Annotated in this window: 43 protein-coding genes, 2 tRNA genes and 1 pseudogene; 28 read left to right on the top strand and 18 right to left on the bottom strand. The window is 44.0% G+C overall.

Going from position 1 to position 55,627, the window contains the following annotated elements:
* The first annotated feature begins 136 nt into the window (after window positions 1–136).
* The 6 genes from B3Q63_RS03110 to B3Q63_RS03085 all read left to right on the top strand — a co-directional run bounded on the left by B3Q63_RS03110 (window position 137) and on the right by B3Q63_RS03085 (window position 6,930).
* On the top strand, window positions 137–1,525 hold the full coding sequence (locus tag B3Q63_RS03110; RefSeq protein ID WP_296173649.1) for an ATP-binding protein: 1,389 nt from the start codon (window positions 137–139) through the stop codon (window positions 1,523–1,525).
* A gap of 99 nt (window positions 1,526–1,624) precedes the next feature.
* Complete coding sequence (locus tag B3Q63_RS03105) at window positions 1,625–2,035, top strand: OsmC family protein (protein ID WP_296173646.1); 411 nt, start codon at window positions 1,625–1,627, stop codon at window positions 2,033–2,035.
* A gap of 68 nt (window positions 2,036–2,103) precedes the next feature.
* Complete coding sequence (locus tag B3Q63_RS03100; RefSeq protein WP_296173644.1) at window positions 2,104–2,568, top strand: flavodoxin family protein; 465 nt, start codon at window positions 2,104–2,106, stop codon at window positions 2,566–2,568.
* A gap of 81 nt (window positions 2,569–2,649) precedes the next feature.
* Window positions 2,650–3,303 (top strand): DUF938 domain-containing protein, encoded by a 654-nt coding sequence (locus B3Q63_RS03095; protein ID WP_296173642.1) that lies wholly within the window; start codon window positions 2,650–2,652, stop codon window positions 3,301–3,303.
* Window positions 3,304–3,770: 467 nt separating this feature from the next.
* Complete coding sequence (locus B3Q63_RS03090) at window positions 3,771–5,858, top strand: catalase (RefSeq protein WP_296173640.1); 2,088 nt, start codon at window positions 3,771–3,773, stop codon at window positions 5,856–5,858.
* A gap of 289 nt (window positions 5,859–6,147) precedes the next feature.
* A complete protein-coding gene (locus tag B3Q63_RS03085; protein WP_296173638.1) occupies window positions 6,148–6,930 on the top strand; it encodes an MBL fold metallo-hydrolase in 783 nt (260 codons plus the stop codon).
* 92 nt (window positions 6,931–7,022) lie between these two features.
* Here the strand turns inward: B3Q63_RS03085 and B3Q63_RS03080 are convergent.
* From B3Q63_RS03080 to leuS, 7 genes are all read right to left on the bottom strand, one after another.
* A tRNA-Lys gene (locus tag B3Q63_RS03080) sits at window positions 7,023–7,098 on the bottom strand.
* Between the two features lie 156 nt (window positions 7,099–7,254).
* Window positions 7,255–7,330: transfer RNA gene (locus B3Q63_RS03075), tRNA-Lys, on the bottom strand.
* A 381-nt stretch (window positions 7,331–7,711) separates the two neighbouring features.
* Window positions 7,712–9,706: a MacB family efflux pump subunit gene (locus B3Q63_RS03070; protein WP_296173636.1), complete on the bottom strand. Its 1,995-nt coding sequence runs from the start codon at window positions 9,704–9,706 to the stop codon at window positions 7,712–7,714.
* Between the two features lie 104 nt (window positions 9,707–9,810).
* Window positions 9,811–11,196, bottom strand: coding sequence for an efflux RND transporter periplasmic adaptor subunit (locus tag B3Q63_RS03065; protein ID WP_296173634.1), 1,386 nt, complete (start codon window positions 11,194–11,196; stop codon window positions 9,811–9,813).
* Between the two features lie 358 nt (window positions 11,197–11,554).
* Window positions 11,555–12,667, bottom strand: coding sequence for a DNA polymerase III subunit delta (locus B3Q63_RS03060; protein ID WP_296173632.1), 1,113 nt, complete (start codon window positions 12,665–12,667; stop codon window positions 11,555–11,557).
* 164 nt (window positions 12,668–12,831) lie between these two features.
* Window positions 12,832–13,551 carry an LPS assembly lipoprotein LptE gene (lptE, locus tag B3Q63_RS03055; RefSeq protein WP_271134280.1) on the bottom strand — a complete coding sequence of 240 codons (720 nt, stop codon included), beginning with the start codon at window positions 13,549–13,551 and terminating at the stop codon, window positions 12,832–12,834.
* Between the two features lie 141 nt (window positions 13,552–13,692).
* The gene (leuS, locus tag B3Q63_RS03050) at window positions 13,693–16,410 is read right to left on the bottom strand and encodes a leucine--tRNA ligase (RefSeq protein ID WP_414706297.1); all 2,718 of its coding nucleotides are present in this window, start codon (window positions 16,408–16,410) and stop codon (window positions 13,693–13,695) included.
* A gap of 227 nt (window positions 16,411–16,637) precedes the next feature.
* Here leuS and B3Q63_RS03045 point away from each other — a divergent pair, with 227 nt between their 5' ends.
* A complete protein-coding gene (locus tag B3Q63_RS03045) occupies window positions 16,638–17,015 on the top strand; it encodes a Spx/MgsR family RNA polymerase-binding regulatory protein (protein WP_296173621.1) in 378 nt (125 codons plus the stop codon).
* A gap of 97 nt (window positions 17,016–17,112) precedes the next feature.
* Window positions 17,113–17,478, top strand: coding sequence for a hypothetical protein (locus B3Q63_RS03040; protein WP_296173618.1), 366 nt, complete (start codon window positions 17,113–17,115; stop codon window positions 17,476–17,478).
* 83 nt (window positions 17,479–17,561) lie between these two features.
* Here B3Q63_RS03040 and argB read toward each other — a convergent pair whose 3' ends face one another.
* The 5 genes from argB to B3Q63_RS03015 form a co-directional block, all read right to left on the bottom strand.
* Entirely contained in the window at window positions 17,562–18,473 is a 912-nt protein-coding gene (argB, locus tag B3Q63_RS03035; RefSeq protein WP_201625626.1) for an acetylglutamate kinase, read from the bottom strand.
* A 120-nt stretch (window positions 18,474–18,593) separates the two neighbouring features.
* Window positions 18,594–20,366, bottom strand: a complete 1,773-nt coding sequence (locus tag B3Q63_RS03030; RefSeq protein ID WP_296173614.1) for a phosphomannomutase — start codon at window positions 20,364–20,366, stop codon at window positions 18,594–18,596.
* Between the two features lie 122 nt (window positions 20,367–20,488).
* The gene (gene dut / locus B3Q63_RS03025; RefSeq protein ID WP_149489623.1) at window positions 20,489–20,953 is read right to left on the bottom strand and encodes a dUTP diphosphatase; all 465 of its coding nucleotides are present in this window, start codon (window positions 20,951–20,953) and stop codon (window positions 20,489–20,491) included.
* Window positions 20,954–21,099: 146 nt separating this feature from the next.
* On the bottom strand, window positions 21,100–22,503 hold the full coding sequence (gene mgtE, locus B3Q63_RS03020) for a magnesium transporter (RefSeq protein WP_296173609.1): 1,404 nt from the start codon (window positions 22,501–22,503) through the stop codon (window positions 21,100–21,102).
* A 99-nt stretch (window positions 22,504–22,602) separates the two neighbouring features.
* Window positions 22,603–24,636 carry a UvrD-helicase domain-containing protein gene (locus B3Q63_RS03015; protein ID WP_296173605.1) on the bottom strand — a complete coding sequence of 678 codons (2,034 nt, stop codon included), beginning with the start codon at window positions 24,634–24,636 and terminating at the stop codon, window positions 22,603–22,605.
* 943 nt (window positions 24,637–25,579) lie between these two features.
* Between B3Q63_RS03015 and ndhC the strand changes: the two genes are divergently transcribed.
* From ndhC to B3Q63_RS02945, 14 genes are all read left to right on the top strand, one after another.
* Window positions 25,580–26,203: an NADH-quinone oxidoreductase subunit A gene (ndhC, locus tag B3Q63_RS03010; protein ID WP_201562545.1), complete on the top strand. Its 624-nt coding sequence runs from the start codon at window positions 25,580–25,582 to the stop codon at window positions 26,201–26,203.
* A gap of 149 nt (window positions 26,204–26,352) precedes the next feature.
* On the top strand, window positions 26,353–27,021 hold the full coding sequence (locus tag B3Q63_RS03005; RefSeq protein ID WP_201562543.1) for a NuoB/complex I 20 kDa subunit family protein: 669 nt from the start codon (window positions 26,353–26,355) through the stop codon (window positions 27,019–27,021).
* 178 nt (window positions 27,022–27,199) lie between these two features.
* Window positions 27,200–28,975, top strand: a complete 1,776-nt coding sequence (gene nuoC, locus B3Q63_RS03000; protein ID WP_201619995.1) for an NADH-quinone oxidoreductase subunit C/D — start codon at window positions 27,200–27,202, stop codon at window positions 28,973–28,975.
* Between the two features lie 182 nt (window positions 28,976–29,157).
* Entirely contained in the window at window positions 29,158–29,667 is a 510-nt protein-coding gene (gene nuoE / locus B3Q63_RS02995) for an NADH-quinone oxidoreductase subunit NuoE (RefSeq protein WP_296173597.1), read from the top strand.
* Window positions 29,664–31,088 (top strand): NADH-quinone oxidoreductase subunit NuoF, encoded by a 1,425-nt coding sequence (gene nuoF / locus B3Q63_RS02990; RefSeq protein WP_201628728.1) that lies wholly within the window; start codon window positions 29,664–29,666, stop codon window positions 31,086–31,088. The genes nuoE and nuoF overlap by 4 nt, the downstream gene beginning before the upstream one ends.
* 10 nt (window positions 31,089–31,098) lie before the next feature.
* A complete protein-coding gene (gene nuoG / locus B3Q63_RS02985; protein ID WP_296173594.1) occupies window positions 31,099–34,215 on the top strand; it encodes an NADH-quinone oxidoreductase subunit NuoG in 3,117 nt (1,038 codons plus the stop codon).
* Between the two features lie 49 nt (window positions 34,216–34,264).
* Window positions 34,265–35,260, top strand: a complete 996-nt coding sequence (nuoH, locus tag B3Q63_RS02980) for an NADH-quinone oxidoreductase subunit NuoH (RefSeq protein WP_201562763.1) — start codon at window positions 34,265–34,267, stop codon at window positions 35,258–35,260.
* A 68-nt stretch (window positions 35,261–35,328) separates the two neighbouring features.
* On the top strand, window positions 35,329–35,877 hold the full coding sequence (gene nuoI, locus B3Q63_RS02975; protein ID WP_079691073.1) for an NADH-quinone oxidoreductase subunit NuoI: 549 nt from the start codon (window positions 35,329–35,331) through the stop codon (window positions 35,875–35,877).
* Window positions 35,874–36,644 (top strand): NADH-quinone oxidoreductase subunit J, encoded by a 771-nt coding sequence (gene nuoJ / locus B3Q63_RS02970; protein ID WP_296173588.1) that lies wholly within the window; start codon window positions 35,874–35,876, stop codon window positions 36,642–36,644. The genes nuoI and nuoJ overlap by 4 nt, the downstream gene beginning before the upstream one ends.
* A 98-nt stretch (window positions 36,645–36,742) precedes the next feature.
* On the top strand, window positions 36,743–37,051 hold the full coding sequence (gene nuoK / locus B3Q63_RS02965) for an NADH-quinone oxidoreductase subunit NuoK (RefSeq protein WP_045445153.1): 309 nt from the start codon (window positions 36,743–36,745) through the stop codon (window positions 37,049–37,051).
* Between the two features lie 4 nt (window positions 37,052–37,055).
* Window positions 37,056–38,930: an NADH-quinone oxidoreductase subunit L gene (gene nuoL / locus B3Q63_RS02960; RefSeq protein ID WP_296173587.1), complete on the top strand. Its 1,875-nt coding sequence runs from the start codon at window positions 37,056–37,058 to the stop codon at window positions 38,928–38,930.
* Window position 38,931: 1 nt separating this feature from the next.
* Complete coding sequence (gene nuoM, locus B3Q63_RS02955; RefSeq protein ID WP_201628732.1) at window positions 38,932–40,557, top strand: NADH-quinone oxidoreductase subunit M; 1,626 nt, start codon at window positions 38,932–38,934, stop codon at window positions 40,555–40,557.
* Window positions 40,558–40,560: 3 nt separating this feature from the next.
* A complete protein-coding gene (locus B3Q63_RS02950) occupies window positions 40,561–42,039 on the top strand; it encodes an NADH-quinone oxidoreductase subunit N (RefSeq protein ID WP_198329007.1) in 1,479 nt (492 codons plus the stop codon).
* 222 nt (window positions 42,040–42,261) lie between these two features.
* Entirely contained in the window at window positions 42,262–43,107 is an 846-nt protein-coding gene (locus tag B3Q63_RS02945; protein ID WP_296173578.1) for a ferredoxin--NADP reductase, read from the top strand.
* 134 nt (window positions 43,108–43,241) lie between these two features.
* On the opposite strand, the gene B3Q63_RS02940 is transcribed toward B3Q63_RS02945, so the two are convergent.
* Window positions 43,242–44,021 carry a hypothetical protein gene (locus B3Q63_RS02940; RefSeq protein ID WP_296173661.1) on the bottom strand — a complete coding sequence of 260 codons (780 nt, stop codon included), beginning with the start codon at window positions 44,019–44,021 and terminating at the stop codon, window positions 43,242–43,244.
* 446 nt (window positions 44,022–44,467) lie between these two features.
* On the opposite strand from B3Q63_RS02940, the gene B3Q63_RS02935 reads away from it, so the two are divergent.
* Together B3Q63_RS02935 and B3Q63_RS02930 are read left to right on the top strand one after the other, a co-directional pair.
* Window positions 44,468–45,355, top strand: a complete 888-nt coding sequence (locus B3Q63_RS02935) for an energy transducer TonB (protein WP_296173575.1) — start codon at window positions 44,468–44,470, stop codon at window positions 45,353–45,355.
* A 145-nt stretch (window positions 45,356–45,500) separates the two neighbouring features.
* A complete protein-coding gene (locus B3Q63_RS02930) occupies window positions 45,501–46,376 on the top strand; it encodes a mechanosensitive ion channel family protein (RefSeq protein WP_201628734.1) in 876 nt (291 codons plus the stop codon).
* Between the two features lie 15 nt (window positions 46,377–46,391).
* Here B3Q63_RS02930 and ybeY read toward each other — a convergent pair whose 3' ends face one another.
* The 5 genes from ybeY to B3Q63_RS02905 form a co-directional block, all read right to left on the bottom strand.
* Window positions 46,392–47,060: an rRNA maturation RNase YbeY gene (gene ybeY, locus B3Q63_RS02925; RefSeq protein WP_296173570.1), complete on the bottom strand. Its 669-nt coding sequence runs from the start codon at window positions 47,058–47,060 to the stop codon at window positions 46,392–46,394.
* Window positions 47,061–47,203: 143 nt separating this feature from the next.
* On the bottom strand, window positions 47,204–48,355 hold the full coding sequence (tnpB, locus tag B3Q63_RS02920; protein ID WP_296173567.1) for an IS200/IS605 family element RNA-guided endonuclease TnpB: 1,152 nt from the start codon (window positions 48,353–48,355) through the stop codon (window positions 47,204–47,206).
* A gap of 165 nt (window positions 48,356–48,520) precedes the next feature.
* Entirely contained in the window at window positions 48,521–49,366 is an 846-nt protein-coding gene (locus tag B3Q63_RS02915; RefSeq protein ID WP_296173658.1) for an IS3 family transposase, read from the bottom strand.
* Window positions 49,354–49,869: a helix-turn-helix domain-containing protein gene (locus tag B3Q63_RS02910; protein WP_296173563.1), complete on the bottom strand. Its 516-nt coding sequence runs from the start codon at window positions 49,867–49,869 to the stop codon at window positions 49,354–49,356. The genes B3Q63_RS02915 and B3Q63_RS02910 overlap by 13 nt, the downstream gene beginning before the upstream one ends.
* 105 nt (window positions 49,870–49,974) lie before the next feature.
* On the bottom strand, window positions 49,975–51,063 hold the full coding sequence (locus tag B3Q63_RS02905; RefSeq protein ID WP_296173655.1) for a PhoH family protein: 1,089 nt from the start codon (window positions 51,061–51,063) through the stop codon (window positions 49,975–49,977).
* A gap of 733 nt (window positions 51,064–51,796) precedes the next feature.
* On the opposite strand from B3Q63_RS02905, the gene B3Q63_RS02900 reads away from it, so the two are divergent.
* The 4 genes and pseudogenes from B3Q63_RS02900 to B3Q63_RS02885 all read left to right on the top strand — a co-directional run.
* On the top strand, window positions 51,797–53,044 hold the full coding sequence (locus B3Q63_RS02900; protein ID WP_296173652.1) for a UbiH/UbiF/VisC/COQ6 family ubiquinone biosynthesis hydroxylase: 1,248 nt from the start codon (window positions 51,797–51,799) through the stop codon (window positions 53,042–53,044).
* A gap of 107 nt (window positions 53,045–53,151) precedes the next feature.
* Entirely contained in the window at window positions 53,152–54,447 is a 1,296-nt protein-coding gene (locus B3Q63_RS02895; protein WP_296173559.1) for an FAD-dependent monooxygenase, read from the top strand.
* Window positions 54,448–54,487: 40 nt separating this feature from the next.
* The gene (locus B3Q63_RS02890; RefSeq protein WP_296173557.1) at window positions 54,488–55,123 is read left to right on the top strand and encodes an OmpA family protein; all 636 of its coding nucleotides are present in this window, start codon (window positions 54,488–54,490) and stop codon (window positions 55,121–55,123) included.
* Window positions 55,124–55,208: 85 nt separating this feature from the next.
* Window positions 55,209–55,627 (top strand): annotated as a pseudogene (locus tag B3Q63_RS02885) (hypothetical protein); the annotation flags it as partial.

The following is a 55,627-nucleotide window of genomic DNA, read 5'->3' as shown; positions in this document are numbered from 1 at the left end:
TAATTGTTGAGGGGCTTTTCTTTGCGTGGGAATTATTAAACTATAATAATCTTCTGGTTATATGTTTGACTTCTCGTTATTATATTTTGAGCAAAAGATAATATTATAAATCCTTATATTAGTAGAGATTATTTTTATGGATACAAGAATCATTACATATGATGAGATTCAATCGTTACTAAACTTAGATGAAGATCATTTTAACGATTTAAAAAGTAAAAAAATTAGTCCTGCAAAACTCCAACAAACATTTGTTGCTCTTGCAAACTCAGACGGAGGAGATTTGTATATAGGCATAGAAGATAAAAAAGTAATGGGAGAAAGAATATTTGGCTTCGAAGAACCTGAAGAAGCTAATGCATTGATTTCAACACTTTTAGAGGACACATCTCCTTCTGTAGAAAATGTAGCTATTGAATTTTTAAGTGTTTCCGATAAAGGATTAATTTTACATATAAGCATTCCAAAAAGTCCTAAAGTTCATTATACCTCTGCTGGAGACTGCTATATTAGAATCAATGCTTTGAAAAAAAAGATTAAAGGTGAAAGGATAACTCAACTTAGTTATTCGAAAGGTGCTGAACCTTATGAAAGAAGGGGTTTAGACAGTGTGGATATTGAGGATATTATAGATGGTCATCTACTGTCTGATTATATGAGGCGTGTTGGTACTCATTTACAACCAGGCGCCTTTTTAAGGAAACAACGTTTATTAACTAAAAAAGACGGTCATCGCATACCTAATGTTGGTGCCGTACTCTTATTCGATGAAGAGCCTCAAGCTACTTTAGAAACACGTTGTGCTGTAAAAGTATATAGACTTCGAACAACTGAGACACAATACAAGCGAGAGCAGCTAGAAGAAATGCCTGTTACAATAAATGGTAACGTAGAGAATGTAATTGATAAAACTATTCAACAAGTGTCAAAATATATTGACGGTGCCTCATTTAATGATGGAGGTAGAGTAGTAAAATTAAATTATCCTGCTGAAGCACTTAAAGAGATACTTGTGAATGCAGTTATTCATCGAGACTATAGCTTAAATGATGATATACATGTTCGAGTCTTCGATAATCGTGTCGAAATCCAGAGTCCAGGTAGGCTCCCTGGATATATGACATTAGAAAACCTATATGATGAAAGATTTTCAAGAAATCCTAACATAGTTCGAATGTTGCATAACCTTCCTAATCCAGTTAATCATGATATCGGAGAAGGTTTAGATACAGCTAAAAATGAACTTAAGAAAGCAGGACTTATTGATCCTGAGTTTAGTGAAAAAGAAAACGCTTTTATTGTTACCATTAAACATCAAAAATTAGCGTCCATAGAAGATGTAGTTTTGCAATATTTTTCAGATAACCCTGATTCATCAATTAGTAATAAACTTGTAAGACAGGTTAGTGGCGAAGACGATATGCAGAAAGTCAAGAAAGCGTTACAGAAGCTTAGAGCTAATGGTCAAATAAAAGTTGAGGATGAGAGTGTGTCAGCATTTTATTATAGATATATTAAAGCTTAAGTTTTAATCTTCTATTAAGTACAATGTGGTAGGTTAAAACTAATCTATTTTCTTTATTAATTTATAAATCAAGATAACCTATCTGAAAAAGAGAAATCTATGAAAACCTCAAAAGTAACCTATCAAGGCGACCTACGCACTACTGCTATTCATCTACAATCTAATAATGAAATTATTACTGATGCGCCGACTGACAATCAAGGTAAGGGCGAAGCATTTTCACCGACTGATTTATTGGCGACCAGCTTAGCCAGTTGCATGTTGACGATTATTGGTATTAAAGCGCGTGATATGGAGATTGATATCGCAGGTACTACGAGCGAGGTGACCAAAATAATGGCTGCTGATCCAAGACGTGTCAGCGAAGTGCATATTGCCATTACTTTTAATCAAGAGTTAGATGACAAGACGCAAAAAATATTTTATAACACTGCGCTGACTTGTCCGGTTGCGAAAAGTATCCATCCTGATATCATTCAAAGAGTGACTATTAATTCTAAAAGCTATTAATGCCAATAGCTATTGATTCTAAGAACTACTAATTTCAAAAACTAGTAACCTCTATAAGGGTGATTGATATGGCTAGCAAAACCTTACTTATTGTTGCACATGCGCCATCGCCTAATACCAAAAAATTGGCACAAGCGGCTTACGATGGTGCCAATCATCCCGATATAGACATCAATGTCATTCTTAAAGCGCCGCAAGATACCCAGCCTGAAGATGTGCTAGCAGCCGATGCGCTGTTATTAGGGACGACTGAGAACTTGGCTTATATGGCAGGACTGACCAAAGATTTTTTTGATCGCTGTTATTATCCGGTGTTAGAGAAGAAGCAGGGCATGCCGTTTGCGTTATATATTCGCGCAGGTCATGATGGCACGGGCACTAAGCTTGCTATGAAAACGATTACGACCGGACTGCGTTGGGAATGGATTCAAGAAGCGCTGATTTTACAAGGTGATTGGCAAGAGGGATTTACTGAGCAAGTCGAAGAGCTGGCGATGACACTGGCAGCTGGGCTAGAAGCGGGTATTTATTAGTGCTTAATCTTTAATTTATTGATACTTGGTTGGTAATTTATATCCCGTTGCTATTTAGTTATTATCAAGATAAGAGGTTTTATGCTTAATCGTAGCTCAGATAATAAACAGTCTACTCTTACGGCTGGACTGCCATTCTCTCAAGCGTGTGAAAATAATCAGCAGCCGATTCTAGAAATCTTACAGCAAGAGTTGCAAGACTGTACTCATGTCTTAGAAGTGGGTTCTGGAACCGGTCAGCATAGTGTCTATTTTGCACCACGATTGACGCATGTAAACTGGCAGACCAGTGATGTGTTCGCGCATCATGCGACTATCAACGCTTGGCATGCTGCTTATCCTGCGCCTAATTTATATGCGCCGCTTACTTTTGATGTATCGTGTGATTCAGTGCCGATAAATAAGGCTGTTGCTGCGCCTTATGATGCAGTGTTTACCGCCAATACTTTGCATATTATGTCGTGGTCTTTGGTTAGCAAGTTATTTGAATTGGTCGGCGATATGCTACCTTTAAATGGTAAGTTTATCATTTATGGACCCTTTAACGAAAATGGCCGTTATAGCAGTGAAAGTAATCGTCAGTTTGACCATAGCTTGCGGCAACGCGATAGCAACAGTGGTATTCGTCATCTAGAAGACGTTATAGATTTGGCAAATACACATCATCTAGTGCTATCTAATACCTATATGATGCCGGCTAATAACCAGATATTGGTCTTTCAAAAGAAATCTTAATGCATATATATTTTAGAAAACATGCTTTAACAATGCCAACTTACCCTTATTGATAACGTCCATTCTATTTATCCGCTAAAAAATTCAAAGTGGCGCTGTTAAGAGTGCCTAATTCCTCAGCATAAACGCCTATTAATATACCTTTGCCTGTAATCTCAATAACAACCTCATTAACGCCTCTTTATTAAGGCATATCTTCACGCAGTGACAATGCGTTTCATGCTTAACCAAACATCAACACGCTTAACGATATATATGACATACCTGCTGTAGTTTTTGAGTAATATAATTGATGAGCTTAAGTGTCTTAATATCTAAAAGCTTTTTCATCTTTTAAAATCAGCCGTGCAACACAGAAAATTAAACGACATATGAAGTCAAAACCATCTCTAAGGATATAAAACTGTGTTAGCGCTTATTAAATGGGCTATCTATCGCTCATTTTTACTCATTAGCTAGGATATTTTATGAATAATAATATTGATCATACCGACCCCGCTAAAGATATGAATACCGAACGCGGCAATGGCGGTGAAACGCATCAGCGTGCCGATGGCGATACTAAAGCGATGACGACCCAACAAGGCGTGGTCATCTCTGACAATCAAAACTCCCTGAAGGCGGGCGCACGTGGTCCGGCGCTATTAGAAGATTTTGTTTTACGCGAAAAGATTAATCACTTCGACCATGAACGTATTCCAGAGCGTATTGTCCATGCACGCGGTAGTGCGGCCCATGGTTATTTTGAGTTGACCGAATCGTTAGAAGAATTTACCACTGCTAAGATTTTGACTGAAACAGGTAAGCAAACGCCATTATTTACCCGTTTTTCTACGGTTGCTGGTAATAAAGGCTCAAAAGATACGCCGCGTGATGTGCGTGGTTTTGCGGTGAAAATTTATACTGAAGAGGGCAACTGGGACATCGTCGGTAACAATATGCCGATTTTCTTTATTCAAGATGCGATGAAATTCCCTGATTTTGTTCATGCGGTAAAACCAGAGCCGGATCGTGGTTTCCCGCAAGCGGCCTCTGCCCATGATACTTTTTGGGATTTTGTCTCGCTTAGCCCTGAGACCATGCATAATGTCATTTGGCTGATGAGCGATCGCGCGCTGCCGCGTAGCTTGGGGATGATGGAAGGCTTTGGTATTCATAGCTATCGCTTTATTAATAAGGACGGCAAGAGTACCTTTGTGCGTTTCCATTGGAAGCCGGTACTTGGCGTGCAGTCGCTGATTTGGGATGAAGCGGTTAAAATCTCTGGCGCAGATCCCGATTATAATCGCCGTGATTTATTTGAATCGATTAATAATGGCGATTATCCAGAGTGGGAATTTGGCGTCCAGCTATTTACTGAAGAGGAAGCCAATGAGTTTCCGTTTGACCACTTAGATGCCACCAAGCTGATTCCAGAAGAAATGGTGCCAGTACGCATCGTAGGTAAAATGGTGTTAAATCGCTATCCGGATAATTTCTTTGCCGAAACGGAGCAAGTGGCGTTCTGTCCATCGCATCTGCCACCGGGCATCGACTTTAGTAACGACCCTTTACTACAAGGTCGCCTGTTTAGTTATTTAGATACGCAGCTGTCACGTTTGGGCTCGCCAAACTTTGCGCAAATTCCGATTAATGCGCCAAAATGTCCGTTTGCTAATAATCAGCAAGACGGTCATATGCAGATGCACGTGCCAAAAACGCGCGTCCTTTATGAGCCACAAAGCCTTGATCCGACAAGGCCGCGTGAAAGTATTAAAAAAGGCTTTGAGTCGTTCCATGAGCAGCTAGACGATGGCGTCAAAGGTCGCGTGCGCGCTGAAAGCTTTGCCGACCATTATAGCCAGCCGCGTATGTTTTATCTTAGCCAAACGCCAACTGAGCAAGCGCATATTGCCTCAGCCTATGCCTTTGAGCTGGGTAAAGTAGATACCGCCCATGTTCGTACGCGTATGCTTGGCCATCTGCTGAATATTGATGAAGATTTGGCACAGCGTGTTGCAAAAGCATTGGGTATGGAATTGCCAGAAGCAGCAGAGCCTGCTGCGCCGATACAAGATATGGTGACTTCTGAGAAATTACAGACGATTGGCTTGACGCCTAAAACCCTAAAAAGTCGCTTAATTGGCATTTTAGTCGCAGAAGGCTCAAAACACAGTGAGATTAAGAAGTTTGAAGAGGCGGCAAAAGCGGAAGGCGCTCGCGTGAAAATCGTCGCGCCAAGTAAAGAGGTGGTTTTAGACGATGATACTCGCATACAAGCCGACGAGCGCGTAGCTGGTGGCCCGTCAGTGATGTTTGATGCGGTGGTCAGTATCATTATGCCTGAGCAAGCAAAGAAGCTGGCTAAAGACAGTGCCACGCTTGATTGGTTTAATGATGCTTATGCGCATTGTAAAGCCATTGCTTATTGCGGGGCGACCGATGAGTTTATCTTAAGTAAATTACCGATTGAAAAAGATGCGTTTGTCACGCCACTGGCTGAACTTGATAGCTTTATCGAAAATGCCAAATCGCGCTTGTGGGAACGGGAGCCAAAAGTGCGTGACTTGGCTTAATTGATGATTTAGCTTAATAGTTAGCTCTTTTAATAATAAAAACTCAGCCGCTAGTAATAATTAGGTGCTGGGTTTTTTTATTATCTCCGCGCTTTAAATGCCTAATAAAAGCCATATAAACTACTTATCTATAGTCAGAAGCGTTCACTCAAAGTCATTTATTTTACAGGGATGGGCGTTATACTAAAGGACGAATTTTCATTTTATTAGCAATAAAGTGAATAAAAAATATCATTAATATCTCACTGGTTTGTTAATAAGATGACAGGAAAGCGGTCAAGGAAGATAAATGAGTTTATGTCATATCGTACGCTTGGATGGGTATATTCAAAGTAGCTATCTCGCGGTTTATCCAGATAAATTGATGCTATTAGACGGCTGCTGTCGTCCTGATGTGGCGTTGGTGCTGGGTTATATTAAAAATACTCTTAAGCGCCCAATCAGTGACTTAAAAGTGGTGGTCGTCACCCATATGCATCCAGATCATGCGGGCGGCGCGCACAAACTGCGTACGGCAACTGGCTGCTTGATCGTCTCTGCTGCGAAAGAGAGCCAGTGGTACAGCGGTGTTGGCGGGCGAGTTATGCATCTGGTGGATATCGGTTTAGCGCATTATGTGGCCAAGCGGCAAGGGCGTGCTATTACAAGGCTGTGGTATAGCGCGCATCTGCAACCTGATTTAACGGTTGGCGATGGTGATACGATACCCCAGTTTGATGATTGGCAGGTACTTGAGACGCCAGGGCATACGGATCGTGATTTATCTTTGTTTCATCTGCCAAGCCGTCAGGTGTATACCGCTGATTTAATCATCAAGCTGCGCCATAAATTTGTCGCGCCATTTCCTATTTATGATCCTAAAGTTTATATTCAGTCGCTACAAAAGGTAAAAGATTTAAAACCGTCAAATGTCATGATGGCGCATGGTTGTGAGTTGGATATTGATGCAGCTACTTTTGACAAGCTGATTGCCCAAGCGCCTAAGCATCGGCGGACCATTAAAGATACCATTAAACATAAATTGCTTTGGCGACAAAATGACGGTTTTAGCCTTCGTAAGCGTAAACGTTAAAAGCTAAAACGTTTACGCTATAAACTACCGCTTTAATAAAAGATTTAGCCAAAAAAAAGCCCAATCATTAAATGACTGGGCTTTCCTAAATATGGTGGGCCGACCGCGACTCGAACGCGGGACCAATTGATTAAAAGTCAACTGCTCTACCAACTGAGCTATCGGCCCTGAGAAGCGTTAAAAAATTGCATGACAATTTTAGCTTCGCAAGATAAATTTCCTTAAAGGGAAATTTATTAAAACTAGACATCAAAAACAATGTCTTTAAACTTATTACGCTACTACCGGATAGGGTAGCATACATGATAAGGGCAATACTAAAGATGGTGGGCCGACCGCGACTCGAACGCGGGACCAATTGATTAAAAGTCAACTGCTCTACCAACTGAGCTATCGGCCCTGAGAAGCGTTAAAAAAATTGCATGACAATTTTAGCTTCGCAAGATAAATTTCCTTAAAGGGAAATTCATTAAAACCAGACATCAAAAACAATGTCTTAAAGCTTCATTTCTTTATCTATTCATGAATCAATATCAAAAAAGACAATAAGCTTGTTTACCCGTTTAGATTATTTGTATCTCTAAACGTGAGAGCACATTATATATATAATTATGACAATTACAACCCCGAATACTAAAAAAAGTGCAAATCCGTGCAAATTAAACCTATTTTTTTTAAATTTAAGGATTAATTGGCTTTTAGAGACTTTAAAAACCTATTAATAGGGCGTTTTCAACTTTGTTTTTTGACGTTTACCTTTAGCGTTAGTCGTAAAATTATTCTAATCTCTAGAAAGTGCTTCTACTGGATCCAGTTTGGCGGCATTACGAGCAGGTAAGAAGCCGAATACAACTCCGATAAGCGTTGAGCACACAAAGGCGGCAATAATGGACGTCGATGAGTAAATAACTTTAAAGCTATCGCCGCCGACACGGTTAATCAGCTCACCGATAGCAAATGCCATGCCTATACCCAATAGTCCGCCTAAAATACAGACCAAAACTGCTTCAATCAGAAACTGCTGCATGATATCGCTTTGACGCGCACCGACGGCCATACGTACGCCAATCTCATTAGTGCGCTCGGTCACGGAGACTAACATAATATTCATTACGCCAATCCCGCCGACAATTAACGAGATAATAGCGATAGAAGATATTAATAACGTCATAGCAGCTGTGGTAGATTCAATGGTTTGACGGATAGAGTCGGAGTTACGGATGCGAAAATCATCGGTGCCATGACGGCTAGTCATTAGCTCAGCGATGGCAGACTCAGCGGCAGCAGAGGAGATATTATTGTCAATCAGCGCGACAAAGCTCTCAATATAGGCACTGCCTATCAGCCGCGACATCATGGTGGTATAGGGCATATATAACGTGGGCGAATCGACGCTGCGACGAAAGCCACCATCGTTTGGCTCTAAAACCCCAATCACACGCCCAGGGACGCTACCTATCAGTAAGACTTCGCCAATCGGATTGGCATTGTCAGGAAAAAAGGTCTTATTGGCATTATCATCGATAATGATATCTTGGGTGCGGCGTAGGATACTTTGTTCATCGAAACCCTGACCTAGTGCCAGCTTTTCACCGCTGACATCAAGATAATCTTTACCGACGCCGCTGATACTGGCGGCTTCTTGGATATTACGATAGCGCACGTTCATATTGCTATTGAGCTGCGGGCTGACACTGACCACATAAGGCTGGTCAGCGACCGCTTGGGCGTCTTGTGGGGTTAGATTGTCATCGTTGTACTGCCGCCTAGGGTCGCCGTAGGGATAGCCGTCGGTAACAGTAATGGTATTAGTACCTAAGGAGCTGATATTGGATAATATCTGCGCTTGAGAGCCTTTGCCAAGGCCAACTACTGATACCACCGAAGCAATACCAATGATAATCCCTAACATCGTCAATAAGGTGCGCATTTTATGGGCGCGCATGGCAAGTAAAGACATTTTAAAGGCTTCAAATAAGCGGTCGATAAAGCTGCTAAAGGCGCTTTTACGGTGCTTATCTATCATCGCCGCTGGCTGGGCTTCTGCTTGCTGATAATCTTCGTTTTTATAGTCGGCGATGATATAACCGTCTTTGATTTCAATGACGCGCTCAGCTTGGGCAGCAAGGCTAGGGTCGTGGGTGACCATAATAATGGTATGACCTTGCGCGTTTAAATCTTTGAGGATTTGTACGACATCTTCGCCGGATTTGCTATCTAGCGCGCCTGTTGGCTCATCGGCTAAGATGATATCGCCGCCATTCATCAGCGCCCTTGCGATAGAGACACGCTGCTGCTGACCGCCTGATAACTGGCTTGGGCGATTATTGACCTTGTCCGCCAAGCCTAAATCTGACAATAGTTTTTCGGCACGCTCGCTGCGCGCTTGCCCATCCATCCCTGCATAGACTGCCGGTACAGATACGTTGTCGCGGGCATTGATATCGCCTAATAGATGATAGCGCTGAAAAATAAAACCAAAGTGCTCACGGCGCAGTTTTGCCAGCTCATCTGCATCTAGGCGGCTGACCGATTGACCAAATATTTTATAATCGCCTGCAGTTGCTTGATCTAAGCAGCCCAAGATATTCATCAAGGTTGATTTGCCTGAGCCTGATTGCCCGATGATAGCGACCATCTCGCCTTGATTGATGGTCAAATTGATATCGTGCAACACGCGAATGGTCTGCTCGCCAGCTTTGAACTCTCTAATCAGTCCTTTGACTTCCATCAACGGCGTATCAGTTACATTAGAAGTTAGGTCTTGGTTGCTCATTTGCTATCCTGCTTATCTCAAATCTCAAGTCATTATCAAAGCCAAAGCTGATGTTTTGCTAGCGACGATTTTATTTACAGCGGTTTTCTAGCACCTTTTAAATATTAAAACGGTCGACCGCCTCTGCCACCTTTACTGCCTTTGCCGCTATCCGGTCCTTCTTCGCTTAATATAACCTCATCGCCTTTATTAAGACCGCTTAAGATTTCAGCATTGACGCGGTTATTGATACCGACTTTAACGGTTTGCTCGACGACTTCGCCATCGGCTTTAAGTACACGCACCATGGCCATGGTTGCAGCCGAGTCATCGTTAGTATTATCGTTGACAGTGTTATTAGCAGTGAGTGACTCTTTTTTAGCCTTGCTGGATTTTTTAGATTTACCGGCAGGTTGCAGGGCAGCAGAGGGGATAAGTAGCGCGTCTTTTGCTTGATTAATAACGATATAAACTTGCGCGGTCATATCGATACGAAAGCGGCGCTCGGTATTGGGCACTTCGATATAACCGACGTAATAGATGGCGGCATCGGTCGAGCTGGTATCGCTGATTTTCTCAGGAGCCGGTTCAATGGCTTTAAGGGTCGCATCATACTTTTGGTCGGGATTACCGATGATATTAAAATAGACTGGTAAGCCTGCTTTGACGTTAATGACGTCGGCTTCAGAGATTTGCGCATTGATACGCACGGTCGATAAATCGGCTAAGGTAACAATGGTCGGTGCGGTTTGGTTGGCGTTAACCGTCGTCCCTTGCTCAGTGGTCACCGAGACTACCGTCCCTGACATCGGCGCGCGAATGGTGGTATAGCTTAAATCTTCCTGCGCGGTACTAACGTTGGTTTGAGATTTACGTAATGCCGCCTGTTGGCTATTGATATTCGCCTCGGTAGTCGCTATTGCGGCTTTTGCTGTCTCGATGGCAGCGCGCGCATTGGCGACCGATGCCTGTGCGGTGGCAACCTTTGTCGCTTGCGTATCATAATCCTGCTGCGATATCGCATCGATAGCCAGTAAGCCTTGTAGGCGCGAGAAGTCTGCTTGTGCTTGTCTCAGCTCAGCTTGACGGCTGGCAAGATCTGCTTGCGCACTTTTTAGGCTTGCCTGACGACTCAACGACTCAGCACGGGCACTTTGTAATGCCGCTTCACTTTGCTCAAGGCTCGCTTGCTCATTGCTTAGATTATTCTTTTGGGTAACCTGATCAATCTGCGCAATTAAATCGCCTTTTTGCACTTCATCACCGACTTCAACAAACAGCCGTGTCACCTCACCCGATACCTGCGCACCCACATCGACGGTATTTAACGCCTTAACTTTACCGGATGCCATGACGTTATTTTCGATATCGCCAATCTCAGCGGTCGCTGTTAGATAGTTGGGTGTGGTTTCTTTTGGTTTAAAGGTTTTATAGGCCAAAGCCCCTAAAGCTATGATGACTAGGGCAATAATGCCCCATTTAATAGCAGACTTTTTGCTCATTTTGCGCATGACAACAATCCAATCACAGTTAAATCAAGTGTAGCTATAGTAGAGGCTTGCTGGACAAAAGGGAATGGCAATTAGTTTGCGAAACGTTAAGAGGAGAAATAGTGGTAGTAATAATGCGACAAATTGCAGACAAAAAATAACCCTATAAAAAGGGCTAGATAAGAAAAAGTGATGTTTTATCTTTAATAAGCTACGCCGTAGAGTTAATAATAAATAAAAGAAATATATTATATTATGACGCGGGACAGGAATACGTTTTTTTTGCTTGCTGTGCCTACGCCGACAGAGGCTGCAAAAAACTCATTCCTATCCCGCTATCTGCTTTTTTATTGAAATCAGTATATGCTTGCCTGATCATTTAATGTGCTTGAAATAACCTTCGCCCTGATAGCTCAAGCGCTGCTTGCAGTAATAACTCCCACGCTGGCTGGCGAACCAAGCCTTTAATCGCTTGGTCACATTTATAAAGCAGAGCAGGCCATGCAGCAGTTTGAGCTTTTGAATGGCGGCGGCATGCTTGCTGGTATAAGCCTTGCTTACTACGCCAAATGCCAAGCGCTTGCGGGTCTTGTCCGTCCATCAATTGCATAATCTGCCGCATGTCTTTACTAATCGCCCATAAAACCAAGGTGGTTGGCTCATCAGTCGCTTTCAGCTGAAAAATAATTTTAGCAACTTGGGCACTATTGCCAGCAAGCATCGCATCGGATAAATCAAATACACTGAACTGGGCATCGCTGACCAATGCCGCTTGCAAATCATTAATATCTAATGCCACGTTTGTCATAGGCGGGCTAGAATTATTATCAAGATTTGCACTATGGCTATGATGACTGTCACTGCTACTAGGACTGTTACTGCTACTATTTGCCATCAATTGCGGCGCAAATAAATACGATAGCCGCCATAAAGTTTGATAAGCACTGAGCAAATGATGCTCGGTATGTGACATCAGTAGCTGCCAAGCTTCTTGCGACAGTGTTAAGCCAAACTGCTGGGCTTGTATCTGCAATAATTGCTGACGTTGTTGCTCGTTATACAAATTGCAGTCGATAACGTGACCATATTGCGCAAATGGCGCAAACCATTTGCTGGTTTGGGCGCGTTTATCCTGCTTTGGCGTGAGCCATAACAAGCTATGACTATGAGCTCCTGTCTGTGCATCGACGGCAAAACGTTCTAGCTCGGCAATAACGGCTTTATCAGGTTTATGGTTACCCGTGACAATCAACGCACTGGCATCATCGAATAAAGACTGACTACCAAGCTCTGATAACACTTCCTGCCAGCTCTTTACTGACACCAGCTCGATACGTTTAATGGCGTAATTCTGCGCGCGCCAATGCGGACGCAGCGCATCGATAAGCCATTGACTGAGTAAGGGCTCATCACCGTGTGCCAGCCACAAGCCTGCTACTGCAACGGAAGGTTGTAGCAGTTTTGGATAAGCTTGTATAAAAGTATCTTGCATAGACGAAGAAGGACACAAGGTTATGAATAGGGGAGTAAAGCTGCCATTATTTAAAAAAGTACTTTAAAAAAAGAGCCATTTAAATAAAGGCAGCGTTAGTAAGGTTATGTTTTAACAATGATATTGTTAAAACATGAACGTTTAAAAATGAAAAAATAGCAACATTAAGATTGCGGTACGATAACAGCAGTAGATGCTGAACCTTTACCATTTTGCATAGCTGGTTTGCCACTGTTAGGGGCAATTTTAGGCAGCGCAATCGCCACATATTGATCGGTAATTCGGCGCGCTAAGCTGTCGTAAAGCCAGTCACGAATTTGCTCGCCCTGCTGATCATCGGTACTCACCGATGCCTCATTATATTGATAGCTGCGCTCAACTTGGATAGGGTTGGTCAGTGTCACAGGCTTGCCATTCTCTACGCTTTGATAGCTGACATCAGCTGACATCACCAAGCGAATTTCTGTCAAGACACCAACCAGCTCATAACGCTTAAAACGGACATTATTAACCGTAATTGCTGCAATGGTTTCTGCGCCCGCTTTTTGGTTATTGCTGGCCACATCAGCCAAGGTCATATTATCAATAACCTCAACACCCAATGATTGTAGACGCCGTGTTAGGGGACGTTTCAATGGAAATGAGGTGCGATTGTCTTCGATAATTACCGCTGTCTTAGCAACATCAAATAGCATGGGTGCATCATAGCCGCGTAGCTGAAAACCGCAACCACTGAGACTGGCACCTGCACCCAATACCGCAAACATTGGCAAAGCTGTCAGTAGCGCTGTTACCAGTTTTTGGGTGCCTGATTTACGAATCATGCTGCTTTTTCCGTCTGATTTTGCTTGATGTGCCTGCAAAGCTCGGTGCTTATACGACATAATCGCTATCCTTATTTTGATAAGAAGACCTAAAACGCAATGTCTAAAAATGCTGGGTTTAAAACACTAGGTTTGAGAACGCTGCATTTAAAAGTGCAACGTCTAAAAACCCAGTTTTTAAAAACATAACGTTGTAAAGGTCTAGCCTGCAACCACAATATTAACCAGTTTGTTCGGTACGACGATTTCTTTTTTAATCTCGCCCGTAAGGAATTTTGCCACGCCTTCAAGCGCTTTTGCTTGCGCTTTCAGCTGCTCAGGATCGCTATTAGGCGCGACATCCATTTTACCGCGCATTTTACCGTTAACCTGCACCACCATCGTAATCATGTCTTGCACTAGAGCGCTTGCATCGACTTCTGGATAGTTTAGGGTAACGGTATCCATTCCTAATTGCTCAAGCAAATGCTCACCGATGTGCGGCGCGTATACCGAGAGGATAATCAATAAATCAATCAGGGCTTCATGCTGTACTTGCAGGTCTTGCTCACTGTTTGCTTTAAAGTTACTTAACTCGTTAGCAAGCTCCATTAGGCTAGAAACTGGCGTATTGAGTGCTAAACGTTTACCCAAATCACTATCAATCTTACCAATCGTTTCATGGGTCTTACGGCGTAATGCTTTCGCTTCTTTGCTTAAGTTATCCGTATTGAGTGCTTCATTATTTAGCGTATCAAGATTTAAATTTGCGTCGGCAAGTGCTTGCATATGCTCGGTCGCAATGCGCCAAACTTTTTTCACAAAGTTATAAGGGCCTTTTAATGCATCATCTGACCATTCGAGGGTTTGATCGGCAGGGGCGGTAAATAAGGTATATAAACGCACGGTATCCGCGCCATATTTATCAATGGTAATTTGTGGATCGACACCGTTGTTTTTTGACTTCGACATTTTTTCGATTTTACCAATCGTCACTGGCTGACCGTCTGATTTTAAAATGGCTTTAATCGGCTGACCACGCTCGTTAAAGTCAATATCGATGTCTTTGGTAAAGTAATAAGTGGTACTGCCATCGCTATTCACGCGGTAGAACGTGCCGGCAAGTACCATACCTTGGGTCATCAAATTGGCAAATGGCTCATCGCCTGATACCAAGTTTTCATCGCGCATCAGTTTATGGAAGAAGCGGGCATAAAGTAGGTGCATGACTGCATGCTCGACACCGCCGATATATTGGTCAACCGGCAACCATTTATTGGCGGCAGACTTATTAACCATATTGGTCGTATCGTGTGGGCTGGCAAAGCGCGCATAGTACCAGCTCGACTCTACAAAGGTATCAAAGGTATCGGTTTCACGCTCAGCAGGATTGCCACATTTAGGACAAGTGGTATTGACAAATTCTGGGATGTTTTTTAGTGGATTACCGCGACCATCAGGGACGACGTCAGTTGGCAAGACCACTGGCAAATCTTGCTCTTCAACCGGCACCGTACCGCAATGCTCACAGTTGACCATTGGGATAGGGCAGCCCCAATAGCGCTGGCGAGAGACACCCCAATCGCGCAGACGGTATTGGATTTTTTTCTTTGCAAGAGATTGTGGCTCAAGTTTAGCTAGCATGGCTTCAAACGCTTGCTCGAAGTCCATGCCGTCAAATTCGCCTGAATTGACTAAGGTATTGCGCTCGGTATAAGCACGGTTGCTCTCAGTATCATTCGCTTTGGCGTCTTCTTCTACTTGATCAAGAAAGCCTGTAGGAATGTCAATCACTTGCTTAATCGGTAAGTTATACTTAGTCGCAAACTCGTAATCGCGCTCATCATGAGCAGGAACCGCCATCACCGCACCTGAGCCATAGCTCATCAGTACATAGTTGGCAACCCATACAGGCACTTCTTCGCCAGTCAATGGATGAGTGACGGTAAGACCCGTATCCATACCGATTTTTTCGGCTTTAGCCAAATCAGCCTCAGCAACTGAACCTTTTTTACAAAGGGCACAGAATTGGGCAATCGCTTCATCTTGTTCAGATGCGTATTGTGCCAACGGATGCTCGGCCGCGACTGCGACATAAGTCACACCCATCAAAGTATCAGGACGAGTCGTGAACACATCTAAGGTATTGGTTTCGCCAGCCAGCTCATAAGGGAAATGGACTTCCATACCGGCACTACGGCCAATCCAGTTACGCTGCATGGTTAGCACTTCAGACGGCCAGTGACCTTCTAACTGGTCTAAATCATCAAGCAGCTCATCAGCATAATCGGTGATGTTAAAATAATACATTGGGATATCGCGCTTTTCGACTGCCGCGCCACTACGCCAACCTTTACCATCAATGACTTGCTCATTGGCTAATACGGTGTTGTCGACCGGATCCCAGTTAACAGTGGCAAGCTTTTTATAAACCAAGCCTTTTTTGTATAACTGTAAAAACAACCACTGTTCCCACTGATAATACTCAGGGCTACAAGTGGCAAATTCACGTGACCAATCAATAGACAAACCAAGCAATTTAAGCTGCGCGCGCATGCTGTCAATATTGGCAAACGTCCATTCGGCAGGCGGTGTTTGATTGGCAATCGCGGCGTTTTCTGCTGGCAGACCAAAACCATCCCAACCCATTGGCTGCATGACCTCATAGCCTTTTAGGCGATAATAACGGCTCAGTACATCAGAGATAGTATAGTTACGCACGTGACCCATATGCAGCTTACCGCTTGGGTAAGGGAACATCGACAGCATATAGCGACTTGGTTTGTCGCTTGGCTCATTACTGACTTCAAAACGCTTGTCAGTTGCCCATTTGGCTTGCTGCGCCGCTTCAATCAGTTGCGGCTGATACTGGGCGTTATCGATAGAAGTATTATTGGTATGGGTAGTATTAGCAGTTTCTGCTGTCACGGCGTTGCTCATAGTTGGCTCGGAATAGGTTATTACAGATAAATTGGGTAAAATTTTACAATGCCATAGCATAGCGTAATTTGGCAAAAATTGCGACGATATGATGGGGTGTTTGCTCACCGTAAAGGCGATAAATCTGCAAAGTGAATACGCTTATGAATGTTTTCGTCGTCATAAACCAAATGCTGATGTCAGTTAGGTATAATAAACAAAACAATGATCATTGATTTGGAGTTTTTATGACCATCACTATTTACGGTATCAAATCTTGTAGCACCATGAAAAAGGCTTTTACTAAGCTTGATGAGCTGGGCGTTAGCTATGACTTTCACGATTATAAAAAACAAGGCATTGATAAAGACAGCGTACAGCGTTGGGTAGAAAGTTTAGGCATTGATAAAGTATTGAATAAGCGTGGTACGACATGGCGTAAACTGACTGATGAGCAAAAACAAGCCGCCGAAGATAATGTGAATAACGCCATTGATTTGCTGATAGAAAATACCAGTATGATTAAGCGTCCAATAGTTGAAGGTCAGCTGGCAGATAAAAACAATGGTCAGCCGATACTATTATGTGGTTTTGATGCAGCTGAGTTCGAGGCGGCTTTTTTATAAATAAGTGCTCATAAAAACGCTATCAGTTTGGCAAATTATAAATTATTATTATAATTAAGTTTGCTGGCTCATCATGTTCACGGACGAGGATAGGATTATGAGAAAATTAATATTGATAGCAGCGTTAGCGTTAGCGTTAGCGCCTTTATTAACGGTCACCGCGCAAGCTGCTGATACGTCAACCAAAATTACCTTTGCTAAAGACAGCTATTGCGGTAACTTTAGTGGCAATCTCAAAAACGGCAAAGTATTTCGTTTATGGTTACTGCCTGATCAAAAATTAGTGATTCGTAACGTCGGTGACGACCAAATCAGTGTCGCTTATGTCTCAGGGCCAGATGGTCGCTTAAATGGCGATCGCTACGAAAATGAAAACTCTTATATCACCCAGCGCAAAGGCAATCACCACATGAAAGTGTATGGCAACAGTAGCCATAGTAACGTAGAGTTTTGCGCTTATTAAACGATTCTAAATTAAGCGGTTTTGATAAATAAAAATCCCGAGCTTGTAAACCAAGCTCGGGGCTTTTTCATAAATTATTACAGCTATTCGTTAAGTAAGTCTAAATCACGACTGATAAGTGTACCAACCCCTTTATTGGTAAAAATCTCCAATAGCGTTGCATGCGGCACACGACCATCGACGATAACGGCACTTTTTACGCCGCTACGTACCGCATCAAGCGCACATTGAATCTTAGGAATCATACCGCCTGAAATCGTACCATCTTCAATAAGGCTATCGACTGTCTTTGGCGTTAATCCAGTCACGACTTCACCGTCGCGTCCCAATACCCCTTTGATATTAGTCAGTAGCATGAGCTTTTCAGCTTGCAAAAACTCTGCAACTTTACCGGCGACCAAATCGGCATTGATATTATAAGTATTGCCTTCTTCATCGACGCCAAGAGGGGCGATAACAGGGATGAAATCAGAGGCAATCAGCATATTAATCACGTCTTTATTAACGCTGACCACATCACCGACAAAGCCCAAATCGACCGGCACGGCAATACCATCTGCGCCGATTTTTTCCATCATTAACTTTTTAGCTAGGATTAAATTGGCGTCTTTACCCGTCAGACCAATCGCGCGTCCACCGTGCTTATTGATTAAGCTAACGATAGATTTATTGACGCTTCCGCCGAGTACCATCTCGACGATATCCATCGTACTTTTGTCAGTCACGCGCATGCCGTCGATACGATCAGATTGACGACCAAGCTCTTTTAACAGATTATCCACTTGTGGACCACCGCCATGTACGACCACAGGATGCATGCCAACGGTTTTTAATAAGACGATATCACGGGCAAACGAGCTTTCAAGCGCAGGGTCGGTCATGGCATTGCCGCCGTATTTAACTACAATGAGCTTATCAACAAAGCGTTGAATATAAGGCAGCGCCGTGGTTAATACTTCTGCGGTAATTTTGGCTTCATCCAAATTAAGCGTCATGACAAGCTCCTAAAAGACAGGGTTAAGCGGTGGATTAATTGAGGGTTTCTGTTTCTGTGTGGCGTTCTCTAATAAGACGTTCTCTAATAAAATAAACGGTAAAAATCAGTTAAATAATACCTATTCAGCAACAATAGCCAAAATTTGCGTGGCTAAATGCTCATTAAATGGGCGGCATAAAGCGGCAAACCTCGTTTGAATATCGATAAGGTCGGCGATGCTATCACCAGCGAAGCGCACGGTCAGATTTTGACTGGTATTTGATTGACGTAGTACGCCAAACCCGCGTGCAAAATCCAAACGTACTCCATCGATACAGCTGAGCTTGGTGCCCACGGGTAATAATTTTTGCGCCTGCTCTAAAGTCATATATTGGCTTTTAGCTGAACAGCTACAAAGTGACGGCGCACAGCTAATGATTGCTTGTGGGTCAGGTTGGGTAATAAAAGCAGCTGATGTCGCATGAACCAATTGCTGTAAATACTGACAGAATCTTGCCAGTTGCTGCACGATGGAACAGTCGGTAAGAGCGGTTGCTGGTAGCGGTAAATAATGGTCAGCCGTACTGACGATAACGGGTAAATTATCAATGATATCGGCTAAGTTTCTCGCACAATTCGGCTTAGCAGGCAGTGGTTTAGCTAGCCAATGTAGCAGTCTTAATGCGGCATACATGGCATCATCATAAAGAATAAAGTAGCTATCATTAAAAATAAAATGCCCAGATAATTCACCGGCAAAGATAATTTGACCGCCAGAATTCTGTATTTTTTGCCGCATCAGGCTGCTACCTGTTTTACTAATCACAGGCGTTGCGCCAAGTTCAGTAATGAGCTTTGGTAAATGATGGCAGCATTTAATATCAAAGAGTACTTGAGCGTTTGATAATGACTCATTTAAAGGCTGAGGGCGCTGATTGACAGCTACCGTTGCCAACAGATAAAGCAGATGGTCAGGAGTGACGACCTTGCCTTTATTATCGACCACCATCAACCGATCGCCATCACCATCAAAGGCGATACCTATATCTGCTTGATGCAGAAGTACGCTTTGCTGTAACTGCTTAAGACGCTGCGGCTCAGTCGGGTCCGGATTGCCGGCAGGGAAGTCACCGTTTGGCGTATCATTCAGCATGATGACACTTTGGCAAAAATTGGCAAATAAATGCTTGGCGATATTGCTGGTCGCGCCATGCATACAATCAATGACTACCACCAAATCGAGTTTGGAGGAGGGTAGTTGGCTATCTTCTGCAGTTTGGTTAAGAAGCTGATTATTATGTTGATAAATTTGCTTAAAGACTTGTGTAATGGCGTCACTATAAGCGCTTGCGACTTGATTAACAGGCAAATGCTGTTGTTTATGATAAATGGGCTTAGCAATGTTGCTTAAAGACGGGTTTTGCGCATTATCAATACCCAGTTGCTGATATAGCGCTTGAATGTCTGCGCTGCTAGGCGAGATATGATTGACGAGCCATTTAACCCCTAAAATATCTTTAGCAGAATGGCTGGCAGTGACGATAATGCCATGCCCCTGATATTGCTCCGCCCAAAAAATCATCATAGGCGTGGTAACTAAGCCCAGTTGAATGACTTGTATACCTTGTTGAGACAAAATATGAGCAAGTGCCTGCGCAATGGTATGGCTATCACAGCGCACATCATAACCAATCACGACAATGGTTTTTTCATTAGTGCTTTGGCGATTGTTTTCACTGCTAATTTTGCTATTTTTTGCGCTATGTTTTTTACTATCAATATTTTGCTGAAGTTGATAAAGATGAGCAAAAGCGTGCCCCAATGCGTGAATAAAGTCATTGGTAAACTGCTGGCGCGAACCACGAATATCATAAGCACGAAATAAGGATTGCTGCGCAGCAAAAGACGGCATCGCTTACTCTCCTTATTGTCGTGATTGTTAAGTTATCATGATTGTTAAATTAGTATGATTTTTAGATTGTCATCATAATCAACAATTAAAATGGTAAATCAGTACGGACTACGGACTACGGACTACTGACGACCAGAGTGGCCAAAACCACCAGCACCGCGTGCGCTGGTATCACTAAATTCTGCCACTACTTCAAACTCAGGGCGAGCAACCGGTACAACCACATATTGCGCCATACGCTCTGCAGGATTTAGCACAAAATCTTCATTACTGCGATTCCAAATACTGACCATCAGCTCACCTTGATAATCGGCATCAATCAAGCCGACCAAATTACCCAAGACGATACCATGCTTATGACCGAGACCTGAGCGCGGTAAAATCATGCCAGCAAAGTTAGGGTCTTGAATATAAACCGCAAGTCCGGTACCAATCAAATGCGTCGCACCGGCTTTAATCGTCAATGGCTCGTCAATGCAAGCACGCAAGTCGATACCTGCGCTGCCATCGGTTGCACGTGTCGGTAGCGAGAACGCTTTATCTTCAGTAATTTTAGGGTTTAATACTTTAACTTGTACAGCTTGCATAACGCACTCACTTAACGATGTAATGGTGTTGTAAACAGAATGAATCACATTTTTAACTGTTAGGTTTTAAATGCTTAACAACAACTATTAATAGAAATAGCTGCTGATTGTTAACTTTTAGTTTTCAGATTTTCATAGGCGATTGACTAAAGAATCAACACGCTCGCCAAGCCCAAAAACGACATAAAGCCGACAATATCGGTCACGGTGGTTAAGATAACCGAGGCGGATAGCGCAGGGTCGATGTTCATCCGTTTAAGCATTAGCGGAATACTAATGCCTGAAACGTTGGCGGCGGTCATATTAATCGCGATAGCAAGCCCAATGACAGCGCTGATTTTAATGTCATGAAACCACAATTGGGCAATAAACGCCATGATTATCGCCCATATGATACCGTTTATCGCCCCAACCCACAGCTCTTTATTCAATAACCATAGGCGGTTTGAACCACCGATTTGACCCATCGCCATACCACGAATGACGACGGTAAGCGTTTGCGAACCTGCAATACCGCCCATACTGGCAACCACGGGCATTAATATCGCCAGCGCCACGACCTTTGCCAGTACGGCTTCAAACTGACCAATCACTGCGGCGGCTAAGAGCGCGGTGCATAAATTAATACCAAGCCAAATACTGCGGCTTTTAGCACTGGTTAGGATGGGCGCAAACAGCTCTTCATCTTGGCTGACGCCAGCAAGGTTTTTCATGGTGCTATCGACATCATCTTGGATAATCTCCATGATATCTTCGCCATTTAACTGACCGACCAGCTCGCCGTGACTGTTAATCACAGGGGCAAAGCGAATGTCTTCTGAACGGAAAATCGCTGCCGCATCTTGAATGTCTAAGCGGTCATTGATGGTAATGGCCGCATCAATTAATGCCGATACTAGGGTACGTTGGTCATGTTTAATCAAATCGACCAAACTGAGCAGCCCGAGTAATTGCTGGCTTTGGCCGACGACCAATAGTTCTTGGCTCTCGTCATCGAGTAAATCGTCATTTTCTCGCAGCCAGTTTTGTACTTCTGCTAGCGTAATATCGTCTCTAATCTGAATAAGATCAGGATCCATATAGCTACCAACTTCCCAGTCGGCATAGGTATCGAGCTTATTGACCTGAATGCGAATATCTTCATCTAGAGTTGCCATCACCGAGGTGCGCACACTTTCGGTAACGGTATCTAGAATCTCGGAGATATCTTGCGCATCAAGGTCTTGGGTAAAAAGTGATATCTCTTTTGAAGAGACGTTTTCTAACAGCGGCTGGCGTGTATCAAACTCCAGCTCTGCAAGCACTTCGCCTTTGATATCTTCTGGTACTTGTGCCCAAATCAATAAGCGATTTTGGCTAGGAAACGATTCTAATAAGCTGGCAATCTCATATTCTGATTGCTTGGCTAAAAACTCGGTAATGGCCTCATAGGCTTTATCCGCGACCAACTCTTGCAAATACAGCAGCTTATATTCGCCGTTAGATTCCGCCGGATTGTAGTCTCCCTGTCGTGTCGATGGTCGTTCAGCATTCGGCGTCGAGGTTGGCATAAAGGTTCCAAGTTTTTAAAAGGTATTAATAATAATTAAAGTATCGGCTTTATATTTAATAGATTAGCAGTATTTATCAGCCAATTTTAGCTATCAAACTTAACGATTACCTAATAAAGCACGAATATTGGCCAAGTATTCATCAGCAACTTTTTCAGGGTCTTTGCTGGCTTTTTTCTTTTTCGCTTTGGCTGGCCAGTCGATATGATCTTCTGGCAATTCATCTAAAAATCGTGATTCAGACGTCACGCGCATTTGCCCGCCTGCGCGGCGCTGGGTGGCAAGCGTCAATGTCAGCTCACGACGGGCGCGGGTAATACCTACATACATCAAGCGTCGCTCTTCTTCGACCGTCTCGCTAAGAATAGAGTTGCGGTGCGGTAGCATTTCTTCCTCAAGCCCCATGATATAAACGAAATCAAACTCCAAACCTTTTGCCGCATGTAAGGTCATGAGGTTCACTTTATTGGTATTTTCCTCTTCTTGCTGCTGCTCGAGCATATCAAGCAAGACCAGCTTACGAATGATGGTATCAATAGTGCGATCTTCGTCTTCTTCAGCGCGATTAATCAGCGATTGAATACTGGTATAAAGCATGTCGATATTATCGATACGGTTTTTTTCTTGTTGCGGCGTTTTAGAATCGCTACGGACAAAGTCGATATAACCGGTTTCATCAATCATTTGACGGACGATTGGCACGGGGTCGGGATGCTGATCGAGCTCACGGGTATAATGCCCAATAAAATCGCCAAACTCCTTCAACGTGCCATACGCTTTAGACGGCAAAACATGAGCTAGGCCGGCATGGGTACAAGACGCCAATAACGAGATGCTATGCTCTTGTGAAAATAGACCAAGCTTTTCAAGGGTTGCAGGTCCCATCCCGCGCTTCGGCGTATTGATAATCCGTAAAAATGCGCTGTCATCTTCTGGGTTCAAAATCAAACGCAAATAACCCATGATGTCTTTGATTTCACTACGGGCAAAGAACGACTGACCACCTGATAACTTATAAGGCACTTGCAACTGACGAAGTTGTGCCTCTAGCATGCGCGCCTGAAAGTTACTGCGATAAAGAACGGCGTATTGCTCCCATTCATTACCAAAACGCAATTTATGCGTGACAATCTCTTTTGCCACGCGCTCGGATTCATCATCATCATTACGACAATTAATAATACGAATTTTTTCGCCTTGACCTTTATCTGACCAGAGTTTCTTTTCAAATAAATGCTCGTTATTGGTAATAACGGCGTTGGCAGAGGTCAAGATACGCGTGGTTGAACGATAATTTTGTTCAAGCATGACGATTTTAAGCTTAGGAAAATCTTCTTTCAGTAATCCCATGTTTTCAGGTTTAGCACCGCGCCACGCATAGATAGATTGGTCGTCATCACCAACAACGGTAAAGCGTCCTTGTGGTCCGACCAGATATTTAATCATCTCATACTGGGCGGTATTGGTATCTTGATATTCATCGACGAGCAAGTAACGAATACGGTTTTGCCATTTATCACGCAGCTCTCTATTTTCACGTAAGATTTTGGTCGGCAAGACAATCAAATCATCGAAATCAACGGCATTATAAGCACGCAGATTGCGCTCATATAAAGCATAAAGGGTGGCAAAAATCATATCTTCTGGGTCGTCTAAGGTTGCCATTGCCTTGTCCGGCTCAATCAGATCGTTTTTCCAATCAGAAATCATTTTTATCGCTTTACCGACCAGCTCACGACTTTCCGCGCCACTTAAGTTGTCACGCATCATCAGCTCCATCAGCAGACGTTTGCTGTCGTCGCTGTCCATGATGGAAAAGTTACCTTTAAGCGGCGTATGTATCAGCTCATAACGTAAAAACTGTAGCCCAAATTGGTGAAAGGTAGACACTGTCAGCCCGCGAGTTTTTTCACTCGGCAGCAATTTACTGACCCGGGCTTTCATCTCCCGCGCCGCTTTATTGGTAAAGGTCACCGCCGTAATGCGCTCGGCTGGCATGTTGCATTCTTCGATTAGATAAGCAATTTTACGGGTAATCACCGATGTCTTACCGGAGCCGGCACCTGCTAGAACGAGCAATGGACCAGATACGTAGAGCATCGCTTCTTGTTGTTTGGGATTAAGTTGACTCATAAGGTGACCTGTAAGACAAAAGCAAAAAAAGTAAGCAAAAGGGGGCGAGCTTCGATATTAACAGCCGCTAAGTTCAATCAGTATTGCACGCATTAAGCAAATCGATAGCGCAACATAAAAATATAACATTATAGCTTGCTGCCTCATCTTGATATCAAAACATGGCGTAGGTAAGATTATTCAATCCGTCCGCTAATTAAGCACATAGCAGTTAATATTTTGTGACAATTAACCATAAGTGCCGTCATTAAAAAAGCTGCCGATACGACCATGGAATTCGGTGGGTCATTATAAAGCAAAAACCCTATCTTTGGGTGAGGAGTTGAAGGATGCGTGCCGAGTAAAAAAGCGTTTGGATTGCGTGACTTACACTATATATACCAGCGCCTTTTTAGAAATATGGATTTGGGCTTAATATAAGGTAACGTCTATATCATAGGTCGTAGTAAAAAAAACATATTTTTTTTGCAGAGAAAATGACCGTTCAATGCAGTTAAAAACTAGCTTTTGATTGCCGATATGCGTATAGTACGTAAATAATTTATGCCAGTTGTCACGTCATTGTTGACCACGTGTAATGAGCTATTAAATCAATTAAGTAAACACCGGATATGATATTGATTTAATACGTTGATCTTACGTTGTTACAAGATGCGTTGGGCGACCAGCCTTTTTATCCGTGTACAGAGCGGAACATCTACAGTTGGTCACGTCTGACATCGTCGTCAATAAGCTTGATAATTGGTTATTACCAGCACAGTAGCTATAATAGTCATTGATTTATATAATCACTGAGTTATTTAAATAAATTTACTCAAATAAAGTGACTCAATGACAGTTACTTTGTGTTTTCGTCTGCGTTACGCCTGTCGCCATTACCACCATTATTTGTGAGTATTTGCGGTGCGCTTGACACTCGATTGGGTGAGGAGCACGTATTATCATGTCTGCTTTTAATTGGTCAGCAATCGCTTTTATTTTAGCCGCCATTGGGCTAGTTGTATTTATGCTGGTCGTTCCGCGCTTACTTGGCGGTCGCTCTCAGGGCTCACAAAAAGAAGAGGTATTTGAAGCGGGTGTTGTCGGAGCTGGCAACGCCCGCATTCGTTTGTCTGCCAAATTCTATTTGGTGGCAATCTTCTTTGTTATTTTTGATTTAGAAGCGCTGTATCTATATGCCTATGCGGTTTCCGTTCGTGAGGCTGGCTGGCTTGGCTTTGTCGCTGCCGCGATATTTATCACCATCTTGATTATTGGCTTGGTATACGAGCTCAGTCTGGGTGCGATGAACTGGGCACCGGCGGATAAACGCCGTAAGCAACCTCGCTTACATGCGGCTCCGGCAGGTTTCAATTTGGCAGACATCACCAAATTTGATGGCGTTGATGAGCTGATGGTTGATCCGACGGGTAAAATACCGGCGCAATCTTCAGGGCAAATTAATGTCTCGAACAACATTGAGACCAATCGTCGTCATTTGCAGAATATCGATCATATTAATACCACAGGTAATATTACCTCCGTGGATTTTGCCACCTCTGCGCAGCCCGATAAGGTCGAACGCTAATCGCTTATAGCTAGATTAGCTTATTATAGCTAGATTGTTTTAGCCTTATTCCCGCATGTCAGCATGATTAATTTATTCATAATAGAAGTTATGGCGCTCGTAGTGGCAATCTGATTGCCGCATGGCGCTTAAAATAAAGGTTGTATGTTATGAAATACACATTAACAAAAGCCAACCCTGATGCAGATACCTATCCTGCACAGACTAGTCAAACGGTCAATGATCCGCTCGAAGACGAAGTCAATAAAAACGTCTTTATGGGTCGTCTCGAAGACCTTGTCCATTCAACAGCAAACTGGGGGCGCAAGCACTCACTGTGGCCATTTAACTTTGGTACCTCATGCTGTTATGTCGAATATGCAACTACCTTAACTGCGGTTCACGATTTATCACGCTTTGGTGCCGAAGTTATTCGCGCCTCGCCCCGTCAGGCGGACGTGATGATTGTTGCTGGTACTTGCTTTGTAAAAATGGCACCGGTTATTCAGCGTCTATATGAGCAAATGCTTGAGCCAAAATGGGTCATCTCAATGGGTGCTTGTGCCAACTCGGGCGGTATGTATGATATCTACTCAGTGGTGCAAGGCGTAGATAAAATCATACCTGTTGATGTCTATGTACCCGGTTGTCCACCGCGTCCAGAAGCCTTGATTCAAGGCTTGATGCTGCTGCAAGAGTCGATTACTAAAGAGCGTCGTCCGCTGGGTATTCATGTCAATGAGCAGGGTATCTATCAGCCGCAAATGACGCCTGAGCGTGACCGTAAGCAAGCAGATCGTATCGCTGTGAAAAACTTGCGTAGCCCAGATAGTATTTAATCAGCAAGCATGTAGCCAAACTGTATGTGAAAAAGCAATATATAAGCATAAGGTATTTTATGTGCTTGTTTGGCTCAATAATTCATAATCCGTAAAAATGCTCAGTACGCATATATTCATCGTAGTTCAGTTGTGTTCAACATAGCTTAATTATGATTAATGAAGGAATACATCATTCATGGTCACGGTAGTCGAAAACATAGATCCTAAGATTAAGCCTGTCCCAGCGGTTATCACCGAGCTTGAGCAGAAGTATGCCGGTAAGTTTGTCGTACAGCACACGGTGGATGAGATTCCAACGGTGTGGGTTGCGCGTGCCGACTTATTAGACGTTCTATTATACCTGCGTAAATTGCCAAAACCTTATGTCATGCTATTTGACTTATCAGCGATAGATGAGCGCTTGCGTCAACATCGTCAAGGTTTGCCTGACAGCGATTTTACGGTGTTTTATCATTTGATGTCGCTTGAGCGCAATAGCGATGTGCGTATCAAAGTCGCGCTAAGCGAAGACGATATTAATGTACCGAGCGCGACCAAGATTTGGCCAAATGCCAACTGGTATGAGCGTGAAGTGTGGGATATGTTTGGTATTGTCTTTACAGGTCATCCGCATTTAACCCGTATCTTATTGCCAAAATATTGGGAAGGTCATCCACTGCGCAAAGAATATCATGCGCGGGCGACTGAATTTACCCCGTATTTCTTGAATACCGCCAAACAACAATACGAGCAAGAAAACCTGCGCTTTGTTCCTGAAGAGTGGGGCATGAAGCGCTCGGGTCGTGATGAAGACTTTATGTTCTTGAACATCGGTCCTAACCATCCATCGGCTCACGGTGCTTTCCGTTTGGTGCTACAGCTTGATGGCGAAGAAGTCGTCGATTGTATTCCCGATATTGGCTATCACCATCGCGGCGCCGAAAAAATGGCTGAGCGTCAAACGTGGCACTCATTTATTCCTTATACCGACCGTATCGATTATCTCGGTGGTGTGATGAATGAGCTACCATATATCATGTCGGTTGAAAAGCTTGCCGGTATTACCATTCCACCGCGCGCTGAAACCATCCGCGTGATGATGAGTGAGTTTTTCCGTATTACTAATAACTTGCTGTTCGTCGGTACTTTTATTCAAGATGCCGGCGGTATGACGCCGGTATTCTATATGTTTACCGACCGCCAAAAAGCCTATGACGTCATCGAAGCGGTGACCGGTTACCGTATGCATCCTGCGTGGTTCCGTATCGGCGGTACAGCACATGATTTACCGCGTGGCTGGCAGCGTTTGGTACGTGAGTTCTTAGATTGGATGCCAAAACGCTTGGATGAGTATGTCAAAGCGGCGCTGCAAAACAGTGTGCTTAAAGGTCGTACCCAAGGCGTTGCACAATATAATACCAAGCAAGCATTGGCATGGGGCGTTACCGGCGCAGGTTTACGTGCAACAGGTTTAGATTTTGATTTGCGTAAAGCTCGTCCGTATATGGGCTACGAGAATTACGACTTTGAAGTCCCAGTCGGCTATAACGGCGATGCTTATGATCGCTGTATGGTAAAAGTCGAAGAGATGCGCCAGTCGCTACGTATCATCCGTCAATGTATGGATAATATGCCGCAAGGTCCTTATAAGGCGGATCATCCATTGGCAGTACCACCGCCAAAAGACCGTACCTTGAATGACATCGAAACCTTGATTAACCACTTTATCTCCGTTTCTTGGGGTCCTGTGATGCCAGCGGGTGAGTGCACCACGATTGTTGAAGCCACCAAAGGTCTAAACAGTTATTACATCACCTCCGATAAAGCGACGATGAGCTATCGTACTCGTATCCGTACGCCGACATTTGCGCACCTGCAGCAGATGCCATCGGTGATTAATGGCTCATTGGTATCCGATGCCATAATGTATTTGGCATCGATTGATATTGTGATGGCCGATTGTGACCGCTAGATGTTAGCCGTAATGCATTGATCATCATCTTTTATCAATGCTAAATGCTAAATATTAGAAGTTAAGTATTAAAAGTAAGACACGTTCATTAACATGTTATCGCCAAACTGGCACACCAAAACGCTGTCATTGCGCCATGAGCGCAACCTTAACAGTGGGCTGAGTGAGGAAAGAAAAAGATTATGAGAATTGTTTCCGATAAAATGCCAAAAGTAGATGTGGCAAGTATCTTAACCGCTGAAGAAATTGCGGCTATCCATGAGTTTATGCATCATTATCCCCATCCACGGGCAGCGTCTTTAGATGCACTAAAAATCGTGCAAAAGCGTAACGGCTGGGTCGATGATGCACAAGTCAATGCCATCGCTAATATTCTAAATATTCCTGTGACCGATATGGATGGGGTGGCAACCTTCTTTAACCGTATCTATCGTCAGCCAGTCGGTCGCAATGTCATCCTTATTTGTGATTCAGTGGCTTGTTATCTAACTGGTTACGAAGCACTGGCCGCTGAATTAAAAGCGCAGCTGGGCATCGACTATGGTCAGACCACCGCTGATAACCGCTTTACGCTATTGCCGATTTGCTGTTTGGGCAACTGTGATAAAGGTCCTGCTGTCTTAATTAATGAAGACACCTATGGTCCTGTGCAGCCCACCGAAGTCGTCCAATTGTTGGAGCTATACGCATGAGTTTAACGATTTCAGAGCAGATTGCTCGTCGCGGTCAAGGCAAAGCGCCAAGCCAATTAAATGACCAGCGCATTCCTGTTTATGGCGATAAAGCGACCGCTACCAGTGAAACCAAACCGCTTACATGGCGCCTCGCCCATCACGATGCGGTATTGGATTTAGCCACTTATGAATCGCTACGTGGTTTTGAAGCTTTAAAGATGGCTTTAAACCAATCGCCAGCTGACACTTTAAATACCATTAAAGAAGCAGTGGTCAAAGGTCGCGGCGGTGCAGGTTTCCCAGCAGGTATTAAATGGTCGCTCATGGCACCACCCGATGGCGGTCCACGTTATCTTGTCTGTAATGCCGATGAGATGGAGCCGGGTACTTTTAAAGACCGTCTCTTGATGGAGCGCCTACCGCTACAGCTTATCGAAGGTATGCTGATTTCTGCCTACGCGATTGGTGCAACGGCTGGTTATATCTTTATTCGCGGCGAGTATATCTTAGCAGCAGAGCGTCTAACGGCTGCGCTTGAAGAATTGCGTGCCAATAACTTAGTCGGCGATAATATCTTAGGCTCAGACTTTAGCTTTGATTTGCACGTCCATACCGGCGCTGGTCGTTATATTTGCGGTGAAGAGACTGCTTTGATTAACTGCCTAGAAGGTCGCCGTGCCAATCCGCGTACCAAACCACCATTTCCGCAGGTGGCAGGTGCATGGGGACGTCCAACCGTCGTTAATAACGTTGAAACTTTACATAACGTTTCAGCGATTATTTTGCACGGTAGTAAATGGTATCAAGACTTACCAAAAGCCAAAGGCGTGGTCGAAACTCCGGGTACTAAGCTGTTTGGTTGTTCAGGTCTGGTCAATGATCCCGGTCTATGGGAGTTACCATTTGGTTATACAGCGCGCGAAATTATTGAAGATTTCGCTGGCGGTATGCAGGAAGGTAAAAAGCTCAAGGCTTGGCTACCGGGCGGCGCATCAACCGACTTTTTAACCGCTGACCATTTAGATACCGTTGTCGATTTTGACACCATTCAAAAAGCCGGTAGCCGTATGGGTACTGGGCTAATCATGGTCGTCGATGAAGAACAAGACATGGTGCCATTACTACGCAACCTTGAGATTTTCTTCCAACGTGAATCGTGCGGTTGGTGTACGCCATGCCGTGATGGTCTACCGTGGGGCGTAAAAATATTGACCGCTATCAATGATGGTCAAGGTCAAATCGGTGACGTTGAGAAGTTAGAAGGCTTAACCCGTGATTTATGGATCGGCAAAACCTTCTGTGCCCATGCGCCGGGTGCGATGGAACCACTGATGAGTGCAATTAAATATTTCCGTCCTGAGTTTGATCAAAAAATTGCGCAGGCGGTTGGTGAAGATGTCATTGAGGCTGCAGCCAATCAACAGCCAGAAGTGAAATAAGGAGAGCGGCATGGCAGTCATACATATTGATGGAACCACTGTCGAAGTAGATAGCGCAGATAACTTGCTGCAAGCATGTTTATCACTCGGCATTGATGTGCCGTATTTTTGTTATCACCCCGCCTTAGGTTCAGTCGGCTCTTGCCGTCAGTGCGCGGTTAAGCAATATCAGTCTAAAGAAGATATGGAAGCGGGTCGCGGTCGCCTCGTGATGTCATGTATGGTCGCTCCGGGCGATGATATGTACATCTCGGTCACTGACGATGAAGCCAAAGCATTTCGTAAGTCGATGGTTGAGCTGTTGATGGTCAACCATCCGCATGACTGTCCAACTTGTGAAGAAGGCGGACATTGTCATTTGCAAGACATGACCTATATGTCAGGTCATAGCCGCCGTCGCTATCGCTTTACTAAGCGCACCCATCATAATCAAGAGCTTGGGCCGTTTATCGCTCATGAGATGAACCGCTGTATCGCTTGCTATCGCTGCGTCCGTTTTTATAAAGACTATGCGGGCGGCGAAGATTTGGGCGTTTATGGCTCAAACGAGCGCGTTTATTTTGGTCGCGATAAAGACGGTCAGTTCGAAAGTGAGTTCTCTGGTAACTTAACCGAAGTGTGCCCAACCGGTGTATTTACCGATAAAACCCACTCTGAGCGCTATAACCGTAAATGGGACATGCAGTATGCGCCAAGCATCTGTCATGGTTGCTCAGCCGGTTGTAATATCTCACCGGGCGAGCGTTATGGTGAATTGCGCCGTATTGAAAACCGCTATAACGGTGAAGTAAACCGTTACTTCTTATGTGACCGTGGTCGCTTTGGTTACGGTTATGTCAATCGCGAAGACCGCCCAACGCAAGCGCTCGAACGTATCAATGATAAGCACGTTAAAATCAATATCGACTATGCCCTCGATGAAACCATCAAACGTATCAAAGATAAAAAAGTCATCGGTATTGGCTCACCACGTGCCAGCCTTGAGACCAACTTTGCGCTAAAAAATATGGTCGGCTTTGATAACTTTTCAACCGGTTTAAACCATCAGCAGCAAGCACTGGTCAATAAATGTATTGAAGTATTAAGTACTGAGGGTATTTATAACCCGGGTATGACGGATATCGAAAGCCACGATGCGGTATTGGTGCTAGGTGAAGATATTACTCAAACCTCATCACGTGTGGCGCTGTCTATTCGTCAAGCAGCAAAAAATGAAGCCATTAAAATGGCTGCTGCGACCAAAACGCAATCGTGGTTGGCCGAGCCAGTCAAACGTATTGGTCAAGGTGTACAAAGTCCGGTATATGTCATCGATGTTATCCAAACTAAGCTAGAAGATATCAGTAAAGTCAGTGTTGTTGCGACACCTGAAGATATTACCAAGCTTGGCTTTAAAGTCGCTGATGCGATTGCTGATTTTGCTGATGATTTAGCAGAAATCGCAGAACCAACGTCAGATAGTGATGACGATGCTAATAGTGATGCTATGCAAGCGTTGGCACAGCAAATCGCTTATGACTTGATTCAAGCCGATAAGCCGTTAGTTGTCTCTGGTAGCAGCTTATCATCGACTGCTTTGATAGAAGCAGCGGCACAAATCACTCAAGCATTAAGCCAAAAGCGGGCAGCGATTAAAGCGACTGAGCAGCAGCAAGTTGAGGCGCATAATGCTCTAGTTCGTGATAAACAGCTTCGTGATGAGCAGGTTGCAGCCGCTGAAGCACAAGCAGCAACTGCTCAGCAGAGCGAAGACAAAGACTTATCTGCTAAGCCGAACAAACCTGAAACCGGCGTTGATACAGAAGCGCAAGACGACGTCGAACGTAAGCCGGCAACCAAGCTTGAGCTAAAAGAAGTTAATAAACAATACCATGCGCAAGCCGGTATTTATTTAGCGGTTCCTGATGCCAATAGTATTGGTGTTTGTATGCTTGGCGGTCAATCAGTCGAAGAGTTATTAGCGACTGATTTCGATGTGGTCATCGTTGCTGAAAACCAGTTAACGGATGCCATTGATGCGCATAAATTAACCCAGCTATTGACCGATAAAACCGTCATCGCCCTTGATCATCAGCTCCTTGATTGGCATAAAGATGTCGATATCGTCTTACCAGCTGCTAGTTTTGCGGAAGCGGACGGTACGCTTATTTCTGCTGAAGGTCGTGCGCAGCGCTTCTTCCAAGTTTATGATAACGAATATTATCATCCGATGAGCAGTATTAAAGAAGGCTGGCGCTGGTTACATGCCGTCCATAGCAGCTTAGAAGGTCGCGATGTCGACTGGACACAGCTTGATGATGTCATCAATGCATTGGTTGCCACTCATCCTAAACTTGCTGGTATTAAGGGCGCTGCTCCTGATGCCGATTACCGTATGACCGGTCTAAAAATTGCCCGTCAGCCGCGTCGCTACTCAGGTCGTACTTCTATGCGTGCGCCAGTATCCGTGCATGAGCCGATGCAGCCAAAAGATTTGGATACCGGTTTAACCTTCTCAATGGAAGGCTATAGCGGTAAGCAAACGCCAAGCTCGATGATTCCTTTTGCCAATGCGGCAGGTTGGAACTCACCGCAAGCGTGGAACAAATACCAAGATAAAGTCGGTGGTAGCCTCAAAAATGGTGATCCAGGCGTCCGTCTGTTTGATCAATTAGAGCGCCTAGCCACGCGTCAATATGTTGCCCCAGAAGTTACTTCGGTGACGACCACGGATATGCAGCAAGGACAAGCAAAACTGGTACCGATTTATAACCTTTATGCCAGCTCTATGATGGCATCACGTAGCCCAGTGGTTGCTGAGCAATTACCGCTAGCCACATGGCGCGTCGGTATTGATGATGCCAAAGACTGGGGTCTTGCAGCGGGTGATTATCTGGCGATTGAGATTGATAAACAGCAAATCACCTTACCCGTTGAGCTCGTTGGTTACTTAGCAGAAGGTTGTATCGGCTATCCAGTTGGGCAGGTGGATATCATCCATCCGTCAATGCCAGCATCGGTACGTAAAGTTGATGCGCCGGTGACGATGATGGGCAGCATGGCGACTGATAGTGCTTTAACCGCCAATACCAACAACCGCGCAACGCCAGTAAGCAGCGCGCCGACCACCACCACACAGGAGGTGTAATATGCAAGTTACCCGTATTATCCCTGATGTGCCAAGCTTTTTGGCTGGTATGATGACCTTTGATACCTGGTCGATACTCTTTATGGTCGTGCAATCGTTGGTCATCTTTTTGGTGGTCGTCATTGTCGCGGCAATGATGATTATTTACGAGCGCCGCATGCTAGCACTCTGGCAAGACCGTTACGGTCCGAATCGTGTTGGTCCGTTTGGCTCATTGCAGCTGGTTGCTGATATGCTCAAAATCTTCTTTAAAGAAGATTGGACGCCAAACTTTACCGATAAGTTTATGTTTACCTTGGCGCCAGCGGTTGCCATGTTTACTGCTTTGGCCTCTTTTGCCATTATTCCTATCTCGCCATCCCTTGGGGTTGCTGATTGGGATATCGGTATTTTGTTCTTCTTTGCTATGGCCGGTATTGCTGTCTATGCGGTGATGTTCGGTGGCTGGGCATCGGCCAATAAGTTCTCTTTACTTGGCGGCTTACGTTCTGCGGCGCAAACCATCAGTTATGAAGTCTTTTTGGGCTTATCATTGATGGGTGTGGTTGCCTTAACAGGTTCATTCAACCTACGTGAAATCGTTGAATCGCAAATTGACGGCTGGTATATCATTCCACAATTCTTTGGCTTTTTAACCTTTGTGGTTGCTGGTGTTGCCGTTACCCATAGACATCCATTTGATCAGCCAGAAGCCGAGCAAGAATTGGCCGAAGGTTATCATGTCGAATATTCTGGCATGAAGTTCGGTATGTTCTTTATCGGTGAATACGTCAACGTCGTACTGATTTCTGCGTTGATGACTTGTTTGTTCTTCGGCGGTTGGCTTGCGCCGTTTAATTTAGATATTCCGTTTATTCCACCAGCTTTTTGGTTCATGATTAAGACACTATTCTTTATGACCATGTTTATTTTGGCTCGAGGCTCACTCATGCGTCCGCGCTATGATCAGGTGATGAACTTTGGCTGGAAAGTCTGCCTGCCGGTAACCTTGATTAATCTGTTGGTTACTGCTGCAGTCATTTTGATTTTTTCCCCAACGTTGTAGTCATTACTAGTAGCCATTACTAGCCATCACTGATGAACTAGGGTAAAGCTGATAAGGATAATAATCCCATGTTTACTACTATAAAAAAGACCGTCATTGGTATGTTTACCATTGTCCGCAGTATGTGGATGGTCAATAGTCATGCAATCAGGCCACGCGACACCATTCTTTATCCAGAAGTGCCGGTACCTGTACCGCCGCGCTTTCGCGGACGTATCATCTTGTCTCGTGACCCTGATGGTGATGAGCGCTGCGTCGCTTGTAACCTATGTGCTGTGGCATGTCCGGTCGGCTGTATCTCACTGCAAAAAGCAGAACGTGAAGATGGACGCTGGTATCCAGAGTTTTTCCGCATCAACTTTTCACGCTGTATCTTTTGTGGATTGTGTGAAGAGGCGTGTCCGACGACTGCGATTCAGATGACCCCAGACTTTGAGATGGGCGAATATGTCCGTCAAGACTTGGTTTATGAAAAAGAGCATTTGCTGATTTCAGGACCGGGTAAATATCCCGATTATAACTATTATCGCGTGACGGGTATGGCGGTAGCAGATAAACCAAAAGGCGCGGCACAAAACGAAGCTGCACCGATTGATCTAAGGAGCTTGCTACCATGATGAATATCTTAAATAGTCCTGAATTGGCAGGGTTTTATGCGCTGGCAGCGGTGGCAATATTTGCCAGCTTGCGCGTGGTGACCCTCGCCAATCCAGTGCATGCTATTTTATCGATGATTGTGTCGTTACTGGCCATCTCAGGTATTTTCTTTGTATTAGGGGCACCTTTTGCTGGTGCGCTTGAAGTGGTCGTTTATGCCGGTGCCATTATGGTGCTGTTCGTTTTCGTTATTATGATGCTAAATCTCGGCATGAGTAATGATGAGCGCGAAGAGCGCTGGCTTGATGCCAAAACTTGGGCGGTACCGACGGGGCTAACGATTATTATCGCGGTTGTGCTGTATGCGATGATTGGTCTTAACCATAATGAAGCGGCGATGATTGGCGGTACGACGATTTCAGCCAAAGCAGTAGGTACGGCGCTGTTTACCAAATATATTATGCTGATAGAAGTAGCGGCATTGCTCTTATTAGCCGCTTTGGTTGCTGCTTATCATTTGGGTAAAGAGTCAATCGATGATGAGATTGTCGGTAATGCAAGTCAAGATAATGCAAGCCGAGGTGCTAGCCAAGCAACCAATCCGAATGTCGCCAGTATCAAACACTACGATGATAACGGCATGCCCATAGATACTGATGCAGTAAAAATGGCTGAACCATACGAATATAAAGATGTTGACCCGCATGACTATGTTGGCAAGAAAGTCGGCATGAAAGCAGGTACGCAGGTAGGTGTGAATAAAGTCACGCGCAAGGAGTCGGACTGATGGTACTAGCAGCGAGCGTGGCACAGGAGGTTGCGAATGTGCCGTTTGCCCACGAGGTAGCAGGCTTAGTGCAGCCGGTTGCTGAGGCGCAGAATGTACTGGGTATGATACCCATGAGCCATGGATTGATTTTGGCCGGTATTTTATTTGCGATAGGTCTGTGCGGTGTCATGGTAAGGCGTAATTTCTTATTTATGCTGATGAGCCTTGAGATCATGATGAATGCGACGGCTTTGGCATTTGTGGTCGCAGGTAGCCGCTGGGTTGATCCAGATGGACAGATTATGTTTATCTTTATTCTGACTTTAGCAGCGGCAGAGGCGGCCATTGGTTTGGCAATATTATTGCGGTTTTATCATCAGCGTGGGCATCTTGATGTCGATAGCGCCAATGAGATGAAAGGATGATGTCATGAGTTTATTACCATTAACCTTTATATTCCCGCTCGTTGGCTTTTTGATTCTAGCCTTTATGCGCGACAAGTTAAGCGAGCAGGTAGCAGCGATTGTCGGTGTCGGTAGCATGCTGCTATCAGCACTTTGTACGCTGATTGTCAGCTATACCTTTTTAACAAGCAACCCTGCCGGTACGGTGATCGAGATTCCATTATGGACTTGGTTTCAAGTCGGCGATTTTGCGCCAAGTTTTGGTCTAAGCTTTGATGGCTTAGCATTGACGATGACGGGTGTTATTACCGGTATCGGCTTTTTGATTCATCTGTTTGCCGCATGGTATATGAAAGGTGAAACAGGCTTTGCGCGCTTCTTTAGCTATATGAACTTATTCGTCGCTAGCATGTTATTGCTGGTATTGGCGGATAACTTGTTCTTGCTCTATCTTGGCTGGGAAGGCGTCGGTATCTGTTCTTACTTGCTGATTGGTTTTTATTATCAAGACCGCGCCAATGGTCGGGCAGCAATTAAAGCCTTTACCGTCACCCGCGTTGGTGATGTGTTCTTAGCCTTTGGTTTGTTTTTATTGTTCCGCGAATTTGGCACGCTTAATATTCAAGAGATTATTACCCGTGCGCCGGAAATCTTTGATATTAATAACCCAACGATGATTTTGACCACCATGATGTTGGTTGGTGGTGCGATGGGTAAATCAGCGCAGCTACCACTACATACGTGGCTTGCTGATGCGATGGCAGGTCCAACGCCTGTATCGGCTTTGATTCACGCAGCAACCATGGTTACTGCGGGTGTTTATCTGATTGCGCGTCTACATCCATTATTTCTCCTCACACCGGGCGTCTTGTTGTACTGGGTTGGGGCAGTGGGTGCATTGACGCTCGTCGTTGCTGGATTTTGTGCGCTGGTACAAACTGATATTAAACGTATCCTTGCTTATTCGACCATGAGCCAAATTGGCTATATGTTCTTAGCATTGGGCGTTGGCGCATGGCAAGGGGCTATCTTCCACTTGATGACGCATGCTTTCTTTAAAGCCTTGCTATTCTTATCATCAGGTGCGGTGATTCTTGCGGTTCATCATGAGCAAAACATCTTTAAGATGGGCGGTTTGCGCAAAAAGATACCGTTAGTATTTTGGTGCTATGTCGTCGGTGGCGGTGCGCTTGCGGCGATACCTTGGGTTACCGTTGGTTTCTATTCTAAAGAAGCGATTCTGTGGGAAAGCTACGCAACCGGTCACCAAGTCTTATTCTATATGGGCGTATTCGGTGCTTTCTTAACCGCGCTTTATACCTTCCGTATGATTTGGATTATCTTTTTTGGTGAAGAAAAAACCCATGCGCACAAGCTATCTGGTGTGTCATATTGGTTGCCGCTGACAGTATTGCTGGTATTATCAACCGCCGTTGGTGCGTGGATTACGCCGCCATTACAAGGCGTATTGCCAGAAAGCGTTGGGCATTTATTAGAAGTGGCTGGTCAAGCACATGACAAACATACGGCGGAATATATCGCCATGGGCGCCATGCTTGCTGGTTTGATTCTCGCAGCATTCTTATATGTCGTCGATAAAGGTCGCATGTTGACCCGCTTTAAGCGCACGACTATTGGTGCAGCGTTATATCATTGGTGCTATCACGGTATGGGCTTTGATGCGCTATACGATATAGTTTTTGTAAAACCCTTTTTGTTCATCGGCCGCTTATTTAAAGCCGACCCTATCGATAAAACGTGGCTGTTATTACCGAAACTGGCATCTGCTGGTAACAAGGTATTGTCTGCGACGCAAACAGGGTCACTTCGAGGTTACGCTGCAAGCTTTGGCTTGGGTGTGGCTGTGCTGTTGGTGCTGGTAATGATGACGGTGGTATAAGATGATTGAGTTACAACAAACGTGGATGCTACCAGCATTAATCGCAATTCCTTTTATTGCAGGGTTGCTATGTTGGTTGGTCGAACGCTTTAATAAACGTCTACCGCGCTGGATTGCTTTAATCGGTATGACGTTGACCTTTGCCTTGTCACTAGTGCTGTGGCAGTACGGCGATTATAGCGGTATGAGTCAGCAAGTGATTGCGCCAGATGCAAATGTGCCATGGGTCGCTGAATTCAGTGTGCCGTGGATACCAAGTTTTGGTATCAGCTTTCACTTAGCGTTAGATGGCTTATCGCTATTGATGGTTGGCTTAACAGGTCTGCTTGGTATTGCTGCCGTTGCCTGTTCGTGGAATGAGATTCAACGCCGTGTTGGTTTCTTCCATCTAAACTTGCTCTGGAGCTTGGGCGGCGTTATTGGTGTTTTCTTAGCCATTGATATGTTCTTATTCTTCTTCTTTTGGGAGATGATGCTGGTTCCAATCTACTTCTTGATTGCCATTTGGGGTCATGACGTCGTTGGTAAAACCAAAGAATACGCCGCAACTAAGTTCTTTATTTATACCCAAGCATCTGGTCTTATCATGCTGGTCGGTATTTTGATATTGGTCATTATCAGCTACGCCCAAAAAGGGGTGGTGAGCTTTAATTATAATGACTTGCTCGGCACGTCACTTGGCGGCTGGGAATATCCGATCATGCTGTGCTTCTTTATTGGCTTTGCCGTGAAGTTGCCGATTATTCCATTCCACGGCTGGTTGCCTGACGCGCATGCGCAAGCACCAACCGCAGGTTCGGTGGATTTGGCCGGGGTTTTGATTAAGACTGCCGCTTATGGTTTGATTCGTTTCGTCTTACCATTATTTCCAGCAGCGTCACAAGATTTTGCGCCGATTGCCATGACCTTGGGTACCATTGGTATATTCTATGGCGCGTGGCTGGCCTTTATGCAAACTGATATGAAGCGCTTGCTGGCTTATACCAGTATTTCGCACATGGGCTTTGTGGTATTGGCAATTTATGCAGGAACTTTACTCAGCTTACAAGGTCTGATGATTCAGATGTTGGCTCATGGTTTAAGCTCAGCGGCACTGTTTATCATGGCAGGTCAGCTATATGAGCGTCTACATACACGTGATTTGACCTTGATGGGCGGTATGTGGGGACAGTTCCGTTATTATGCGCCGATACTGATGTTCTTCTGTGCCGCTTTATTGGGTATTCCAGGGACAGGTAACTTCATCGGTGAGTTTATGATTTTATTTGGTGCCTTTGCTGATTATCCGGTGTTTGTGGTCTTGGCGACATTCAGTTTGGTATTGGCAGGTTTATACTCGCTTATCTTAATTCATAAAGCGCTATTCGGTACCAATAACATTAAAGAAGTGGCGTTACAAGAAACCAAGTTACACGGTTTGCCAACACGTCCGTTAAAAGATTTGGGCAAGCGCGAGCTGTCATTATTATTAATGCTAGCGGCAGGCTTGGTATGGCTCGGACTGTATCCACAACCGTTCCTTGATACCTCAAGTCACGCGATGCAGTGGATTAATAACGCCTATATATACAGTCAAGTAACACAAGTAGATGCCTCGCAGCTGCTTGATGCAATGGAGGCACGTTAAGTCATGAACGATTTTACGATGAATGATTTGATGGGGCTGCTGCCTTATGCACCAATCATTGCGGTAGTCATTACAGTATTGGTGGTGATGGTTGCCATCACGATTAAACGCTCTCATATGGTGACCGGTACTATCTCGGTCGTCGGTCTGAATGTCGGTTTGTTTACCTTGCTTGGACAAATGGCAGGCATTATCGATAGTGGGCCTTTAGTACCAACGGCGGAGCAGTTATTTGTTATTGATAACTTCGCCCAGTTTAATATGGTGGTTATCTTTATCTGTGCATTGGCCTGCTTTACGCTGTCTTATGCCTATTTAGCTGATTTAAAAGATCATAAAGAAGAGCTATATTTACTGATGCTGCTATCAACCGTTGGCGCTTTGCTCATGGTCAGTGCTCAGCATTTAGCCTCATTCTTTATGAGCCTTGAGATGCTATCGATACCGCTATACGGCATGCTGGCATATACTTATATGCGTAAACGCTCGCTTGAGTCGGGGCTGAAGTACTTGGTGTTATCAGCGACGGCATCGGCAACACTACTAATGGGTATGGCGTTTATTTATGCAGAAGTAGGTTCGCTCGCCTTTAAACCTATCAGTATGACGTTGGTTGATCTCTTTGAGTCGCCGCTGTTGATTTTAGGCGCTGCAATGATGATGTTTGGTATTGCCTTTAAATTGTCGGCAGCACCGTTTCATATGTGGACGCCAGATGTTTATGAGGGTGCACCCGCACCTATCGCTACTTATTTAGCTTCGGTATCAAAAGTCGCAATGATGGCGTTGGCGGTTCGTTTCTTAATTGATACGTCGTTATTGGCACTGCCATCGGTACAGATGCTGCTTATGGTCATGGCAACCTTGTCGATCTTGGTAGGTAACTTACTAGCGGTCCGTCAGACCAGTCTCAAACGTCTACTTGGTTATTCGTCTATTGCCCATATGGGTTATGTGCTTATCGTGATTGTTAGCATTGGTTCTGCCGCTGATAGTATCTCAAGCATGTATATGGCGATTTATGCCTTTACCTCTATTGGTGCCTTTGGTGTCGTAACCTTGATGTCGAGCCCTTATCGCTTGGCTGGTGAAGCCGATGAGCTGACCCATTACCAAGGGCTATTCTGGCGCCGTCCAGTATTGACCGCTGTGATGACCATCATGATGTTGTCATTAGCAGGTATTCCATTGACCGCAGGCTTTATTACCAAGCTATTTGCGATTCTTGCCGCCGTACAAGGTACCAACTGGTTCTTGGCTGCGATGATTATCTTGGGTAGTGCAATCGGTCTGTTTTATTACTTACGCGTTATGCTCACACTATTTAAACGTCCAAAACAATTTATTGAATTTGACGTCTCGAAGCAGTGGGGTCTACGTACCGGTGGTATTATGGTCATTGCTGTCACTGCTATCATTGTGTTCTTCGGTGTGTTACCGAACAGTATGATTGAATGGGCAAGTTTGGCTCGTATATGGTAATAGCATCATAGATGTGAGTTAAGTATCAGGATTAATATCAGGTAAGACGCCGCATTCTTATGGCGCTGCTTATCTGCTGTTACGGTTAGAAAACCAAGGTGCGCCAGCTTTATGATAAGCTTGGCGCATCTTTTAGTTTGACCCCTTTAAAAATTCATAAAAATAGCCATCTACACTAGAGTAGCCATAATTATTAATAAAAAAAGAAGGTAAGTCATTATTATGAGTGACAATATTCAAAAAGTAACGGTGCTCAGTAAAACCACGTGGACGCCCAACCTATTTAGCTTTACCGTCAGTCGTCCGGATAGTTTTAAATTTACCGCCGGGCAATTTGTGCGTTTGGGCGTTAATCCCAGTCAATTAAAATACTATAAGCAGTTGAGTGCAGTAGCTGATACTGATGATGACGATGAAGAACTGGACGAAACACTGGATGAGGATATCTTCCGCGCGTATTCGATTGTATCGTCACCCTTTGATGAGGTATTAGAATTCTTCTCTATTGTCATCCCTGATGGCGCTTTTACGTCGCAGCTGCAACACTTAGAGGTGGGCGATGAGCTGTTATTAAACACCATGCCATTTGGCTTTTTAACCTTGGCGCGTTATCAAAAACCACTACCAAAAGACTTATGGTTATTGGCGACAGGTACGGGTCTAGCACCATTTTTATCGATGCTGCAAGATTTAAAGACATGGGAAGATTACGAGCATATCATCCTTGCTTATAGTGCGCGCTCAACGGAAGAATTGGCATATATCGACAAGATTGAAAGCTTACAAGAAGACTTTGGCTCCTTGGTTGATAATCCAGCCAAACTCATTTTTATACCCATCGTGACTCGTGAGCCTGTCGAAGGGGCATTGACAGAGCGCCTACCAAAACTCTTATTAGATGGGGCGCTACAAGAGCGCGCCGGTATTGCTTTAGATGTCGATAGCACGCACGTCATGCTCTGCGGCAACCCAGACATGGTAGAAGATACCAAAGAGACGTTAAAGCGCTTAGGACTGGTGATGAATCGCCGCGGCGAAGGCAATATCGCGGTAGAAAACTACTGGTAGTCTTGTGATTGTCCTGAATCTACTATAGACGGGCTTCATTGAAAAAGCGCTGACCTTTAAAGACAATTATCTTTAAAGGTTAGCGCTTTTTTATGGACAGCGTTTAAATAGCGCTTAGGCGGCTTTTAGTATGTCTATGAAGAGGGTTCTAAACTTGGCTCCGTAGCATCCGCAATCGGATTGATAGGACCTTGCATCAGCTGTGGTTCATCTTTATCACTAATGATATCTTCGTTAGCACTACTGGCTAGTAAGTCGCGATAATTGATTTGCGTTTTAAGCACCAATTGTTCTTCTTCAAGCTCGCCGTAATTGACCTGTACCTTATGTAAGGTGCTGATGATTTTCTTATTCTTTTTCAGCCAGCGATTGATATCAAGATATATGATTTCCTCTTTGGCGCGGGCAATATTGATATAAGACAAAATAAAGCCTAACGGGTCTTTTTTCAGTACACTATGATAAAACCAGATAAAAAGCTTGATACCTTGGCGTTTGATAAAGGATTCGCAGCGTAGATTAAGGACGTCGGTATAAGTCTGCTGACCAAACACAAGGCGCTGAACGTTGCGATCAAGCTGTACATGAACCAAGCTAAAATTACTCGCCACCTCCGCATAGATACCGGCAGCATCGACAGTACAATACAGGCGAAACCAGTCATCATGTATCTCAACGCGCAGCTCTAAAATGGCTTTGACATTGTCTGTGACAAACTTTTGCAGGGCATCGTTGACGTAGGTTTGGGCCACCGGCAAGGATATTTCATCCTCAAGCTTATCGGTGGTTTTGTTATAAATGTTTTTAATCGCTTGGGTAAGACGCTCCCAGCCATCACTAAATGACTCGTCAAAACGGTAGCCAATATTTTCAAAGAATTCATCAAAACTGTCTGAATCATTTATATTGTCCATATTATCAAAGTTACTCAAACTTATTATCCTTATAATGATGGGGTTCGTCACCTAAGCGTGAAACTGCACCTGTGTTTATATTTCATATTATGCAGGCGTAAAATTCGTATTTGCTAATAGCTCACTTATAAAACAGTATATATGAAAAAGGTAGCGTGCAAAATGAACGTCTAGGTTTTGTCTGATTGAGCAGGCTTACTATTTGCTCTAGCTGATGCGAGGTAGTTAGAGAGTACGTCGCACTTAATATGCAGTAGTTAATATAAAACCGTTAACATAAACATCAGCTGATAGATAAGCAAGTAGCAAGTTAAGAGCTGCAGTATACGGTTGTGCTAGCGACACAATTCTTTGTCATGTTATGATAGCGCCGGCATTGGTCGACAGGTGCTTATATTATCATGCTTCTTGCCGATAGCCCTTATATTCATTAGTTGAGAACAACTGTGGCCTCCATTAAAGACTCGCAAAGCTACCATTTTTCGGCGCAAGCACCTAAGCGTGATATCGGCTTGCCGATGGCGATTGTGATTGCCGTCAGTGTCCATGCGCTGGTTATTTTTGGGATTAGCTTCTCGATGGGGCAAGACCCTGCTGGCATGATGCAAGATGTTGCGAAAGCGCTGACCGATAATATGCAACCAAATGAAGATGCACAATTTATTGCCAATGCTTCACAAGAAGGCGGCGGTACCGTGCAGGATCAACTGCGCCAAGAGACCGACCAGAGCAGTCCATTATCTGCCGAACAAATGAGCGAAACGCAAGATGTGATTAGCTTGCAGCGCCAAGTCCGTCAGCAGCGCTATCAAGAAAGCTATCTGCGTACGACGCTAAGTTGGCGTGAAGCAAGCGTCGAATCTGATAACGATAGCAAGCAAGAACAAGATGATATGAAGGCGCAAGAAGAGCGTCTGCGTAAGCAAATTGCTACTTTAGAGGCCCAGCTGTCTCAGCGGCAACAGCTGTATGCGACCAAATCAAAAGTCGTGACCGTCGATAGCAATTCGACAACGCGCGGTGCGGCAGCGGACTATATCAATACCTTTCGTGAGCACGTCGAGCGCGTCGGTAACTTGCAATATCCTGCCCAAGCGCGCGCCCAAGGTATCACGGGCGAAGTACGCTTGATGGTCGTCATCGGTAATGACGGTAATATTAAAGCCATTCGTTTGCTTGAGAGTTCAAACTCAACGATATTAGATGAGGCCGCCAAACAATCGGTCAGACAAGCAGCGCCCTTTGGTAAATTTACCGAAGATATGAATGATATCGTCGAGTTGCGTCTGATACGTACGTATCGCTATAGTGATAAAGTAGACATCACTTATTAAGCTCATTGAGAGCCTGAAATATTTTATCGGGCTTTAATTTAGCTTTAACTTCAATTTAGCGTTAAATAATCATAAATATCATGTTTATAACAAAGTATTTATAAAAATACATTTTTAAAAATCAGTAATAGAGTAAAGAGTCAGTATGGAATTTTTAGGTTTTACCCTTGATATAGCCAGCTTAACAGAGAGTGCTTTGAGCATTGCGCTTAAAATTGCTTTTGCCTTATTGATATTTATTGTTGGGCGTTGGTTGGCAAAAAAAGTCGTGACCATCAGTAATCGCATTATGTTACGTAGCCGTTTAGAGGCGACGGCGGCCAACTTTTTAAGCCGATTATTATATGGTTTATTATTGGTTGTCGTGATTTTGGCAGCGCTGAGTAAAGTTGGCGTACAGACCACGTCGGTTGTCGCTATCTTAGGCGGTGCAGCGGTAGCGATTGGTTTGTCACTGAAAGATCAGCTATCGAATTTTGCCGCTGGTATCATGATTGTGACTTTTCGCCCGTTTGTCCGCGGCGACTATGTACAGATTAGCAGTTATACCGGTACGGTGACCGAAATCACCTTGGTCAATACCCATTTAACGACCATTAATAATCACGACATCATCATTCCAAATGGCGATATTACTACCTCAGCGGTGATTAACTATACGGCGTTGCCGAACCGCCGCGTCGATATCACGGTCGGTATCGGTTATGATGCCGATATCAAAACTGCCAAAGATATCATGCTAAATTTGGCAAAAAATAATCCAATGGCGTTTACTGATCCTGCACCGGTGGTACGGGTGACCAACTTGGGCGACAATTCAGTCGATTTAACTTTAAATGTTTGGACCACCAACGATGATTGGTGGTCGATGCAATGCGATTTATTAGAACAATTCAAAAACGCCCTTGATGACAATGAAATTGACATTCCATTCCCGCAGCGCAGTGTGCATGTTAAAGGCTTAGATCAGATGATTAACCAGATGGATCAAGCGCAAAAAACCATGTTAAAGAAAAGTTAAACGAGTCTAAAAATCTTAGAGATAAGGGTTTGGTAGGCCTAACTCTGCCAAAATAGCAATCTCAAAGCTTTCCATCTCATCTTGCTCGGCTTGTCCGAGCTCATGGTCAAAGCCCAATAGGTGCAGTATGCCATGTATCAATAAATGGCTAATGTGCTGATTGACAGTCTTGTTTTGCTCAGCAGCTTCACGTACCACTACGCCATGACAAATCACCAGCTCACCTAGCGGTAACGTTGGCATCAAGCCAATGATTGCCGCTGGTAAGTCGCTTGGGTAGGATAGAATATTGGTGGCATAATCTTTGCCGCGCGCCTCTAAATTAAGCTCTTGCCCTTCCACTGCATCAGTAATATAGATATCTAGCGCTTTCGATTTTTCTTGCCATACTTCAGTATCGATATCGGCATAATAAGGCAGCGTCAGACCATTTTTAATGCGCTCATCTATATTATCCAAAGTCGCCATCATGACCTTTAATAAGTTTTCGCGATTATAAAAGCTCTCAAGTATATCGTCATCAATACTATCGGCGGCGCTGATATCAAGTACAGCTAAGCTGTCATCATTATTAAAGCTACTATTAAAACTGTCATTAAAGGTGTTATTCAAACTGTCATTAAAACTACTATTAACATTATCATCAACATTATTGTCAGTATCATTCTGTTCGGCTTGGCTCATGCCATTATCCTTTTTTTATCAATATTAAAAATATTTAACAATAAATATCTAACAATGAACTACCCACTACCTTAGAGGTAGGGATTTCTTAGGTAATACCCATACTTGATACGGTATTCTGTATCAGCGGTTAGGTAAATTGACTAAGCTAACTCCGTCGCACCGACGGTTTTGAGTGTGGCCAGTTTCAAACCCTCATTGAGAATGTTGATACTGGCGTTAATGTCCCGGTCATTGGTTTGCAAACAACTAGGGCAATCCCATGATCTTAATGACAAGGGTAATTCAGCCTTGGTCAGTAAGTGGTTGCAGCCTGAGCAGGTTTTAGAGGATGGATACCATCGGTCTATTTTAACAAGCGTTTTGCCATACCATTGCGCTTTATAAGCAAGCATGGTGGTGAATGTTGACCATGAACTGTTTGATATGGCTTTGGCGAGTTTATGGTTCTTAACCATACCCTTGACGTTCAAATCCTCTATGGCAATCACATCGTGGTTTTTGATGAGATTAAATGAGAGTTTGTGTAGAAAGTCAGTGCGGCTATTGGTTATTTGCTCATAAACTTTAGCGACTTTAAATTTTTGCTTTTGATAATTGCGACTGTCACTAAGTTTGCGATTAGCAACTTCGGCAACTGCTCTACGTTTGGCTAAAATCTTTTGTGCGCGAGCTAACTTGTGTTGCAACTTCGATAAAAACTTAGGATTAGCTACTTTAGTGCCGTCCGATAAGACGATGAAGTCTGTCAATCCTAAATCAATGCCAATATTTGATTGGGTGTTTGGTAGTTCGTCAACGATGGTTTCCACCAACACGCTTGCATAATACTGACCTGTGGCGGTCTTGGTAATGGTGGCACTTTTGATCAAGCCATTCATTCTATTTGGAAGCTTGGCTTTAATATGACCGATTTTAGGCAGCTTAACGGTATTGTGCGTGACGGCCACTGTACCCTTTTGGTTGTTTGTGGTGTAGCTATCGCGTTGCCCTTTTTTCTTGAACTTGGGGAAGCCTGTGCCGTTTTTAAAGAACGACTGATAGGCTTTTTGCAAATGACGTTCAACTTTTGACAACGCCAGGCTATCGACCTCTTGTAGCCACTCAAACTCTTTTTTATACTGAGCAGGGTAGTTTTTGAGGGTTGTTTTAGTTTCTTTATAGTGCTCAATCTTATCGCTAAGCATCTTATTCCAAATAAAGCGCACACAGCCGAATGACTTGGCAAAGAATACTTGCTGGTCAATGGTCGGATATAGTCTGACTTTATAGGCTTTTAGGATTTGCTTTGGCATCGCTGCTTGTTGTTAATAAGTGGTATGATTATTAATTATAATACCATAGGTAGTAAGGACTGCTACCAATAACGCATTCATCCCGCTACTTTAGAAGTAGGGGCTTTCTGCGCGGTTTTTGGTAAAAAACCGGATATCTGAACTGACCCCCAAATCTTGGACGGTTTAAGTTTGTATCAAGGACTGAGTTCTGTACTTAACAGGGCTCAGTCCTTTTAGTTTAAACTGAATTCTCTCATGATTGTAGTAGTGAATATACTCATGAATCTGTTTTTCTAACGCCTCAATCGAGATTGGCTTATCAATATAAATAGTCTCACACTTTAGCGTACCGAAGAAGCCTTCCATCAGCGCATTATCGAGGCAGTTGCCTTTTCTGCTCATACTCTGCTTAATCTTATGCTTTTTGAGCGTCTTTTTAAACAGCTTCATCTGATAATGCCATCCTTGATCTGAATGTAGCATTAGCTTCTTATCACGACTGGCTTTAGTCTTGTCTAGCGCACAATCAAGCATTTGGCTGACCAAATCATAGGTTGGCCTTCTTGAGAGCGTATAACTGATGATCTCATTATTAAAGCAGTCGAGTATTGGCGATAAATATAACTTATCATCACCAACCTTAAACTCGGTAATATCAGTGAGCCAACGTTTATAAGTTCTACCTGCTTTGAACCGGCGCTTTAAACGATTCTTCGCTATTTTGCCTTGTTGTCCTTTATATGAGCGCCACTTTTGCCGTCGAATCTTTGCACTGAGCTTCAGCTGTTTCATGAGCTTGGCGATAAGCTTGTGGTTATGATGAACCCCTAACTGCTTTAGTGCAGCCGTTATTCTACGATACCCATATCTGCCTTTATGCTGATGATAAAGGGCAGTGATATGCTGCTTTAAATCACTGTACTTATCTTTAGTCCAAAGCTTTGCTTTGTGATAGTAGAAACTGCTCCTTGCAAGTTCTGCTATGGCTAGTAGATCAGATAATGGATGATGCTCTCTTAATCCTTCGATGAGCCTTGCTTTGTCGTAGCTTGTTCCCTTTCCCGAAGCCGTGCATCTAGCTTTTTTAGGTAGGCATTCTCCGCACGCAGATATTGCAGTTCACGCTTAAGCTCTGTAGGCGTCTTTTCATTATCTGGTTTGTCTGTGATAGGAGAGGTCATGGTGCTACTACCTTTATATTTGGGTGTGAGTCCAGACATACCGTAGAGCCTGTAAGCCTTATGCCAATGGCTAATAAGAGCAGGTGAGCTGATATGAAATTTAAGTGCCGTTTGAGATTGGCTCAATCCTCCTGCCAACATCGAAGTGATCACTTTATATTTGAAATCAGCACTGTATGTTGTCTTACTGGTTTTAGGCTTGATGGCGTCTATACCACCGCTTTGATATTGTTGAACCCATTTAAATACCATCTTGTCGTCAAGTCCAAACTGCTTGGCTGTAGAAACGCCAGTATGTCCTTGCCAATAGTATGCAATGACTTTGATCTTAAAGTCTAGATCGTAATGCATAAAATAACCCCCATAAGTTGTGTCCAACTTATGGGGGTCAGTTCACAAATCCGGTTTTCTTGCCATATTTTCTTAAGTTTTCTCATATAACTATATTAAGATAACTTACAGCTTAGCAGCTGCATCGGTTATTGCCTGTTTGCGCTCTTGCTCTTTCATGCGCTCAAACTTACGCTTCTCTTGCAAGGCGAGTTGTTCTTCATCAAAGACATCATAAGCTTCGACGATTTTTTGTACCAATTGATGGCGTACGACGTCTTTTGAATCAAACTTGGTGATATGAATCTCTTCAATACCGCTTAGGATTTCCATCGCTTGCGCTAAACCAGATTTACTACCGCGCGGTAAATCGACCTGCGTAATGTCACCAGTAATAACCGCACGTGAACCAAACCCTAAGCGCGTTAAAAACATCTTCATTTGTTCTGGCGTGGTATTTTGCGCTTCATCCAAAATGACAAATGAGTTATTCAAAGTACGACCACGCATATAAGCAAGCGGGGCGACCTCGATGATTTGCTTCTCAAGCATTTTGCCGACTTTATCAAAGCCAAGCATCTCATATAGCGCGTCATATAAAGGACGCAAATACGGATCGATTTTTTGCGTTAAATCACCCGGTAAAAAGCCTAGCTTCTCGCCAGCTTCTACCGCAGGGCGTACCAGTAAAATACGCTCAATCTCATTGCGTTCTAGCATATCGACAGCACAAGCGACGGCAAGATAAGTTTTGCCAGTACCGGCAGGTCCAATACCAAACGACACATCAGACGATAAAATATCTCTCACATAACGCTGCTGATTGCCACCGCGCGGAATGATTTTACCATTACGGGTGCGCAGGCTAACTGGCGTAAAGTCACTGGCAGCATCCAAGTTGTCTGCATCTTCCTCGTCATCTAATTCTTCATCGGCTGCTATATCTTCATCGCGTGAGATACTCGATTGGATGATTAAGTGCAGCTCTTCTGCGCTGATATCTTTGCTGTTTTGCGCTTCATCGACCAGCTTATAAATAATACGTTCGCCGCGCTCAACACCCAATATATCGCCGCTCAGGCAAAAGTCGCCTTGGCGTTGGCTGATTTTAATATCGAGGCGTTCTTGGATATATTTCATGTGGTTATTATATTCGCCGAGCACGGTTTTAAGCTGTGCTGGGGTCAACGATTCGAACTTTATACGGCGGCTCATGGAATCAGTCAAGCGATTATCCTTGTATTTGGTTGCCCGCTGCTATGGCCAATCTTCTATGGTTTGGTTAATAAATGGCGATAGATTAACGGGCTTCAGAGATAAAATAATTAATTGTGTTTCATTGCTTTTAAATAGTTTTTATAACGTTTGTTGCTTTTATGACGGTTGCTTAGCTGAGAGAAATTAAAATGACGGTAAATGGCTGAGAAAAATGGTTATTCGTAAAATGACTGGTAATAAGTAACTATCCTGCCTTCATTATGGTAGATAGATTTTAAAATTCAAGCGATATAAGGGAGGTAGCGCTCTGTTTTTGTATGGCGATTGCAACTACTGACTGCGTTTTTGCTGTTTTTAATGTTGAGTCATTTTAAAGGCCAGTGTTTTGTAGGTTTAAGCTTTCTAAGATACAAGCCGTTTTTAGATAATAGGTGAGTATTAGAAATCTTTTACACTCGCTGAGGATACTGTCAAGAGCACAGCATGCGCGGTAATTTGTGGTAATCTATTGCTTAGATAAGACAGCTATAAAAGCCAAGCTGAAAAGCGGCAGACAACGATAAATTTTCCAAAAAAACAACATTTTTGAGTGCGTATTCATCACGTCTAAACGCGTGTTAAAAGGATCATATTAGGAATAATAACCATGCAAAATACTGAAGCAAATTTGTCAAAATCCAATCATGTTAAATCTAGTCATATTAAATCTAGCCATGTTAATAAAGCTGCTATGACTGAGCAGCAAGTGCTTATCGCGGGCGGCGGGCATGTCGGTTTATCGTTTGCATTGTTACTTGCCCATCATGGTATCGCTAGCACCTTGCTGGAAAAAAACAGCTATCCAACCATCAGTCCTAATGATGATGCTAAGCGTAGCCATTATTTGGACAGCCGTAATACCGCATTGTCACGGCGCACGGTACAGATTTATCAAGAGATTGGGCTATGGGCTGAGCTACAAAGCCATGCCTGTCGCATTGATGCGGTACAGATCAGTGAGCAAGGCAGCTTTGGACGCGCGCAATTAAATAAAGCTGAGGAGCAGGTCGAATCGTTCGGACAAGTGATGGAAAATGCGTGGCTTGGACGTAAGTTGTTACTGGCTGCCCAGCAAGAGCCGCTGATTACTTTAATTGATAATGCCAATGTGATAGCCGTTAGCCAACAAAGCGATGGCGTGACGCTAAGCTTTAGCTATTACGGTGAAGAAGAGCATGAGCAGCAATTGCAGGCCAGCGTATTAGTCGCTTGTGATGGTCGTGACTCTACCGTGCGTCAGCTATTAGGTATCAGCACTACCACTTATGATTATAAGCAAACCGCTATTGTTGGGGTGGTAGAGACCGATCAGCCGCATGAACATATTGCCATTGAGCGCTTTAGTCCGGCAGGGCCGCTTGCGGTGTTGCCATTGACTGATCCAGAAGGCGACGGCAATGATGAGTACCAAAAAGGTTATAGACGCTCGGTAGTTTGGGTTTGCCCAACTGGCGAAGAGACACAATATCTAGAAGATGATGCGCATTTCTTGGCGACCTTGCAGCAAGCCTTTGGTGAGCGCGCTGGTACGTTTAAAACTGCTGGTCGCCGCGGTGCTTATCCATTAACGCGGGTACTGGCAGACAAACAAGTCGATGGTCGCTGCGTCATCATGGGTAACGCGGCTCATACCTTGCATCCGGTCGCTGGACAAGGGTTTAACCTCTGTATGCGTGATGCCCATGTATTGGCGCAAATGATGAGTCAGCAAGTGCTCAAAGGTGAAGACATTGGTAATCCGACTTTGCTCAAACGTTATGAAAAAGCTCGTCAAACCGATCAAAAGCGCGTGATTCGCTTTTGTGATGCCGTCGTACATGGTTTTACGCATCCAAACCCAGCGGTGAAGCTGGCACGTAACGTGGCTTTGGTTGCCTTTGATAAACTGCCGAACATTAAGCCATTGATTGCCAACTATGCGATGGGCTTGAAGTCGTAGTTCGACATACGGGTAAATTATTAAGCAAATAAAATCTATCATTTCAGCTGCTGCTAAACTACATAAATATGAGCGGATAGCATGAATAACGCGACAAAGGATGTTTTATGAAAAATAACCATACGCTCATTATCGGCGGCGGTATCGTCGGTGCAACCCTTGCGCTGAAACTGGCACAAGCTGAAATGCCAGTGACCCTCATTGATGCGCGCCCGCAACGTAATGAATCAGATTGGCAGCAGGTGCTTGGCAAGCGGGATGCGCGTGTTTATGCATTAAGTCTTGCCAGTATCAACTTACTCAAAGACGTGGGCGCTTGGCAAAAGATAGCGGCATCAGAGCGTAAAGCCGATTATTCGCAAATGCAGGTTTGGCAGCTAAACGGTCGTGGCGAGCTACTGTTTGGCGATAGTGGCGATAACAGTAATGGCAATAATAGTAGTAATGACAGTAATCAAAGCTCTGAGCCAAAAATGCTCGGTAGTATGGTTGAGCCCGCAGTTATCGAATATGCATTATGGCAGCGTTTATCTGCCGCTGATGTCAGCCAGTATTTAACTGTTATCGATGGGCAAAAGGTTGTCGATATGGACTGGCTTGGTAGCGCGCAAGGTTACCGTGTGACCTTAAATAATGGCAGTGTGATTGACGCGCGTTTATTGGTTGGTGCTGACGGTCGCAGCTCGTTTGTGCGTAAGCAGGCGGCAATTGAGCTAGATGTACTCGATTATAAGCAAACGGCGATTTGCTGCGCCATTCAAACTGACAAGCCGCATCGAGCGACTGCTCGTCAAGCCATGCTACCAACTGGTACATTGGCATTATTACCACTTGCTGATATTACTGATGAAGATAAAGCCAACCCGCAACATTGGCAGTCGATTGTATGGACATTGCCACGCAACCAAGCGTTGGCATTGTTGGAAGAAACGCCTCGCTATATCGCTGATAAATTGGCTGCTGCTAGCAATTATGAGCTTGGCGCTATCCGCGAGATTGAATCCATCGCCAGCTTTCCGTTAGCAGCGCAGCAAGCAAAAAGCTACGTCGCGGATAACTTAGTATTAATTGGGGACGCCGCACATGGTGTGCATCCGCTGGCAGGTCAGGGGCTGAATTTGGGTATGCTCGATGTGAAGGCATTAAGTGAGCAACTCACCCATGACTATGCCCGCAGTGGCAACAAGCTGTGGGGTTCGAACCAAACCTTGCGGAGCTATGAGCGTCTGCGTCGTCCGCATAATAGTCTGATGATGCATAGCTTTTCGGCGCTTAATTGGCTGTTTGCCGGCTCGCTTGCGCAGATGCGTCCGATTCAACAACTTCGTAATGAAGGTATGTATCGCGTCAGCAAAATTAAACCATTGATGCAGTTGTTTGCGAAGCAGGCAAGTGGGGTCTAGGGGTTTAAACTGAACGTTTTATATGAACTAAGGATGGCGTATGAAAAATAATTCATGGATGACGATAGGCGTGGTAATAGCTAGTTTTATGTTAGCTTCCTGCCAATCTGTACCCAAAAACACCATAATCAATAAAAAGGCAGACAACACACCTAAAGTCATGATAGAGCCACATGCAGATACAGACAGTGATGGCGTCCCTGACATCATAGATAATTGCCCGAACACCCCTAAGGGTGTGGTGATGGATGAGTATGGTTGTCCTCTCACCACTATTGGAACTGGTTTACAAATGGAGTATCGTGCCTTTTTTGCTAAAGGTAGCAGTGAACTAACATCTAAATATCAGGTTGAACTGGATAAAGTAGCCGCAAGAATGAAAGAGTATGATAGCGCTATTTTTAAAATTGAAGCGCACATTTCAGAGGATGAAATTAATAAAGAGTTAAGCTCACTACCTAAAAACAGAGCACTGATAATCAAAAACTACCTTTTATTAAAGCATAGTATAGAATCTAGTCGATTGATGACTTTAAATTGTGATGCTAGAGCGCCCATTGCACCTAATGATACTGAGGAGGGTAGAGCTTTTAATCGTCGGGTTTATGGTTTATTAACTGAGCCTGATAGTGACTATCCTATCAATTTAAAAGACGGCATCTGCGTTGAATTTTAAAGAGAGTTGTTATTGATAAATAGCTGTCATCTCAACATAAACAAAAAATTGTTTTTGAATGTATTCAGAGGGGGTAATGATGGGAATGAAAAACTGTAGCACTTTATTGCTACTAGCAGTATCTATAACGTTAACTGGTTGCCAAACCACTACAACTGCGCCGTCTAAAGAGTTACCTCAACATGAAAACATCAGGACGATGCAAGCAGAAGTTGATTCAGATGGTGACGGTGTACTTGATGCTATAGACGAGTGTCCTGAAACGCCACCTAACGTAGTGGTCGATGCGAAAGGCTGTCCAGTAGAGGTTTATACAGGTTCGCTAGAAATGCAGTTGCAAGGATTTTTTGAACCGATGAGCAGTCAATTATCTGACGAATATGATCAAGCATTTGCAATAATTGAAGAAAACCTTCATGAGCAACCAGATGCTAAGGTTTTTATTTTTGGTCATGTAGCATCAAACGAGCTTGCGATAACGCCTAATAAAAATAATTTATCGCG

This window comes from Psychrobacter sp. UBA2769 (assembly GCF_002352555.1).
GTDB lineage: Bacteria > Pseudomonadota > Gammaproteobacteria > Pseudomonadales > Moraxellaceae > Psychrobacter > Psychrobacter maritimus.
This window is presented reverse-complemented; position numbering and strand designations above follow the sequence as displayed.

Excerpts from the sequence above, each read along its gene's own strand:
- B3Q63_RS03100 (WP_296173644.1), top strand. The coding sequence starts at position 2,104 with ATGGCTAGCAAAACCTTACTTATTGTTGCACATGCGCCATCGCCTAAT.
- B3Q63_RS02890 (WP_296173557.1), top strand. The coding sequence starts at position 54,488 with ATGAAAAATAATTCATGGATGACGATAGGCGTGGTAATAGCTAGTTTT.
- nuoM (WP_201628732.1), top strand. The coding sequence starts at position 38,932 with ATGATTGAGTTACAACAAACGTGGATGCTACCAGCATTAATCGCAATT.
- B3Q63_RS03060 (WP_296173632.1), bottom strand. The coding sequence starts at position 12,667 with ATGCAAGATACTTTTATACAAGCTTATCCAAAACTGCTACAACCTTCC.
- B3Q63_RS03065 (WP_296173634.1), bottom strand. The coding sequence starts at position 11,196 with ATGCGCAAAATGAGCAAAAAGTCTGCTATTAAATGGGGCATTATTGCC.
- B3Q63_RS02950 (WP_198329007.1), top strand. The coding sequence starts at position 40,561 with ATGAACGATTTTACGATGAATGATTTGATGGGGCTGCTGCCTTATGCA.
- nuoG (WP_296173594.1), top strand. The coding sequence starts at position 31,099 with ATGGCAGTCATACATATTGATGGAACCACTGTCGAAGTAGATAGCGCA.
- B3Q63_RS02940 (WP_296173661.1), bottom strand. The coding sequence starts at position 44,021 with ATGGACAATATAAATGATTCAGACAGTTTTGATGAATTCTTTGAAAAT.
- B3Q63_RS03085 (WP_296173638.1), top strand. The coding sequence starts at position 6,148 with ATGAGTTTATGTCATATCGTACGCTTGGATGGGTATATTCAAAGTAGC.
- B3Q63_RS03090 (WP_296173640.1), top strand. The coding sequence starts at position 3,771 with ATGAATAATAATATTGATCATACCGACCCCGCTAAAGATATGAATACC.
- B3Q63_RS03045 (WP_296173621.1), top strand. The coding sequence starts at position 16,638 with ATGACCATCACTATTTACGGTATCAAATCTTGTAGCACCATGAAAAAG.
- ybeY (WP_296173570.1), bottom strand. The coding sequence starts at position 47,060 with ATGAGCCAAGCCGAACAGAATGATACTGACAATAATGTTGATGATAAT.
- nuoJ (WP_296173588.1), top strand. The coding sequence starts at position 35,874 with ATGATGAATATCTTAAATAGTCCTGAATTGGCAGGGTTTTATGCGCTG.
- B3Q63_RS02910 (WP_296173563.1), bottom strand. The coding sequence starts at position 49,869 with ATGCATTACGATCTAGACTTTAAGATCAAAGTCATTGCATACTATTGG.
- nuoL (WP_296173587.1), top strand. The coding sequence starts at position 37,056 with ATGAGTTTATTACCATTAACCTTTATATTCCCGCTCGTTGGCTTTTTG.
- argB (WP_201625626.1), bottom strand. The coding sequence starts at position 18,473 with ATGACGCTTAATTTGGATGAAGCCAAAATTACCGCAGAAGTATTAACC.
- B3Q63_RS03105 (WP_296173646.1), top strand. The coding sequence starts at position 1,625 with ATGAAAACCTCAAAAGTAACCTATCAAGGCGACCTACGCACTACTGCT.
- B3Q63_RS02905 (WP_296173655.1), bottom strand. The coding sequence starts at position 51,063 with ATGAGCCGCCGTATAAAGTTCGAATCGTTGACCCCAGCACAGCTTAAA.
- B3Q63_RS03005 (WP_201562543.1), top strand. The coding sequence starts at position 26,353 with ATGAAATACACATTAACAAAAGCCAACCCTGATGCAGATACCTATCCT.
- nuoC (WP_201619995.1), top strand. The coding sequence starts at position 27,200 with ATGGTCACGGTAGTCGAAAACATAGATCCTAAGATTAAGCCTGTCCCA.
- B3Q63_RS03070 (WP_296173636.1), bottom strand. The coding sequence starts at position 9,706 with ATGAGCAACCAAGACCTAACTTCTAATGTAACTGATACGCCGTTGATG.
- B3Q63_RS02900 (WP_296173652.1), top strand. The coding sequence starts at position 51,797 with ATGACTGAGCAGCAAGTGCTTATCGCGGGCGGCGGGCATGTCGGTTTA.
- nuoI (WP_079691073.1), top strand. The coding sequence starts at position 35,329 with ATGTTTACTACTATAAAAAAGACCGTCATTGGTATGTTTACCATTGTC.
- B3Q63_RS02895 (WP_296173559.1), top strand. The coding sequence starts at position 53,152 with ATGAAAAATAACCATACGCTCATTATCGGCGGCGGTATCGTCGGTGCA.
- B3Q63_RS02945 (WP_296173578.1), top strand. The coding sequence starts at position 42,262 with ATGAGTGACAATATTCAAAAAGTAACGGTGCTCAGTAAAACCACGTGG.
- B3Q63_RS02930 (WP_201628734.1), top strand. The coding sequence starts at position 45,501 with ATGGAATTTTTAGGTTTTACCCTTGATATAGCCAGCTTAACAGAGAGT.
- B3Q63_RS03030 (WP_296173614.1), bottom strand. The coding sequence starts at position 20,366 with ATGCCGTCTTTTGCTGCGCAGCAATCCTTATTTCGTGCTTATGATATT.
- B3Q63_RS03040 (WP_296173618.1), top strand. The coding sequence starts at position 17,113 with ATGAGAAAATTAATATTGATAGCAGCGTTAGCGTTAGCGTTAGCGCCT.
- dut (WP_149489623.1), bottom strand. The coding sequence starts at position 20,953 with ATGCAAGCTGTACAAGTTAAAGTATTAAACCCTAAAATTACTGAAGAT.
- leuS (WP_414706297.1), bottom strand. The coding sequence starts at position 16,410 with ATGAGCAACGCCGTGACAGCAGAAACTGCTAATACTACCCATACCAAT.
- B3Q63_RS03110 (WP_296173649.1), top strand. The coding sequence starts at position 137 with ATGGATACAAGAATCATTACATATGATGAGATTCAATCGTTACTAAAC.
- nuoE (WP_296173597.1), top strand. The coding sequence starts at position 29,158 with ATGAGAATTGTTTCCGATAAAATGCCAAAAGTAGATGTGGCAAGTATC.
- lptE (WP_271134280.1), bottom strand. The coding sequence starts at position 13,551 with ATGTCGTATAAGCACCGAGCTTTGCAGGCACATCAAGCAAAATCAGAC.
- B3Q63_RS03015 (WP_296173605.1), bottom strand. The coding sequence starts at position 24,636 with ATGAGTCAACTTAATCCCAAACAACAAGAAGCGATGCTCTACGTATCT.
- nuoH (WP_201562763.1), top strand. The coding sequence starts at position 34,265 with ATGATGACCTTTGATACCTGGTCGATACTCTTTATGGTCGTGCAATCG.
- tnpB (WP_296173567.1), bottom strand. The coding sequence starts at position 48,355 with ATGCCAAAGCAAATCCTAAAAGCCTATAAAGTCAGACTATATCCGACC.
- B3Q63_RS03095 (WP_296173642.1), top strand. The coding sequence starts at position 2,650 with ATGCTTAATCGTAGCTCAGATAATAAACAGTCTACTCTTACGGCTGGA.
- ndhC (WP_201562545.1), top strand. The coding sequence starts at position 25,580 with ATGTCTGCTTTTAATTGGTCAGCAATCGCTTTTATTTTAGCCGCCATT.
- nuoF (WP_201628728.1), top strand. The coding sequence starts at position 29,664 with ATGAGTTTAACGATTTCAGAGCAGATTGCTCGTCGCGGTCAAGGCAAA.
- mgtE (WP_296173609.1), bottom strand. The coding sequence starts at position 22,503 with ATGCCAACCTCGACGCCGAATGCTGAACGACCATCGACACGACAGGGA.